This is a genomic window from Rhizobium sp. Root1203 (genome assembly GCF_001424945.1).
In the GTDB taxonomy this organism is placed as follows: domain Bacteria; phylum Pseudomonadota; class Alphaproteobacteria; order Rhizobiales; family Rhizobiaceae; genus Rhizobium.
The window spans coordinates 1-55515 of the sequence record NZ_LMCW01000001.1 but is presented as its reverse complement, the minus strand read 5'-3'; the positions used below and the strand labels follow the sequence as shown (position 1 = coordinate 55515).

Genomic DNA, 55515 nt, shown 5'->3' with positions numbered 1-55515 from the left:
ATCGTCGGGGCCGGCCCCGGCATCAGCGCGTCACTCGCGCGGCAGCTCTCAGCGCGTGGCCTCAACGTCGCGTTGGCGGCACGTAGCGTCGACAAGCTGCGGGGGGTGGCAAACGATACTGGCGCGAAGGTCTTTGCCGCCGACGCGGCGCAGCCGGCATCGGTCGCCGCGCTCTTCGACGATGTCGCCGACGCGATCGGCGACCCCGATGTTGTCATCTACAACGCCAGCGGCAGGGTCCGCGGTCCCTTGACCGAGCTCGATCCCGTGGAGGTCCAGCAGGCAATTGCCGTCAGCGCGTTCGGCGGATTCCTGGTGTGCCAGCAGGCGGCAAGACGCATGATCCCGCGCGGCCGGGGTGCGATCCTGTTCACCGGCGCGACGGCGAGCATCAAGGGATTTTCCCAATCGGCAGCGTTCGCGATGGGCAAGTTCGCGCTTCGCGGCCTCGGGCAAAGCGCGGCTCGCGAACTCGGACCGAAGGGAATTCACGTCGCGCATTTCGTCATCGACGGCGCCATTCGATCCGCAATGCGAGCGGAAAACCCCGACAAGCCTGACGGCATGCTCGATCCGGACGCGATCGCACAATGCTATATCGACGTCCTGCTGCAGCACCGAAGCGCGTGGTCGCACGAGGTCGAGTTGAGGCCATGGACGGAATCCTTCTGACAACCGCCTGAGATTTTTCGCGCGGGCATTGCCGCATGCTACGGGGCGGGCAGATTTTTTGCGTTCTTTCGCTGGACCAAACCGCGCCGAAATTCATCAAAAATTAGAAAAATCTCACGCGAATTAACGGGTTGTTTACCACGTTTCGTGAAAGGTGCGTGTTGAGCAATGGCGGCTTGCATTCTTTGTTTCAAGTCTCGCGTTTTATGAATGCCGCTAAGTCGTACAGTTTGAGGAAAGCCTAATTGATTACTTCCTCATAAACGGCGCTCTCTGGTTCGCACTCCGGTGCGGCGCTGACGGAAAAGCCCAATGATCGACCCTGACGAGGGTTCGGACAGTCGAAGCGAGCAAGAAGATGAACGGATCGCGATCAAATTCCCCACGGCATTCCGACAGAGCGTCGCTCGATGCGCTGAACCGCACGATCGAAGGACTCGAAGCACGAATCGAGGGCCTGATCGGCAACAGCGTCCGTGACCAGCGGCCCCGCGCGGCGACGCCCGACCGCGAGACCTTATCCGACCCCTACGCCCTGCGCGCGCCTTACGCCGCTGCCGAGCCGCGGCCCGACCCGCTCGCTGAAATTCGTCAACGCCAGCGCATGATCGATGCAAATCGCGAACGCCCGGCAGTGCGCGAGCAGGCATCCTATGCGCAGCGCGAGCGAACTGAATATCAACGGCAATCCGCACCTTCTCATACTCCGGCTCCCGCATCCGAGCGGCCTGTCCCTGCGCCCCGCGCCGCGATGCCGCAGCCGGCGGCGCCTGCCGCCGCCCACCGCGGGTCCGAAGATACAATGACCGAAATCGCGCAGGCGCTGGTCAACCTGCGCCAGGATCTGAAGCGCGACATCTCCGAAGGCGTCACCCGCGAAATGGACGCGCTGCGCAGCGAGTTGCGAGAGATCACGACAAGCGCTGCGGGCGGCGGGCATTTCGCCAGCGACATTCATGCCGACATGGGTCGGCTTGCGGAAAGCATCAATCAGCTTGCGGGTCGTTCGCATACAGCCGACACGCACGGCCTGCGGGGCGAGTTCGAGGAACTGCGCTCACTGATGGACGGGCTGGCGCGAGAAAATTCGCTGCGTCACATGGAAGACCGCTGGGACGGCTTTGAAACGCAACTGCATGCGCTGGATACCGCTGGCCTGCAGGAAGAACTTGTGGCGCTTGCCTACCGTCTCGACGATATCAAGCGCCACATCGGCGGCATGGGCGAGAGCCCGGCTGTGCGTGCGCTCGAAGACAAGCTGATCTCCATTGCGACGGCCATGGAGCAGTTCGGCAGCATGATCCAGCCGCATGACCGGGCGATGTCCGAGCAGTTCGCTGCCGTAGACAGCCGTCTTGACGAGATCAGCCGGGCGATTGCCGCCACCGGCCGCGCCGCCGCCAGCGGCGACCCGGCCCTGATGCACCGTCTCGAGGGCCGGCTGAACGGCCTTGCGGAACAGATAGAACTGATGGGTCACAGCGTGGCCAGCCGCAGTGCGCCCGCCGACGACCTGGCCGACCGTCTGGAGGCACTGACAGCGCGCGTCGAGGAACTCGCCAGTGTCGAGGCAACCTCCCGCCTCGACGAACGGCTCGAACACCTCTCGTTCATGCTCGAGAAGAGCCAGAGAGCCGCACCGCAGCCGGAGCTGACCGGCGCGCTGGCCGATATTTCCCGCAAGATCGACGCGCTCGAAAGCGGCGCCGTCAACGATGTGCTCGCGCAGCGGCTCGATTATCTCGCCCGCCGCATCGACGAGATGGAATTCCAGCCGCTTCAGCCACTTGCTGCGCCGATCGACGATGGAGCCTTTCGGCGGATCGAAGGCCGGCTCAGCGACATCGCCGCGCGCCTCGACGAGAGCACAGCGGCACCGGCAAACGATTCTGCGGCCCTGCGCAATCTCGAAGATCAGATCGCCCATCTCTCGGCGCTGATGAGCGAACCGCGTGCGACGGCCGAGATTCCGGCCGACTTCGACCGCCGCATGGGCGCGATCGAAGACCATTTGGCGACCAGCGACGACTATATCGTCGAAGCGGCCCGCCAGGCAGCCGAGGCCGTCGTGGAAGCATATGTGCGCCACGGCAGCATGCAGGGCGGCGCTGCGTCCGCCGACATCTCGGCCCTCAATGCGCTTGCCGGCGATCTGCGCCACCTCGAGGATCTCAGCCGCAGCAGCGAGGAGCGTACGCACAAGACGTTCCAGGCGCTGCACGAAACCCTCGTCCAGATTGCCGACAGGCTCGACGACATGGAGAACCGCAGCGCCGGACCGGCTCCGCGGATGCCCGCTGCCAGCGTCGATTTCAATGTCGACCCCTATTCGTTGATCCCGGCGGGTGCCGAGGAGGCTGAGAAGCCGGCCGTGTTCGGCACCCGTGGAGCACCCACGATGCTCCACCACGATGTCAACCACGATGCGCCCGCAATGGCCGCAACCGAGACAAGTGCGCTTGCCATAGAGGCTGCCACCAAGCCCGCGCCGGCCACGGCGCAAGCAAGGGGAAGCCTGCTCGCGAGCCTCGGCAAGCGCCTGCTGCCGAGCAAGAAAGCCAAGGCGAGCGAACGCACGATCATCCATCCTGCGCCGTCGATCGACCCGATCGACGTGATGCCGCCGGAAGCAGCGAACGAACCGCTGGAGCCCGGTTCCGGCGCGCCCGACGTCAAGAAGATCCTCGAGCGCGTCCGCGCAAGCCAGAATGCCGCCAGGACCAATCCGAAGCCCGCAACCGACACGGACCGCGCCGACTACATTGCCGCCGCACGCCGCGCCGCACAGGCCGCGGCCCTGGAAGTGGACGCCGGCACGAAATCCGGCGCCCAAAAAGGCGAGAAGAAAGGCACGACCAAGGATCCGGCAAAAGGCGGCGCGTTCTCCCGCTTCCGCCGCCCGATCCTGCTCGCGGTCGGCGCCGTGCTGCTCGCGATCATGGCCTTCCCGCTGGCCCGGACCCTGACGAGCGGCGCGCCGGCTCCTTCCCTGGAAGTCGCGACGCTGACCGATGCGACCAACCAACAGCTTCCACCCGACAGCGAAACCGCGCCGGAGCCGAGCATGGCTCCTGCCCCGGTCGCCACTGCGCCTGAAGCTCCGGCTGCCGACATGCCCGCGCCGCCGCCCGCTGTTTCGACGCAATCGCCTCCGACCGGCGAACCTGCCGCAGCCGAGCACCTGACCGCCGCAACCCCGCTGGGCGGCGAAGATGCCACGACGCTTGCCCCCGCGGGTGCGCCGCAGGCTGCCTCCGGCTTCGTCTCGAAAGACAGCGCGCCGGCAACGGCTGCAATGGCAGCGCCGGCTGCATCGGCGATCGCGGTTCCGGATGCCGTCCAGCCGAAGTCGCTTGCCGATGCGGCAAGGAGCGGCGATCCGATGGCGTTGTTTGAAATCGGCGCGCGCTATAGCGATGGCCGTGCCGGCCTTCCCGCAGACCCGAAAGAGGCGGCAAACTGGTACCAGCTCGCAGCCGACAAGGGTTTTGCGCCCGCCGAATACCGTGTCGGCAGCATCTACGAGAAGGGCACCGGCGTCGCGCGCGACATCGACAAAGCCAAACAGTACTACGAACAGGCCGCCAACCAGGGCAACGCCAGCGCCATGCACAACCTCGCGGTCCTCTATGCCTCCGGCGCGCTCGGCAAGCAGGACTACGCGTCGGCTGCCAACTGGTTCACCAAGGCAGCCAACCTCGGCATCACCGACAGCCAGTTCAACCTGGCGATCCTCTGCGCCCGCGGCAACGGGGTGGCCCAGGACCTGACGGAATCCTACAAGTGGTTCGCGATAGCGGCCAAGGGTGGCGACAAGGATGCCTCCCAGAAGCGCGACGAAGTTGCGAACGCCATGAAGCCCGAGCAGCTCGAAAAGGCACGCGCCAAGGCCGACCTCTGGAAGGTCGCGCCGATGGACAACAAGACAAATGCGATCGACGTGCCCGACGAATGGGCCGGCGTTGCCACGAAGACATCGACTGTCGACATGAAGCGGGCGATCCGCAACATCCAGGCGATCCTGAACAACAACGGCTTCGACGCCGGTCAGCCGGACGGCGAGCTTGGCGCAAAGACCGTTGCCGCCATCAAGAGCTTCCAGAAGTCCATCGGCCAGGATCCCAGCGGCAAGATCAACGACGACACCGTGAAGGCGCTCCTCGCACGCAACAAGGCACCGGCGACGAAAGCCTAATTGGCGAGAACAATGCGAATCCCCGGCAGACCGGTGTCTGCCGGGGATTTTGTTTTGGCGGACCACGCGTCGGATATGGACGTCAATCCGGCATGAACATCGATCGGTGCGCCGCCACACCTGCCATGACACCGGCTGCCGATGCGAGCGTGGCATTGGCCATCGGCATGGCCGCATCGCCGGCGGCAAATACGCCGGCGACCGTCGTCCGCTGCAGGGAATCGACCCGAACGATCGGACCGGTCGGGCCATCATCGATGGCGCAACCAAGCTGTTCGGCCAGCGGGCTCGCAATATGCGTCTTCGGCGCGACGAACAGGGCGCCGAGCGGCACGATCGTTCCGTCCTCCAGAAGAACTGTTTCCAGATCGGGAGCATTGCCGCGCAGTTCCACGACGGGGCTGCGAACTATGGTCACCCCGCGCGCGGCCAGTAGGGCCGCCTGCTCCGCATCGGGCTCGAACCGTCCCTGGGTGAAATAGAAGGTTGGACCCCAGTCCGGAATGAGCTGGGCCTGGTGGACCGACATCGGGCTGCGCGCCAGCACGCCGAGCGGACGGTCGGCGACTTCATAGCCGTGGCAATAGGGGCAATGAAGGACGGTCTTGCCCCAACGCTCTTCAATTCCGGCAATGTCGGGCAACTCGTCGCGAACACCCGTTGCAAGCACGACGCGCGCAGCAAGCATCTGCCGGCCATCGGCAATGCCGATGCTGAATCGGTCGTTGTCCCGGCACGCCAGAACAGCCTCCCCTTTTATCTGAGTGACAGTGGGATAGGCGGCCAACTGACGCGACGCTTCGCCGATGATCGCAGCAGGCGTCCTTCCATCCTGGCCGAGAAAACCGTGCGAGGTCTCCGCAAAGCGATTGCGCGGCTTGCCGCCGTCGACAACCAGAACCTTGCGACGCGCGCGCGCCAGCTGCATGGCCGCGGATTGACCGGCAAAACTGCCGCCTATGACAATGACATCGTAAGACATGATCTTCTCCTTTTTCCGCATCTTCATATGTTACGAATTGCGAGATCGTCAATACACGTAACCTATCTTGTTACAGATGGCCTGTGAGGCTAGTGTGACGAGGGACAAGGAGTAACGCCTGATGAGACGGGACAGTCGCCTATCGCGCATGCTGCACGTGCTGATCCACATGGATCGCCACTACAAGCGCGCAACCTCGGATACGATTTCGAAAATGCTCGGCACGAACGCAGTCGTCGTTCGCCGCACCATGGCAGGTCTTCGGCAGCAGGGTTACGTTCGTTCCGAACAGGGCCACGGCGGCGGTTGGGAGCTGGCCCGCGGCCTCGATAAAATCACCCTGCTCGACATCTATCGGGCCATCGGCGAGCCGCCGCTGTTTGCCATCGGGCCGTCGGTCGATCAGCCCGACTGTCTTGTGGAACAGGCCGTCGATGCAAAACTCGACGATGCGTTGCGCGCCGCGGAAACGCTGTTGCTCGAACGCTTTCGTTCGGTGACCGTAGCCGAGATCGCCGCGGATTTCGACCGTCGCCTGCCCGGACACCAATGCAACGCTCATTGGGAACACCCGGGACCACCTGAAATTTAAGCGGAAGACACGGATCTTTGTCGGAAGGTGCTCAACGGCACTTGATCCACCGGCGAACGATCCTTTAAGCGTTGGTTACGCCGGGGAGGCGCTTCGCGTAGGGCAAGGACTTATCGCATGATGGAAATTTTCACGTCTGCCGGCCTGGTGGCGCTTTTGCAGGTCATTCTCATCGACCTGGTGCTGGCCGGCGACAATGCAGTGGTTATCGGCCTGGCGGCAGCGGGCCTCGCGCCTGACCAGCGGAAGAAGGCCATTCTGGTCGGCATCATTGCCGCCACCGTACTGCGCATCGCACTTGCTACCGTCACGGTGCAGCTTCTGGAAATCATCGGCCTGCTGCTCGCAGGCGGTATCCTTCTGCTCTGGGTGTGCTGGAAGATGTGGCGCGAGCTCCGGGCCGGCCAAGCCGCCGATGCAGACGGCTTGAATGCGGACGGGGTCCAGGCGCCGAGGAAATCCTTCATGCAGGCGGCCACCCAGATTGTCGTGGCCGACGTTTCCATGTCCCTCGACAACGTGCTTGCCGTGGCGGGCGCGGCCCGCGAGCACCCAACCATCCTCGTCATCGGCCTCGTCCTTTCGATCGCCATGATGGGTATCGCCGCCAATTTCATCGCCCGACTGCTGAACCGCTACCACTGGATCGCCTATGTCGGCCTGGCGATCATCCTCTATGTCGCTCTGCACATGATCTATCGCGGCGCGCTGGAGGTGTGGCCCCACGTTGCGCCTGTCGTCGCGGCCATGGGCTGAGAACGAGAACGACGGCCCCGCGGCAATTGCCGTCAGGGGCCGTTCACAAGCTTCAGAATGAGCGCCTGAATATTCCCGCCCTCGCTCATTTCGGTCCGGTCGAAATCGCGGCCAAGCTGGCGCTGCCTGGCAGACAGCTCGCCGAGGCGTTTCGTCAGATCCACCCTGATCTGGCGGCAATCGGGATCGTCCCGCGCCGACAGGCCGACGCTCATGGCCTCGATCTTCCTCACCATGTCGACAATGGTCTCGCCGTGAACCTTTTCATGCTTGCGGACGCCGTCGAGGAACGCGTCCCAGCTGTTTTTCAGCGGGCCGACCAGAGGAGCGGACGGTTTGGGCAGCGTGTAGAAGACGATGAGCTTCGGTTTGGCGGAGACGAGGACGCAAGCGTTGTTCTGGAGCTCGTATTTTCGGGTCCAGGTCAGCTTGAAGGTGGTGTGGGCAATGACGCGGGCCTGCCCTCCCCCGACCAGCGGCCCGTTTTCGCCTATCGAGCGATAGAGTTCGGAGCCTGAGCCGCCGGCGACCGGATAGGTCCGCACCTCCTCGATTGCCTGCCACTGCGCGAACGCCGTGGCGGGCGCTGCCGCGAGCGACAACCCCAGCAGAAAAAACCGAACGCCTGCCCTCACGCAACCCCCACACCATAAGTCGTCATCAGCCAGTCTAAGCGGCAGGTGCTCGGGTTTCAACCGCGCCGAACTCCGGTCTCGTTGCGCAACGACCTGTCCCACCGTGAAACAAAGGCGCTCAGCGTCGCCAGATTGTCACAGAACCTGAAAAAAGCCCGATTATTCAGAATCCATGGATGTTTAGAGGGCCACATGTCGCTGATCGAAAGCCTATGGCAACGATTTCGCCGTATCGTGCCCTATTCGAACGGGACGTGGGAACGCGCCTGCCCGCCGGGCAGCTCGCAAATCGGGGTCGGCTGTGACAATCTATCTGCCCATTGCAGAATTGTCGGTGAACATTTTCATCATTCTCGGCATGGGTGCGGCCGTCGGCTTCCTGTCCGGCATGTTCGGTGTGGGCGGAGGGTTTCTGATCACGCCGCTGCTGATCTTTTACAACATTCCGCCGGTGGTCGCCGTCGCGACGGGCGCGAACCAGGTGGTTGCCTCTTCCATATCAGGCGCCATCACCCATTTCCGGCGTGGCACGCTCGACGTGAAACTGGGGTCGGTGCTGCTGGTGGGCGGCCTTTCGGGCGCCACGGTGGGAATCTGGATCTTTTCGCTGCTGCGACGTCTCGGCCAGCTCGATCTCTTCATCTCGCTGCTCTATGTCGTATTCCTCGGCACCGTCGGTGGCCTGATGCTGCTCGAAAGCGTGAACGCGATGCGCCGCGCGTCAAAGAACATCCCGCCGGCAGCCCGCAAGCCTGGCCATCACCACTGGGTGCACCGCCTGCCGCTGAAGATGCGGTTCAAGAAATCGAAGATCTTCCTCAGCGTCATCCCCATCGTGGCGCTCGGTTTCGGGATCGGCATCCTGACCTCGGTCATGGGCGTCGGCGGCGGCTTCATCATGGTGCCGGCGATGATTTATCTCCTGCGCATTCCAACGAACGTCGTTGTCGGAACGTCGCTGTTCCAGATCATCTTCGTGACGGCCTATACGACGGTCGTGCAGGCGGCCACGAACTTTTCTGTCGACATCGTGCTTGCCTTCATCCTCATGCTCGCCGGCGTGATCGGCGCCCAGTACGGCGTTCGCGTCGGGCAGAAGCTGCGCGGCGAACAGCTGCGTGCGCTGCTGGGGCTTCTAGTGCTGGCGGTCGGCCTTCGCCTGGCCGTGGCGCTGGTCGTGACGCCTACGGATATCTATTCCGTGGTCATGGGAGGCAACTGATGCGCGCGGTCCTGTTCGCCCTCTCCCTGCCTCTCCTGCTGCTGCCGGGTGGCGCCGGTGCACAGATGATGCTGCCCGGCCCGACGTCGCAGACCGTCGCCGAAGGGCTCGAGATCGGTACGTCGACCAGCGAAATCGCCATCACCTCGGATTTCCACGGTGCCGACCTGACGGTCTTCGGTGCCGTGACCAACACCGACAGCCTGCTCCTCGCCATCGGGCAATACGATGTCATCGTGGTGCTGGAGGGGCCTCGTGAAGACGCGACGGTGCGCAAGAAGGAACGCGTCTTCGGGATCTGGATCAACACGCGATCGATGACCTTCGAAGCTGTCCCGCATTCCTATTCGATGTCGAGTTCGCGGATGCTGGACGATCTGACCACGCCTCTCGACCTCACGGACCAGGGAATCGGGATCGACCACATTCCGCTGACGCCCATCGGTTTCGTCGGCAATGCCAGCAATCTCGGCGAGTTCCGGGAGGCTTTCCGCAGGCTGCAGGAAAGGGGCGGCCTCTACGACCGGGATCCCAGCGGCGTGCGATTCGTCAGCTCCAACCTCTTCAAGGCGAGCCTGCGCCTGCCGGCGAATATACCGAACGGCGTTCACATCGTGCGGGCCTATCTCTTCAAAAGCGGCAAGTTCGTTATCGAAAAATCGGTACCGCTTCGCGTCATCAAAACGGGGATCGAGCAGACGATCACCGATGCCGCGCATGAGCAGCCCATCGCCTATGGGATGTTTTCGGTGCTTCTGGCGCTGGTGACCGGCTGGGGGGCGAGCGTGGTGTTCCGCAAGGAATGATCAGGCCGATTTCTTCTTGGCGGCGACCACGTCGAGATAGGCTTCGGTCAGGCGGCCGAGCACCGACGGCGTGCCGGGCGGCAGCTGCTTGCCGAGATGTTTCGCTCTGAGCTCATCCATGAAATCCTCCCAGAGCGCCGGGCCGCCATCCTCCAAAAGCTCCGCTCGGATGGAGAGTTCTTCGGAAACCGGCAGGTGCTTGCGGCCCCAGGCGCCCATGTGGGCGAAGAGCGGCACCAGATCGATTGCCATTTCCGTCAGGCTGTAGATGGCCTTCTGCTTGTGCGTCGGGTCGTCGCTGCGGGTGAGGAGCCCCTTATCGAGGAGGCGGCGCAGGCGATCGGCGAGGATGTTGGATGCGATCCCCTCCTGCGAGTTCTGCAGCAGCTCGCGAAAGTGACGCCGGCTGCCGAACATGATGTCGCGAATGACGATCAGACTCCATCGATCGCCCAGGATCTCCAGCGTCAGGTTGATCGGGCAGCCCGACCGATGAGACTCATCCATTCATTCTCTCCAAAACTGCTTGCATTTTGCCATCGGTCGATCTAGCAATCAACCGATTGCTAAATGCAATCGGTTATTGCATGTTGTTGCTTGAGGATCGAAGGGAGGAAGAAGAATGAGAAAGCTCGTCGTCTGGAATCTGATGACACTCGATGGCTATTTCGAGGGCTCGAAGCCCTGGGACATAGATTTCCACAATCTCGCCTGGGGGCCCGAGCTGCAGAAATACTCCGAGCAACTTGGCGAGGAAGGCGACCTGCTGGTATTCGGGCGCAAGACCTACGAGGGAATGGCTTCCTATTGGCCGACGGCGGAAGGCGAGGGGAACGTCAAGGCGTACATGAACGGCATCGCCAAGATTGCGGTGTCGCGGACGATGAAAGACGCCGAGTGGAACAACACCCGCGTCGTCAACGATCCCATCGCGGAATTCAGAAGACTGAAGGCCGAAGACGGGAAGACGATCTTCATCTTCGGCAGCGCCGAGCTCGCCGACTCCCTGCTCAAGGAAGGGCTGATCGATGAGGTCCGGCTCTGCCTCGTGCCTGTGATCCTCGGCGGCGGAAATCCGCATTTCAAACCGGCAACGGAAGCGCGACCGCTGAGGCTGCTCGAATCGTCCGTGACCCAGAAGGGCGCGGTGATCCTGCGCTACGAGCCGGTCAACGACACGGTGTGACAGGATCGCAGCGGGCGGACTGCACCGTCGTCGAGCGGTCGGCCGGACTGGTCCCCAGACTCCTGCCGCGGCATGAACACAAGTTCGCCTTTGTCTAAAAACCAGCCATTAATATTTACCAGTTAGTCATCTCTCGGAAACGAGAGATTCCTAGTAATGCGTATCCGTACTCTCCTCGTCCTTGGGCTTCTGGCGCTCGTTGCCGGCTGTGCCACGGCGCCCCGCCAGACCAGGAACATTTGCGCTGTTTTCGAGCAGCGCGACGGCTTGTTCACCAACTGGCAGCGCGCCGCGGAGCGCGCCGAAAAGAAATACGGCGTTCCCGTGCCGATCCTGATGGCGACGATGTACACGGAGTCAGGTTTCCAGCCGAATGCGCGGCCGCCGCGCACCAAGCTCTTCGGGTTTATTCCATGGACACGGCAATCGACCGCCTACGGGTATTCGCAGGCACTCGACGGAACCTGGGATCACTATCAATCCGCCACCGGCAACTGGGCGGCGCGGCGCACCAACTTTTCGGACGCTATCGATTTCATCGGCTGGTATCATTACCAGAACGGCCAGATCACGGGCATTCAGCTGAACGACGCCTACAGCCTCTATCTGGCCTACTATTCCGGTCCGAAGGGCTACATGCGCGGCGACTGGCGCTCGAACGCGCAGTTGCAGAAGACGGCGCAAAAGTTCGCCAACATGGCGGCGTCGTATCAGCAGCAATTGCAAAGCTGCAACTGAACCCGTTCTGATGCGCTGGCGGTTTTTCCCGCCAGCGCGCTTCCCGGTGCTCGATCGAGTGAAGAACTAAACTCTATCGGGTTCAGGCTGCCTGGGCTGGCTTGTCGATCGGATGCTGCGAGCGGAAGCCGACAGCCAGCCGATTCCAGATGTTGATGGCGCCGATGGCGACGGTGATCTTGGTGATCTCCTCTTCGCTGAAGTGGGCCTTGAGCACCTCGAAGTCGGCATCCGGCGCACCCGTTTCGGCAATCTTCGTCACCGCGTCGACCCAGCCGAGCAGCGCGCGCTCGCGGGCATCGTAGACGGGCGATTCACGCCAGACGCACATCAGGTTGATCCATTGCTCGGACAGACCGTCGTGGCGGGATTCCTTGACATGCATGTCCACGCAATAGGCGCAGCCGTTGATCTGCGATGCGCGCAGCTTGATGAGGTGGATGAAGCGGCGCTCAAGACCCGAGGTCTGGACGAATTCCTCCAGGGCGGCCACGGCCTTGTAGGAAGCGGGCGACGCCTTGGCGAAGTTGAAACGCTGTTGCATGGGTAGTCTCCTCTTTGTTGTGGCTCAACGAGCCGTTCTGCGTTCGTGAATGTCCAGGAAGGCGCAGCTTCGTGCTGCGATCGTCCCGTCGTCGATGGTGGCGAGTTCGGCGCCGACATCGGCAATGGTGGTCTTCGCAAGCTCGGCGCGATAGACGCGCTCGGCCCTGTGCATGGCTGAGGCGATATTGCATGGCTTGGCGAAGAAGCGGTCCGGCGCCGGGTTCGGTCCCCGCTGCCGGATTTCGTTGCAGCGAAAGGCCGGCGCCGGCCCTTCGACGGCGAGCACGATGTCGAGCAGCGTGATCTCCTCGGGCGTCCTAGCCAGCCGATAGCCTCCCCTCGGGCCGGGTACCGTGGCAAGGATGCCGGCACCCGAAAGCGCCTGCAGGTGCTTCAGCAGATAGCTCGTGGAGACGCCGTGAAACTCCGCCAATGCCGCAGCCGACAGCACGCCACCCTCGGAAAGACCCGAAAGCATTGCAACACTGTGAATGGCCTGCTCGACACCGTCGCCAAATTTCATGGAAGCATCTCCTCAATTCGTGGATAAAATTTATCCACGATAAGTGATGTTGTCAAGCGCTTTCGGTTTTGAGAGGGGTCTGTCAGTCCGGCCATCTCATATAAGACATTCGAACGATCCCCCGCGGGGTTGTGAAGCGGGATGGATTCGCTAAAGTCGAGGCGTAATGCGAAAACAAATTCCAAAAAGGGAACAGCAATGAAAAAGACAGTTTTCCTCGCAGCGGCTGCGCTGCTTGCCACGACGCATCTGGCGTCGGCCGAGGATACGATCCGGATTGCCACCGAAGGCGCATATCCTCCCTTCAATTTTGTTGAATCGGACGGCAGCCTGAAGGGCCTCGACGTCGATATGGCCAACGCGCTGTGCGACGAGATGAAGGCGAAATGCACGATCGTCGCACAGGACTGGGACGGCATCATTCCGGGCCTGCTCGCCAAGAAATATGACGCGATCATCGCCTCGATGAGCATTACCGAAGAGCGCAAGAAGCAGATCGACTTCTCCAACAAGTACTACACGACCCCTCTCGCGGTTGCGGTCCCGAAGGACAGCGCACTCAAGGGCGTCAGCGTCGAAGACATGAAGGGCAAGGTCGTCGGCGCCCAGGCGTCCACGACACAGGCCGATTATCTCAACGACGTCTACGCCAAGGGCGGCGCGGAAGCCAAGATGTACCCGACGCAGGACGAAGCGGTCGCCGATCTGCAGAACGGCAGAATGGACGCGCTGATCTCCGACAAGTTCGTGGTGGTCGACTGGCTGAACAAGGCCGGCAAGGATTGCTGCAAGCTTCTCGGCGACGTTCCGGGCACGGAAACGCAGGCCGGCATCGGCCTGCGCCAGGGCGAACCGGAACTCAAGGAACGCTTCAACAAGGCGATCGACGCATTGGTGGCCAACGGCACCTACCAGAAGATCACCAAGAAGTATTTCCCCTTCGATATCTACTGATAGTCCACTCAATCGCATGGTGCGGAGGCATCAGGCCCCCGCACCATTTTTTGATCGCTAAGCTCTCCCATGAAAACAGACATTCTCGTTCTCGGCGCCGGTATCGTCGGCGTCAGTGCCGCGCTACACCTGCAGGATCGCGGCCGCTCCGTGTTGCTTGCCGATCGCGGCGAGCCGGGCGGCGGCACCAGCTACGGCAATGCCGGGCTGATCGAACGCTCCTCCGTCATTCCATATTCCTTTCCGCGCCAGCTCGGCGCATTGATGAAGTATGCGATGAACCGCTCGTCGGATGTCCGCTACAACCCGGCCTATCTGCCGCGCATCGCCCCGTGGCTTGCAAGGTACTGGTGGCACTCTTCGCCCGCCAATCTGGAGAAGGCGACCCGCGCCCTGCTGCCGCTGGTCGAGGCGAGCATTTCGGAACACGACAAGCTGATAGACCGCGCCGGCGCGTCTTATCTCATTCGGTCGCGCGGATGGGTTTCGTTCTACAAGGATGAGCGCCGCTTCGCCGCGGCGCGGACCGAAGCCCAAGCGCTGTCCGCCTACGGCCTTTCGGTGCGCCTTCTCTCCGGACCGGAATTCACCGCTCTCGAGCCCGCCTTCGCTGCCGGCAGCGCGAAGATCTCCGGCGGTATCCATTGGCTGGACCCGAAGACCGTCACCGATCCGCAGGCGCTGACGAAGGCCTATGCCGAGCTCTTCGTCCGCGACGGCGGCTCGGTGGTCACCGCCGATGCAAGCGGGCTGAGCCAGGAAAGCGACGGCTGGTCGCTCAAGACGCAGGAGGGAGAAACGATCCGGGCACGCGAGGTCGTTGTCGCGCTCGGTCCGCAGTCCGGCCTGATCTTCCGCAAGCTCGGCTATCCGCTGCCGCTGGCGATCAAGCGAGGCTATCATCGCCACTACGCGCAGAACGATGGCCAGCCGCTCTCCCATTCCGTCGTTGACGAAGAGGCCGGATACGTGCTCGCCCCGATGGCGCGCGGCGTGAGGCTGACGACGGGCATCGAATTCGCAGATCCGAAGGCGCCCGCCAACATGATCCAGATCCGACGCAACGAGGATCATGCACGCCGGTTGTTCCCGCTCGGCGAGCCGGTCGAGCAGACCCCGTGGCTCGGCCTGCGGCCCTGCCTGCCCGACATGCGGCCCGTGCTCGGTCGCGCGCCGCGTCATCGCGGCCTGTGGTTCAATTTCGGCCACGCCCACCACGGCCTGACGCTCGGCCCGGCCTGTGGCCGGCTGTTGGCCGAACAGATGTGCGGGAGCACGCCCTTTGCCGATCCGGAGCCGTTCTACCCGCAGCGCTTCCTGTAGGGCCTCTTGCATTTCATCGGCGGCGTACGCCCGATTTCGACCCATCGCAGCGCCGGGGGTGTCACGTCCCCCCCGGCCGCGAAACGGCCCGCAGCGCGGTCCTGACGATCGCATCGCCGAACTCCGGCGAGACCGGGCGATGGCCGACCAGCAGCCGAAAGAAGACTGGTCCGTAGATCATGTCGAGCAACGCCTCCATATCCAGCGGCGGGACGATTTCGCCCCGGGCCTGCGCCTGTTCGAGGATGGTGCGGCCCGCGTTGCGGCTCGACAGGATCACCTGATTGCGGAAGGCCTTGGTGAATTCGCTTTCGGGGTCGGCGGCGGCGAGTGCCATGGTGATCTGCCGTCCGCGGGTGCTGGCAAAGGCAGTTACCAGCCCTCGCATCTGCGCGCCGAGAGCCGCCTGCGCATTGGTCCCTCCGACCTCCGCTTCCGGCCACGGATTGACCAGAAGAGCGGCCATCGCCAGTTCCTGCGCGTTCGCCCAGGAACGGTAGATCGTCGGCTTGCCGACGCCTGAGCGCGCCGCCACGGCTTCGATCGTCATGCGGCCAAAACCTTCGGCCATCAGGATGTCATGGGCTGCCTCCAGAGCACGCCTCTGCGCGGCGGCGCTTGGCGGCCGCCCTCGTTTCTTCGATGTTGCGCTACTCTCTTGACTCATATCTTTACGATACGTAACGTTAATGACAAATCCAGTCAAGGAGGAGGAGCGTCGTGCCGAGTTTCACCCGAAAAGTGAGCAGCTACTTCATCGTCAAGGATGCCGCACGAGCAATCGATTTCTACAAGAAGGCTTTCGGCGCAACGGAGGTCTTCCGCATGACCGATCCCTCGGACGGGCGCATCGGCCACGCCGAACTGCGTTTCGGAGAGACGCTGATGATGCTGGCCGACGAATATCCGGACTTCGGCGCCTTGTCGCCCGATACCGTCGGTGGCTCGCCGGTAACCTTCCACATGGACACGGCCTCGACCGACGAGGCACTGGCGCAGGCGCTGTCGGCCGGGGCGACGATGTTGCGGCCGCCGACCGACCAGAGTTTTGGCGAGCGGGTGGCGCAGGTACTCGATCCCTTCGGTCATCGCTGGATGCTGTCTCAGACCATCGAACAGGTCACCCCCGAGGAGATGCAGCGGCGCTGGAACGCGGACATGTCGGCATGAGCGCCGCGGCACTGGAAGCGCTCGATGAGGCTGAACGCGCCTTCAACGCTGCGATGATCTCGAACGACCCCGCGCGGATCGCCGACTGCATCGCAGAGGATTGGGTGCTGGTGACGCCAGAGCGCGGCCCGATCCCGGCGCAGGCCATTCTTGCGGCGATCGGGTCCGGTGTGCTGAGCCACAAAACGATGACCAAGACGACGCATCACGTCCATCTCCTCGGCGATGTTGCGACGGTGACCGGTCGCGGCCAGAACACCGGATTGTTCCGCGGCGAACCGATATCGGCCGACGAATGGATCACCGACGTCTATCGCCGGGAGGGCAACAGGTGGCGATGCGTGCTGACCCACCTCACCCCTGCCGAAAGCGGTACCTAGCGCCTTTGCGGCGATCGATGGACACCGGCGCCGGCGGAGCATCGAGGACGACCACGCTGTTGGCGCCGAGGGGGCAGAGGGATCTGTTGGCTCGCTCCCCGCTCCGGGCTTCAAATCCCCCGCATTTGCACTAGATTACCCGCGTGAACCAGATCGATTCCGCCACCCGCGCAGAAGCCCCCCTTCCTCTTCCTCCGCCTTTCCTGCGCTGGTTTGCGGACAAGGGCTGGACCCCGCGTGCGCATCAGCTGGAGTTGCTCGCGCGCGTCGAGGCTGGCGAAAGCACCCTCCTGATCGCGCCCACCGGCGCCGGCAAGACGCTCGCCGGGTTCCTGCCCTCGCTGACCGATCTCACCCGCCGCGGCAAGATTTCACCGGGCTCTGCGTTTGCCGGTATCCACACGCTTTACGTCTCGCCGCTAAAGGCCCTCGCCGTCGACATCGAACGCAACCTGATGAAGCCCGTCGAGGAGATGGGACTGCCGGTGACCCTCGAGAACCGGACCGGCGATACGCCGAATGCGAAGCGCCAGCGGCAGAAGCTGTACCCGCCAGACATCCTGCTGACGACACCCGAACAGGTGGCGCTGCTGCTCGCCAACCGCGAGGCGGAGCGCTTCTTCAAGGACCTGAAATACGTCGTCCTCGACGAGCTGCACTCCCTGGTCACTTCAAAGCGCGGCCATATGCTGTCGCTCGGGTTGGCGCGCCTGCGCCGTCTTGCTCCCGGGCTTCAGACGATCGGACTTTCCGCCACCGTCGCCGAGCCGATGGACCTGCAGAAATGGCTGGTGGCACAGAAAGAGGCGGGCGAACATCATGCCGGCCTCATCATCGTCGACGGCGGCGCCAAGCCCGACATCTCGATCCTGTCGACGGAGAAGCATATCCCATGGTCCGGGCATTCGGCCAAATACGCGATCCCCGACGTCTATCGGCAGCTGACCGAGCACCAGACGACACTGCTCTTCGTCAACACGCGAAGCCAGGCGGAAATGCTGTTCCAGGAACTCTGGACCGTGAACGAGGACAACCTGCCGATCGCACTCCATCACGGGTCGCTTGATGTCGCCCAGCGCCGCAAAGTCGAGGCGGCCATGGCCGCCAATCGGCTGCGCGCCGTCGTCGCCACCTCTACGCTCGATCTCGGCATCGACTGGGGCGACGTCGATCTCGTGGTGCATGTCGGCGCGCCGAAAGGCGCCTCGCGTCTTGCGCAGCGCATCGGCCGTGCCAACCACCGCATGGACGAGCCGTCGAAGGCCATCCTCGTTCCCGCCAATCGCTTCGAGGTGATGGAATGCCAGGCCGCGCTCGATGCGAACTATATCGGGGCGCAAGATACGCCGCCCGTCGGCAGAGGTGCACTCGATGTGCTCGCGCAGCATGTCCTCGGCATGGCCTGCGCCGAGCCCTTCGACATGCTCGAGCTCTACGACGAGGTCGTCAGCGCCTCGCCCTACTCCGACCTAGACTGGGAGACCTTCGAGCGGATCGTCGATTTCGTCGCGACCGGCGGTTATGCGCTGCGCACTTACGAACGATACGCTCGTATCCGCAAGACGAAGGAAGGACGCTGGCGGGTCTCCAATCCGCAGGTCGCACAGCAATACCGCCTGAACCTCGGCACCATCGTCGAAAGCCCGATGCTGAACATTCGCATGGTCAAGCGCGGCGAGGCCGGCAGGATCGGCCGCGGCGGCGCAACGCTCGGCAAGGTCGAAGAGTATTTCCTTGAGCAGCTTTCCCCCGGCGATACCTTCATTTTCGCGGGCAAGGTGCTGCGCTTCGAAGGAATCCGCGAGAGTGAATGCCTCGTCAGCCAGGCCTATTCGCTGGATCCGAAAATCCCTTCCTATGCCGGCGGCAAGTTTCCACTCTCCACCTATCTCGCCGACCAGGTCCGCTCGATGCTGGCCGACCCCGAGCGTTGGCATCGGCTGCCCGACCAGGTGCGCGACTGGCTCGCCATTCAAAAAGAAAAGTCGATGCTGCCGAAGCGCGACGAGCTGCTGATCGAGACCTTTCCGCGCGGCAGCCGCTGCTACATGGTGGCCTACCCCTTCGAGGGGCGGCTGGCCCACCAGACGCTCGGCATGCTGCTCACGCGCCGGCTGGAGCGGGCGGGCGCTAAACCGCTCGGTTTCGTCGCCACCGACTATTCGCTCGGTATCTGGGGCTTCGAAGATATGGGCGTGATGATCCGCAACGGCCGCCTGAGCCTTGCCGACCTCTTCGACGAGGACATGCTCGGCGACGATCTCGAGGCGTGGCTCGACGAATCCTTCCTGTTGAAGCGGACCTTCCGCAATTGCGCCGTGATAGCAGGCTTGATCGAGCGTCGGCACCCGGGCAAGGAAAAGAGCGGCCGGCAAGTGACGGCATCGGCGGACCTGATCTACGACGTGCTCAGAACCCACGAGCCGGACCACATCCTGCTGCAGGCGACACGGCAGGATGCGGCAAGCGGTCTTTTGGATATCGGACGGCTTGGGGATATGCTGAGGCGAATCAAGGGACACATCACCCACCGCGCGCTGGAACACATTTCGCCGCTCGCCGTGCCCGTGATGCTGGAGATCGGCAAGGAGCCCGTTCACGGCGAGGCACATGACGCTGTTCTGGCCGAAGCCGCCGAGGACCTGATCGCCGAAGCGCTGAGTTAGAGATTGGGATAGACGACTTTGATGAACCGCCTGGCGCTTGTGCGTGAAATGAACGGAGTGGCTGCGATGCCGGGCGTCGAAACGTCCGTGCATGGGGTGGCGGCCGTGTGCGATCCGCTTGGGGCGCTCTTTCTCCCCGACGCCGGCGTTCTGGTCGTCTCCGACCTGCATCTTGAGAAGGGTGCCGCCTTCGCCCGTCGCGGCATGATGCTGCCGCCTTACGACACGCTTGCGACGCTGACCGTTCTTTCGGCGGTTATCACCCGCTACAATCCGACGCTGGTGGTCTCCCTGGGCGACAATTTTCATGACCGCGTCGGCTCCGCGCATCTGCCGGAAACCTTCCGGACGCTGATATCGGACATGGCACGTGGGCGCGAGTGGATCTGGATCAACGGCAACCACGATCCCGACGGAACCGTCGACCTGCCGGGCTCGTCCGCCGATGAACTGCACTATGCCGGGCTGGCCTTCCGCCACGAGCCGCGAAGCGGTCTGCAGGCGGGCGAAATCGCCGGGCACCTGCACCCTTCCGCCACAGTCCGCCGTCGCGAAAAATCGGTCCGCCGCCCGTGTTTTGCCACCGACGGCGCGCGCCTGCTGATGCCCGCGTTCGGCGTCATGAGCGGCGGGCTCGATCTTCGCCACAAGGCGATGAAGGGGCTTTTCGACCACGCTTCGCTGATCGCGCACCTGCTCGGCCGCGACCGGATCTATTCGGTCAGGTTCGGGAACCTGGTGGGCTAGTCGCTCGCGGCGCCCCTCAGAGCGCGATGTAGCGATCGGCCCTGTGGTTGATGGCCAGAAAGAGGTTCAGCACGATCGCACCGAGAACCGAGTAGAACACCACCGGCGGCGTGGTGACGAAGAAGGCGGCGGCAAGGACGCAGAGATCGATCGCCATCTGCACGATGCCGGCGCGAATGCCGAAGCGCTCCTGCATGTAGATGCCGAGAATGCCGACGCCGCCCAGGCTGGCGCGGTGGCGATAGAGAGCAAGCAGCCCAAAGCCCAGCAGGAGCCCGCCGAGAAGGGCCGCCCAGGCCGGGTGAATGGTGGCAATGTTCATGACTTTCGGCTGCACGCTGGTGAGCAGCGACGTCAGGCCGATGGCAATGAAGGTCTTCAGCGTGAAGGAGATGCCGAGGCGCTTCCACGACAGGTAGAAGAACGGCAGATTGAGCAGGAAGAAAGCAAGTCCGAAGTTCACGCCGAATGCATAATGCAGGAGAAAGGCGACGCCCGCGGTGCTGCCGGTTAGCAGCCCGGCACTTGCCAGTACATAGAGGCCGAGTGCGGCAACGAGGCTGCCGGAAAAGATGCCCTGCACATCCTCGACGGGTGTGTGGCGCGCTGCGCTCGTATTCCAGAAACCAAGAGCGCTGATGAGCTGTGTCATGTCGCCAATCTCCAACGGCAGGCGAGTTCAAGAACGCTCGGATACGACCGGGCGGGCGGAATGCAAATGATGGATGGTGCCAGCCGTTGTTTGCGCTCTCGCGAGCGCCGTTTGCATCTTCGGCAGACGCGCGGAATTATCATGTGCTTAGGCGGCAATTCAAGCGAAATAGGTAAGCAATACTGACCTAATATAACTTCGCAAGAATTGTTCGCTCAGGCCCCTTTGCGGGCAAGGAACAGGATGCCTGATATGACATTGGCGCCATCTTTGCGAATGGCTGTCCGGGTCATGTCCAGGACCTCGAAGCCATGGCGTTCGCAAAGCCCTTGGACATAGGGTTCGGAATGCGCGTAGCGCAGGGACGCGGCGAGGCGGAAGCCCCCTCCCTCGCCCGAATCCTCTACGGAAAAGACAAAATCGGCACCGGGAGCCGACAGCGCGACAACGCCCTCGAAAACGCTTTCGAGATTGCCGAGATACATCAGCACGTCGGCGGCGGTGACAAGATCGGCGCGGTGCTCGGCCCCATCCGCGAAGAGACCGGTCGCCATTGGCGCGAGCGACAAGTCGGCCTGTGCCAGGTGATCGTAGATGCGTTTCTCGGCTGCCTTCGCGAGCATGTTCTGCGACAGATCGAAGCCTTCGAGGCGATCCACCCGGTCGCGGATTTCCGGGCCGAGCAGGCCCGTGCCGCAGCCGAGATCGACGCACGACCGGTAGCGGCGACCAGTCGAGACAATCAGGCGCGCCAGCTTCCCGGGCACGCTGTAGTCGAGCTTTTTGACGAGCGAGGTTTCGAAGCGATCCGCATAGTCGTCGAACAGGCGCTCGACGTAGCTGCTTGGCGGCTGGTCCGGGATCGCGACATCCCCGAGAAGCGCGAGCTTGAGCCCGGCGCCGAAGATGTCGTCCCGCCCGAGGTCGAGCGTCCGCCGGTAGGCGTCGACGGCGCCCGTCTTGTTGCCGGCCGTTTCGCGATAGGTGGCGAGGCGATACCAGCCTGCGGCCCATTCCGGCGCAAGCTCCAGCGCCTGCTCCATCAGGTCGGCGGCCGCCTCCGCCTCGCCGCCGTCGTTCAGCATTTTTGCGTAGTCGGCGCGGCGGTCGGCGATAACATCGCCTGAAGTGAGCTGGGTGGGTTGCATGAGGGTGACCTGTTGGGACGGCCCGCATTTGGCGGCGGCCACAAAAAAACTCAAGTCCTATTTCAGATGCAGGGGCGCCAGCTCTGAAAAAGGCTTGCGAGCAACGATTCGCGCCCGTATTTCAGGGATAAACAGGAGATGGCGCATGTCCGAACAGGTGAACAAGTTTCTGGGCGATTCGCTCGGCCGTACATTGATCAAGCTTTTGGTCGTGTCGCTGATCGTCGGCTTCATCATGGCTATCTTCGGCTGGGCACCGCTGGACTTCGTCTATGGGGTGCGCAATTTCGTTCTGGAAGTCTGGCATCGCGGCTTCTCGGCACTCGGGCGCGTCGGCGACTATCTCCTGCTGGGCGCCACCGTCGTCATTCCGATATTCCTTCTCATCCGTCTCTTCAGCTATCGGCGGTAACATGACCTCAATCGATTTTTCCCGCCGCAGCATTCTACGGCTCTCCGGTCTTGCCCTGGTCGCCGGCGTCGCCAGCTGCACCACCGCACCCAAGCAGTCGTCCATCCCCTCCAACGGCGATGACGAGACCGCAGCGGCCCTGCCGCTCGTCAACCAGCTTCGCGCGAAGAACGGCCTGCCCCCGCTTTCCGTCGATCCGGCGGCAACGGCTGCAGCCCTCTTCCAGGCCAAGCGAATGGCATCCGCCGGCAAGATGAAGCATGTGATGGGGATTGCCGACGGCTTCGGCCCACGCGTCAAGGCGAGCGGCGTGCAGCTGCCGGCTGCCGAGAACATCGCTGCCGGCCAGCAGTCCGTTCCAGCAGTGGTGACGGCCTGGATCAATTCTCAGCACCATCTCGAAAACATGCTGGGACACTACACCGGCCTCGGCGTCGCCGTGGCGCATAATCCCGCTTCCAAAAACGTGCCGTATTGGGCCATGGTGCTTTCCAGCTGAGGCGATTCTGCCTCATTGTTCCGAGGCAGACATGGACGTACGCGGCAGCGAAAACAGACTTGCATTCGATGTGACGCATCGGCTGGTGCTTTCGATCGCCGTCCCGATGACACTTGGTTTCATAACGACGCCGCTGCTCGGTCTCGTCGGGACCGGTGTCGTCGGGCACATGGGACAGCCCGATGCACTGGCGGGGCTGGCGATCGGCGCCATGCTTTTCGACCTCATCCTCGGCAGCTTCAATTTCCTGCGGGCCTCGACGACGGGACTGACGGCACAGGCCTATGGGCGGCACGACCATCACGCCCAGCAAGGTGTCTTCTGGCGGGCATTGATATCGGCGCTCGGATGCGGCCTGGCACTTCTCTGTCTTTCGCCGGTGCTATTGGCGGCGGGTCTCAAGCTGATGGGGCCGCAGGCCGCCGTTGCCGAGGCGACCAGCACCTATTTTTCGATCCGCATACTCGCCGCACCGGCGGCGCTTGCCAACTACGCCATTCTCGGCTTCGTGCTCGGCCGGGGCCAGGGCACGATCGGCCTGCTGCTGCAAACGATCATCAACGGCACCAACATCGTGCTCGCCATCGTCCTCGGCCTCCGGCTTGACTGGGGCGTAGCCGGCGTGGCGTGGGGTACGATGGTCGGGGAGACTGCCGGTGCGCTGGTGGGGTTGTTCATCGTCCTGCGCGGCTTCGATCGAGCCTATCGGCCGCAACGTGCCGAGATCTTCTCCCGGCACCGGCTGGCCGAGCTTTTCGCGCTCAACCGCGATATCCTGATCCGCACCTTCGTGCTGTTGGCCGCCTTCACGCTGATGACACGGATCGGCACCAGCTTCGGTGCCGTCACCCTGGCAGCCAATGCCGTCCTGATGAATTTCTTCCTGCTGTCAGGCTACTATCTCGACGGACTTGCCAATGCCGCCGAGCAGATTACGGGACGGGCGATCGGCGCACACTACCGGCCGGCCTTCGACCGAGGCCTGAAATTGACGACGATCTGGTCGTTCGGGCTCGCCGCCATCATTTCGGTGTTCTTCCTGCTGGCCGGTCCATGGCTGATTTCCGTTCTGACCACCTCGCCCGAGGTGCAGCAGGCGGCCGAGACCTATCTTCCCTGGGCGGCCATCACCGGCCTCACCGGTGCGCTCGCCTTCCTGATGGACGGCGTCTTCATCGGTGCGACCTGGTCGACCGACATGCGCAACCGCATGTTGATGTCGTTCGCCGGCTATCTTGCGGCTCTTGCCGTGTGCGTGCCGCTGTTCGGCAATCACGGCCTTTGGCTGGCGATGAACGGGTTCCTGCTCTTCCGCGGCTTCTTCCTGGCGGTGCTGGTCAAGCCGCGCGCCGATCAGACGTTCCGCGCTGCCCAATAGTCCGTGCCGACATCGCGCAGGTCGCGGATCGAGGAGACCTTCTCGCGGTCGAGCAGTTTCGAAAGACCGCGGACGATTGCGCCCGGCAGGCCCGGCCCCTCATAGACCATACAGGAATAGAGCTGGACGAGGTCGGCGCCTGCCTTGATCTTCTCCAGTGCCGTCTCCGCCGAAGACACGCCGCCGACGCCGATGATCGGCAATGCCGGTCCGACGCGCTTGCGGATCTTCGCCAGCACCGCCGTCGACTTTTCGAAGAGCGGCTGGCCGGAGAGACCGCCGGCTTCCTTCGCCTGTCGCTGGTCCTTCAGACCCTCGCGCGAGAGCGTGGTGTTGGAGACGATCAAGCCATCCAGCGAATGCGAAAGCGCTTCGGCAGCGATGTCGTCCATCCCCTCCTCCGTAAGATCCGGAGCGATCTTCAGAAAAACTGGAATTTTCCTGCCCGACTTTCCGGCTTCCTCGTCGCGAGCGGCGAGAACGGCGGACAGAAGGGCCGACAGGCTTTCACGTGCCTGCAGGTCGCGCAAGCCGGGCGTATTCGGCGAGGAGATGTTGGCCGTGAAATAGCGCGCCACGGAATAGAAGCGGCGAATGCCCTTCACATAGTCGTCGATGCGGTCTTCGCTGTCCTTGTTGGCGCCGATGTTGACGCCAATGATGCCGTTGCCGCGAATTCCGGAGAGGCGCGCAAACGCCGCGTCGTGGCCCTCGTTGTTGAAACCCAGGCGGTTGATGACGCCTTCGTCCTCGACCAGGCGAAAGATGCGCGGACGGGGATTGCCCGATTGCGGCTTCGGCGTCACCGTGCCGATCTCGGTAAAGCCGAAGCCGATCTTCAACAACGCCTCCGGCACCTCGGCATTCTTGTCGTAGCCGGCCGCCATACCGAGCGGATTGACGAAGTCGAGCCCGGCAACGCTTTGGCGCAGGCGCGGATCGGATTGGACGCCGCAGGCGGGCACGAGGCCGGACTTCAGCGCCGCAATCGACATGCCGTGAGCGGTCTCTGGATCGAAGAGGAAAAGGCCCTTGCGGGCGGCATTCTTGAAGAGGTCGATCATGGCTGCAATTCCGGAAAGATATGATTGCCCGCGCCATCGAGCGACAGCGGCTTTTCCCAAAGTACGGCTGACAACGGCAGGTCCGCATAAAGGTGCGGAAAGAGATCACCGCCACGAGACGGTTCGAAGACGAGTTTGTCGCCAAGCTCTGCAGCATCGACCGCAACGAGAAGCAGTCCTGCCTGGCCCGCAAAGTGTAGGGAGGCCGTCTGCCTGACCTGGGTCGCCGTCGAGAAGTGAATGAAGCCGTCCTTCAGATCGATCGGAGCGCCTCGAAACAGGCCGGCCGGCTTGGCATCGTGCCAGAGCGTTTCCGTCACGATCTTGTAAAGCGTGGGTGTCAGCGTCATGATGGCCTCATGAATTCGGGTCTTTCCCGGGCTTTGCCGCAAAGAGAGGACGATGTCCACGCCCTGACGCGAAAAATGCGCTGGCCATCGCTATTTCCGGAGGAACCAATGAAAACGATCGCAATCGGCGCTCTTGCCATTCTCCTGCCGCTTGCGGCGCATGCCGCGGAACAGGATGCCTCTCGCTTCCAGCTCGAGCGCAGCGGCGATCATTTCGTCCGGCTCGACCGACAGACCGGCGCCATGTCGCTCTGCGAGGAGAAGGAGGGTTCCCTCGTCTGCCGGATGGCCGCGGATGAACGCGCCGCCTACGAAGACGAACTCGACCGGCTCGCGGACCGGGTGACGGCGCTTGAGAACAAGAGCATCGTCAACAAGGCGCTGCCGTCCGATGCCGAAATCGATCGCTCGATCGGAATCATGGAGCGCTGGATGCGGAGCTTCATGGGGATAGTCAAGGAATTCCAGGGTGAGGACCAGCGCAACGCCCTTCCTCAAAAGACATGAATTGATATATAGTCTTCCCGGGATGGAGCATGTATTGCAGACGAGCGCGGTGCGTGAAGAAGTGATCGAGCTCTTGGGAGGGAGTTGTCGATGCATGAACAGACAATCATCATTGCCGACGACCATCCACTTTTTCGCGATGCGCTGTGCCAGGCCGTGAGCGGCATGGACGGCCATCAGGAAATCGTCGAGGCGGGCGATTTCGCCGCCGCGCGAAAGGCCGCAGGCGACCACCCCGAGGCAGACCTGATGCTGCTGGATCTTGCCATGCCCGGGGTCAGCGGCTTTTCCGGACTGATGGCCTTGCGATCCGAGTTCGTCGGCCTGCCGATCGTCATCGTTTCGGCCAGCGATGACACGACGACGATCCGCCGTGCGCTGGAGCTTGGCGCCTCCGGCTTCATCTCGAAATCATCCGGCATAGACGACATCCGCCGCGGCATCCAGATCGTGCTTGCAGGCGATATCGCCACGCCCGAGAGCTATCGCGACGGCCAGGAGCAGGATCCCGACATCGCCAGGCTGATCCGCCGGCTGCATACCTTGACCCCGCAGCAGAGCCGCGTCCTGACGATGCTCGCAGAGGGGTTGCTCAACAAGCAGATCGCCTACGAACTCGGCGTATCGGAAGCGACCATCAAGGCACATGTTTCGGCCATCCTGTTGAAGCTCGATGTCGACAGCCGGACGCAGGCTGTGATCCAGCTCGGCAAGATCAACATGGCGCTGGTTGCCTGAAACCGCCGGAGAGGATTTTATTCCTCTCCTCTCTTTACTCCGGCGTCGCTTGCCGTTAATATTTTAGCCGATCGGAAGAACCCGCGCACACGGGCGGACGGAATCGGGCAACATGCTTTCACACGCGCAGATCTGGGGAGCGATCGACAGGCTTGCCGAGCGGCATGAGCTGACGCCATCCGGTCTTGCCCGACGTGCAGGGCTCGACCCGACTTCCTTCAACAAGTCCAAGCGGCTGTCGGCCGATGGACGGCTGCGCTGGCCTTCGACGGAATCAATCGCCAAGGTGCTGGACGCAACGACCTCCAGCATGGAAGAGTTCATGGCCTTCATGCGGCCGGCAAGCAGCTTTTCCGCCCTGCCGGAAGGCGCCTTTCCGCCGCAAGGCAGTTCCATACCGCTTCTGGGCTTTGCGCAGGCCGGCGCCGGCGGCTTCTTCGATGACGGCGGGTTTCCGGCCGGGCAAGGTTGGGACGTCGTGGAATTTCCGGCAGCTCCCTCCCAGAAGGCCGGCGTCTATGCGCTCGAGGTACAGGGCGAAAGCATGATGCCGCTCTATCGCGATGGCGATGTCCTCATCGTGGAGCCCGGCGCGCAGGTCCGCCGGAACGACCGGGTGGTCGTCAAGACTCGCGAAGGCGAGGTCATGGCCAAGGTGCTCTTGCGCCAGAGCCCGCGCACCATCGAGCTGATGTCGCTTAACCCGGAACACCCGAACCGAACGATCGAGCTTTCCGACGTAGAGTGGATCGCCCGTATCATCTGGGCCAGCCAATAGGAAAATCTTCCATGCGTCCTGCGGCACTTGTCACGGCTCTTGCAGGAATCGCGATCGTTTTCGGTCTCATTGCGGCCGGCGGGCAACGACTCGGCGGCGCGATGAACGCAACGCAGCCTGCGGCGATGCCGGAGGCTGGAACCGCCGAGACAGCCAGGACCCCACCGCCAACGGCAGATCCTGAGGCCAGCATGAATGCCCGGCCGGTCGATGACGCCAGCCAGTTCTATCCGGCAACCGTGGAGGGCAAGCCGCTGGAGCGCGTCGCGGCGCCGGAACCTGAAAAACCGAAAGCAGAAGACGAGAAGGGTACCGACCTTCCTCGTCCCGTCGCCGAGAGCGCCGGCCTGCTGGCCTTCGGTGACAGACGCCTCAAGCTTGCCGGCGTCACGCCGACGCCGGCGAACAAGACCTGCACTGGTTCGGATGCGACGGAATGGCCCTGCGGTATGCTTGCCAAGACCAACTTCCGGCTTTTCCTGCGGCTGCGGACCGTCAACTGCGATCTCGACGATGCGGATTGGAAAGGCACCATTTCCGCTTCCTGCAAGATCGGCACACAGGATGTGTCGCGATGGCTGGTCGAAAACGGTTGGGCAGAGGCAGCGGCCGGGTCGGACCTTGCGGATGCCGGCGCAAAGGCGAAGCAGGAGAAGAAAGGGCTCTACGGCGACGACCCCCGCAAGGATGCGCCGAGCACGATTGAGGACAATCCGGGGCAGGATGGCGCTCTCGATCCCTTGTAATGATCTCGGCCAATTCTTAAACTCTGTGCTCATCTGAGAGGAACCGACGAGATATGAACAAGCCGCTTTCCGCCCACGACGCACTGATCTACGTGATGGTCATGGCATCCGCCGTCGACAGCACCATGAATGACCGCGAGCTGGAGCGCATCGGCCAATTGATCAGCTTTCTGCCGGTCTTCCGCGACTTCGACGAGGACAAGCTGATCTCGGTTGCGCGCGATTGCGCCGCGCTGCTTTCCGGTCCAGAGGGACTGGATGTCGTTCTGGAGACCGTCAAGGATACCTTGCCCCCGCGTCTCTACGACACCGCCTACGCGCTTGCGGTGGAGGTTGCTTCCGCCGATCTTTCGGTGAAGGCCGAGGAACTGCGCCTGCTCAGCCTGCTGCGTGACAGGCTCGGCCTGGACAAGCTGACCTGCGCTGCGATCGAGCGCAGCGCGATCGCCCGTTTCCGCAAGGGCTAGGCTACGCGCGCGCCGTCCGTTCGAACACCCGGCTTCTAGTAGAGGCCATACGGGAAATAGCGCAGGTAGATTTCCTGCAGGCGGCCGCTGCGCGACAGCGCGGCAAGTGCGTGATCGAAGGCGGACCTGAGAACGTCGTCCTTCTGGCGCAGCATGATCGTCATGCCTTCTCCGAGGAAGTGCTCGGAGATATAGGAGCCATCGAGAAGCGCACAGCATTTCGCCGAAGCCTGCGACGACACCCAGAACGAAAGCTGCAGGGCGTCTGCAAAGGCCGCATCGACCTTGCCTTCCTTCAGCGCCGCGAGCAGTGCCTCCTTGCTGTCGAACGGCACAGCCTTGATCTTTGGAAAATAGGCGGCAAGCATTGCCTCGTGCGCCGTCGCCTTGACGACGCCCACCGGACGGTCGGCAAGGCTCGTGGCATTGTCCCCCTTGAGCGGCGTCTTGAGATTTCGGGCGAAGCGCGCGGGAAGCATCAAATAGGGACGCGAGAAGGCAAACTGCCTGCGCAATTCCTCACCGACGGCGACGCCGGCGATCACCGCGTCCCCCTGCGATGCAGCAAGTGCATCCTTGAGATCAGCGAAAGGCAGCGCCTGGATCTGGCACTTGTCGGCTATCTCCAGCTCGGCGCAGATTTCGCGGGCAATATCCACATTGAAGCCCGAAAGCTTTCCGTTCTGGTCCATGAAATTGAACGGGGGGAAATCGACGGACGTCAGGAAGCGAAGGCGCACCAACGTCGATAGATCCGGCTTGGCCAGCCGCTCTCTGGCGTCGAACAGCAACGGCAAGGACGGCGCCGACTGCTGCGCCAGCAGAGGGAGCGGGCATAGAAATAAAGCCAGAGACAACCAAAAGTCGCGAAACCCCTTTGGATTAAAGGATGCTAGTTTAAATTGCATCAGTATGATCTGCCTCGGGGTTAGCATGCGCTGCCATTTCAACGACGGTGTATCAGAGTCATGCGTATCGGGGAATATGCGCAGCGCGAGGTCGAAGACCGCGACCGGGCGCCACGCGATCATTCTGCCGAACACCCTCTATCGTCCGGTGCGGGCGGCGAGGCGCTCAGGAGCAATGGTTCTGACCAGGCGGAAGTCATGGTGCTGCTTACTCTGGGCATCGGCAAGCCGACCATCGTCCGCGCCGCCATGGCCGCCCGCCGCAACGGCACGACCCTTGAACGCGAACTCATTGCCAACGGCTGGATCGATGCAGAGAGTTACTACGGCGGTTTGGCGCGCGTCCTTCGGCTCCCCTTTCTCCCGGCTATCGACGCGGCGCTCATAAATGATGACAGGAAGCTCGACACCCAGCTCATCGACCCCCGCTCCGCAAGGCTAAACGATCCCGCCAGAGCAATCATTGCGATCGTGCCCGAAGCCCGACGGCTGGCCGCGCTCGCCCGGATGCTCGCGGACCGGCCGGGCCTGATCGACAGAGCGGCAGTGACGACACCTTCCGCATTGCGCGCTGCCGTCTGGGAAGCGGGTGCCGAGCGCCGCGTGCGGGAGAGCATCAGCACGCTCTTCGAAAGCACCGGGCGCTTCAGCGCACGGATTGTCCTTTCCGGCACGCAGGGGGTCGTCGCCGGTGCGGGGCTTTGCGCATTCGGCTTCGCCATGGCATCCGGCGCGATCCCGATTGTCATACTGCATGCAGCCCTCTCGTTGGTCTACATGGCCGCACTTCTCCTTCGCGCCTGCGCCCTCGGACATCGACGGGGCGAGGCCGCCAACCCCCATCCATGCGACGTCTTGCCGATCTATTCGGTTCTCGTCGCGCTCTACAAGGAGGCCGAGGTCGCAAGCCAGCTCGTGACGGCGCTGAAGCAACTGAACTGGCCGGCGTCCCAACTCGACATCAAGCTGGTCTGCGAGGCGGACGACCACACCACCATCGCCGCCCTCCAGGCCACGGACCTCGCTCCCCAATTCGAAATCGTCAAGGTGCCGGTCGCGCATCCACGGACGAAGCCCAAAGCGCTGAACTACGCGCTGGCCGCAGTGCGCGGCGAATTCGTCGTCATCTACGATGCGGAAGATCGACCTCATCCGAATCAACTGCAGGCCGCCCACGCGCAATTCGTCTCAAGCGCGGACGACGTGGTCTGCCTACAGGCACCGCTGGCAATCTCCAACGGCGGGGATTCGTGGATTAGCGCTGCCTTCGCCCTGGAATACGCCGCGCTGTTTCGCATGCTGCTGCCGATGCTGGCGAAATACCGTCTTCCGCTGCCGCTTGGGGGAACATCCAACCATCTGCGTGTCGCCGAGCTAAAAGCCTGCGGCGGCTGGGATCCCTACAATGTGACCGAGGACGCGGATCTCGGAATGCGGCTTTACCGGCTTGGATACAGGTGCGGCGTCATCGACTGCCCGACCCACGAGGATGCCCCGACCACCTTCAACATCTGGCTCAATCAGCGAACCCGCTGGTTCAAGGGCTGGCTGCAGACCTGGCTGGTGATGATGCGTTCGCCGAGGACGCTCATGATGGAAATGGGCGTGGGCGCCTTTCTCGTCTTTCAGCTCCTCATCGGCGGCATGCTTATTGCGTCGCTTGCCCATCCCTGGCTGATCGTGCTGCTTCTGTCGACGGCTACCTACATCATGCTGGGGTTCCCGCCGCTGGGCACCCGCGAGGCGGTGCTTTTCCTGATCGACACGGCCAATGTGCTGGCGAGCTACGGCCTCTTTCTGCTGCTTGGCAAAAAGGCGATGCTCCGCGACGAGAGGCGACGTGTCGGCTGGCGCTGGATCGCCGTTCCGCTCTACTGGCTGATGTTTTCGATCGCAGCGTGGCGTGCCGTCTTCCAGCTGCCCTTCAAGCCGTTTTTCTGGGACAAGACCCCTCACCTTCCCGTGAATTCCACCGGGAAGTTGCACCCGCCCAGGGGCACGCACCCCCTGGATGAAACGCCGAAATTATTCCGGGATAAGTGGCAGGTATTCATGCCGTACCGGCCCGGCATTAGGTCCGCATTAAGCAATATCGATTCTATTCGGCGTCGACGACGTCGGTCTCCTTCGCCGAATGCATGATGCGCACGTCGAGCCTGTCCAGGCATCTTCACCATGCCCTAACCGCGTCATGCCCGTCTCTCAAAAAAAGCAATGCAGCCGGCAGGCAACATGCCGGGCCGCAGATGGAACAGCCATGTTGAAACACTTTAAAATCCGGACCAAGATCATATCCGTCGTGGCACTTCTCGGGGTGATCGCCATCGGTGGCCTCGTCTACATCGTTCACGAATTCCGTGGCGCCGACCGCGCATACAGCGACTTCATCGACCACGAAGCTCTCGCCGCGATGCTGTCGTCCCGCGCCAGCGCTTCCGCCACAGCCGCCGTGCTGCAGGCAACTTTCATCGCCGAGCTGACACCCGGTACGCCGGCCTTCGATGAAGCCGTGTCTCAGCCGAGCAAGATGCCGCAGGCGCGCGAGCGGCTGGAAATGGCTGCCGGACTCGTCCCGAGCCGGGGAGCTGCGATCAGCGAGATCATCGTCGGTATCGATGAAATGGACGCGTTGTCGAAGCAGGTCGTGGACCTCGCCAAAGCCAAGGACACCGCCGGCATGCACAAGGCGGTCGGTGAACTGAACGCCAAGCTCACTGTCGTCACAGCGAAGATGATCGCCAACAACGACACATTGATGGACCTGCTCAACGATGGCGGCGATGCTCTTTCGGGCGACGTCAACGCAAGGCTCGATCTCTCGTTCGCACTGCTTGCCATTGCTGTTCTCGCCACGATCGGTCTCAGCATCTGGATAGCGCAGGTTGGCATTGCGGCTCCGATGGCACGCCTGCGCGAGCGCATGATGCATCTTGCACAGGGCGACACGGCACGTGCGATCGACGGTCTGGACCGCCGCGACGAAATCGGCCAGATGGCCGGAGCGGTCGCGGTCTTCCGCGACAACGCGATCGACCGCCTCCGGCTTGAAAGCGAGGCGGAGAAAAACCGCAATCTCAGCGATAGCGAACGCCGCGAGCGAGATGCGCAACGGGCGACGGAAGCCGCCGACCTTTCGCGCGCCGTCAGCGCACTCGGCGACGGGCTCCGTGGGCTGGCTGCGGGCGATCTTGCCTCGCAGATCAACACGCCCTTTGTCGGAGATCTCGACACCTTGCGTCAGGACTTCAACAACTCCGTCTTCAAGCTCAACGAGACGATGCAGACGGTTGGCGCCAACGCGCACGCCATTACAGCAGGCGCAACCGAGATCCGCTCTTCGGCCGACGAATTGTCGAAACGCACGGAGCAGCAGGCAGCCTCCGTCGAGGAGACGGCTGCCGCCCTGGAACAGATCACCACAACGGTCAAGGACGCCGCCAAGCGTGCAGAGGAAGCACGATCGCTGGTCGCAAGGACCCGTGCGGGCGCTGAGAAGTCAGGCGAAGTCGTGCGCAAGGCTGTGAGCGCGATGCATCAGATAGAGCAGTCTTCCGTCGAGATCGGCAATATCATCGGAGTGATCGACGACATCGCCTTCCAGACCAACCTTCTGGCTCTCAATGCCGGGGTCGAAGCCGCACGCGCCGGCGAAGCAGGGAAGGGTTTTGCCGTCGTCGCCCAGGAAGTGCGCGAACTTGCACAGCGCTCGGCCAATGCCGCCAGGGAGATCAAGTCGCTGATCACGACATCCGGGGACCACGTGCAGGCCGGTGTCTCGCTTGTCGGCGAGACCGGAAAATCGCTCGACGCGATCGTCCAGGAGGTTCAGGAGATCAACCAGCACGTCCACGCAATCGCCGAGGCCGCGCGCGAACAATCGACGGGCCTGCAGGAGATCAACACAGCCGTCAACACGATGGACCAGGGAACGCAGAAGAACGCTGCCATGGTCGAAGAAAGCACCGCCGCCAGCCACAAGCTCGCGACGGAAGCCGCCGCCCTCAACAACCTGCTCGGCCAGTTCAAGCTGACCGGAACGGGCGGCATCGCGTTCACGCCAGTATCGGCGCCCGCCATCCCGTCGCGACCGGCCGGACAACCGATCGTCACGCGCAAGGCCCCCGTTCGCGTTGCGACCCCCGGCGTATCGCGCGCCAGCACTTCGCCCGCCCGTGCACTAGGACAGAAGCTTGCAAGCGCGTTCGGTGGAGGGGGCAGCACGTCTTCCAATGGAAACCAGGACGCAGACTGGACGGAGTTTTGATCCGGCTGAAAGCCACCTGCAATAACGAAATGGGCGGCTCAGAGCCGCCCATTTTCATATCCGCTTGTGCCAATCGGACCTGCTTGTAGACGCCGCTCAAGCAAATCCGAGAGGAACTTCCTCGATTTTCCGGCCGCGGCCATAGTCACGCTCATAGGAAGAGCGGCTGTCTTCGCGTTTGTAGGCAGCGATCTCCATCTCAGGCATGTGATAGCCGTCCGCATAGGTGCCGGTTTCTCCGGCATCGCCGCTTTCGCGTTTCGCAGTGAATATCTTCAGGAGCATTGCGCTATTCCTCCTCGTGAGCCTGATAACGACCGAAATGCCGCCTCAGTTCCATGTACCGAAGAATAGTTAAAAATTAACCATATCTGTTAGCAGATCGTCAACCGAGTGACATAGCGGACAGGTCGAGCAGGCGTGCGAAATCTGCCGGCACCATTCGCCCAGGCGCACTCCCCGGTCCCGATCGTGAAATCCGGATCGTCCGGCGGATGTCAGTTGGCGGCCGGGACCGGGCAACTCATGTCGCCTTCCTCGCAGTTCAGATAGACCTTCAGCTCCTTGGTGCGCAGTTGCGTCAACCCGTCCAGGCACATCGCATAGATCATCGGGTAGACGCTGCCGTCCGCGGAGCGGGAGTTCGAGAAGGTGCACTCGGCATCGCGGAAGGCAACCCAGCTCCGCTGCGCGGCGACCAGCAATTTCGTCGTTTCCGCGTCACCCTTCAGGCGCTGCTCGATCTGCTTGTAGACCGAGTTGAGTTCGGTGTCGGACTTCTTCAGCGACTTGTCCGCGCATGCGTTCATGGTCGCCTGGTCCTGCGCATTCGTACAATCATCGGCGAAGGCAAGCGATATCGGGCTCGCGGCAAGCGAACCAATCAACAGCAATCGACCCAGCATGGCATTTCCCTTCTCCAGACAGGACCGGCAAGCATCCGCTGGCCGGCTCCCCGAAATCTGATGCGCCCGGGTTCATCGTCAAGCGGCATCGTCGCGGTCGCGGCTGAACGGGAGCGGCGGAAAAGGGCAACAAGCACGCAGTCAAAAATCTGAAAACGTTGCTGGAGCGGGTGAAGGGAATCGAACCCTCGTATTCAGCTTGGGAAGCTGCTGCTCTACCATTGAGCTACACCCGCGTCAGTGCGAGATTTCCAACAGAAGGCGGCCGGTGTCAAGCGGCTGGTTGCCTGTCAGATGCGGAAGTGTTTCGATAGCTTCAGGCCCTGCGCCTGATAGTTCGATCCGAGGCCCGAGCCGTAGAGGCTCGATGGATGCTCCTGCATGTGTTCGTAGACGAGACGACCGACGATCTGGCCGTCCTCGAGGATGAAGGGCACTTCGTGGCTGCGCACTTCGAGAACGGCGCGGCTGCCGCGTCCGCCGGCCGGCGCGTGGCCGAAACCCGGGTCGAAGAATCCGGCGTAGTGAACACGGAACTCTCCGACCAGCGGATCGAAAGGCGTCATTTCGGCAGCATAGTGCGGGGGAACATGCACGGCTTCGCGGGAAACGAGGATATAGAATTCATCGGGATCGAGGATGAGTTCGTTGCGCCCGCGGCTGAAAAGCGGCTCCCAGAAATCGTAGATATCGTGCTGCGCCTTCTTGTCGACGTCGACGACGGCGGTGTGATGCTTACCGCGGTAGCCGATCAGCCCGTCCTTGTCGCCTGCGAGGTCAATCGACAGCGCGATCGCCCCGCCCGACACGTTCGGCAACTTGCTCGCCACCAGCGTTTCCGCGTCGTGCAGCGCCAGCAATTCAGATTCGCCCAACAACGCATGGCCGACGCGGAAGCGGATCTGCGACAGGCGCGAGCCGCGCCGGACGACGATCGGAAACGTGCGCGGGCTGATCTCGAGATAGAGCGGGCCTGAGTAGCCGGCGGGAATCTTATCGAACTCCTGGGCATAGTCCGTTATGACGCGGGTGAAGATATCGAGGCGACCGGTCGAACTCTTGGGGTTTGCCGAGGCCGACATGTCGGCAGGCAGATCCAGTCTCTCCATCAGCGGCACGATATAGACGCAGCCTGTCTCCAGCACCGCGCCCTGCGTCAGATCGATGACATGGAGGCTGAGACGATCCAGCTTGTCTGAAACGAGGTGAGACGGTCCTGGCATGAAGCTCGCGCGAACGCGGAATGCCTTGGTGCCAAGCCGCAGATCGAGGCTCGCCGGCTGGATCTGATCGCGATCCAGCTCGCGCTCGGAGACGAGACGCCCCGTCTCAAACAGCGCGGCTATTGCGCGGTCTGCCAAAATTCCTGTGTCGCGAGCCATCATGCCCCATCCATATTTGCCGCAGACAAAACCAAACTCGAGGAATTGACGCAAGCGCGGAACGGCAGTATTGCAGCTTTATCCCGTGGTGATTTGGCCGGTCGGCTTGCAGCCACGTTAAACAAGTGGCTAAATAGACCGGGGTTAAACCGGTCTGCATTCGCGGCCGGTTTTTTTGTGTTTGAAAGTGGTGATGGCATGAGCAAGACCTGGCGCCCGGCAACCCAACTCGTCCACGGCGGAACGATCCGCTCGCAATACGGCGAAACCTCCGAGGCAATCTACCTAACCCAGGGTTTCGTCTATGATACGGCGGAAGCCGCCGAGGCGCGCTTCAAGGGCGAGACCGAGGGCTACATCTATGCCCGCTACGGCAGCCCGACCAACGATATGTTCGAGAAGCGCATGTGCGCGATGGAAGGCGCTGAAGAAGCCCGCGCCACGGCATCCGGCATGGCCGCCGTCGCCGCTGCCATCCTTTGCCAGGTGAAAGCCGGCGACCATATCGTCGCCGCCCGTGCCCTCTTCGGTTCCTGCCGCTGGGTGGTGGAGACGCTGGCGCCGAAATACGGGATCGAATGCACGCTGGTCGACGGACGCTACCTGGAGAACTGGGAAAAGGCGATCCAGCCGAACACCAAGGTGTTTTTCCTGGAAAGCCCGACCAACCCGACGCTCGAAGTCGTCGATATCGCAGGCGTCGCCAGGCTCGCCAATCAGATCGGCGCCACTGTCGTCGTCGACAATGTGTTTGCGACACCGATCTTCCAGAAGCCCCTGGAGCTGGGCGCCCATATCGTCGTCTACTCCGCGACCAAGCACATCGACGGCCAGGGCCGCAGCCTCGGCGGCGTGATCCTTTCCGACAAGGAGTGGGTGACCGAGCATCTGCAGGACTACTACCGTCACACCGGTCCGGCAATGTCGCCGTTCACGGCATGGACGCTGCTGAAGGGCCTCGAGACCCTGCCGCTGCGCGTCAAGCAGCAGACCGAAAACGCCGCCAGGATCGCGGATTTCCTGGCCGAGCAGAAGCAGGTCGCCAAGGTCATCTATCCCGGCCGCAAGGACCATCCGCAGGCCGATATCGTCGCCAAGCAGATGAAGGGCGGCTCGACACTGGTGGCGATCGAGCTGAAGGGCGGCAAGGAAGCAGCGTTTGCGCTGCAGAATGCGCTCGAGATCGTCAGGATTTCCAACAATCTCGGCGACGCCAAAAGCCTGATCACGCATCCGGCAACGACGACGCACAAAAACCTCACGGACGAAGCCCGCGCGGAACTCGGCATTTCGGCGGGGACGGTTCGCCTCTCCGCAGGCATCGAGGACACGGACGACCTGATCGAGGATTTCGCCCAGGCGCTTGCCAAGGTACAGGCGTAGACAGCGCTGCCGCTGGTCGGACCGCAACCGGTCCGGCCAGTCTCCAGATCCGTCAGCAGCGCAGCCATTCGCGCCAGACTGGCAAGGATTCGTATAAGCACGCAAAAAATGTCGCCATTACGGGCATTTAAAAGGCGATCAGCGCCGGGTTTATTGACGTGTCGAGCCTCTTATAAGATACCAGTAACGTATTCTGACTAAGGTGTAGGCATGTACCGCGCCCTGACACGAGACATTGAAGTGATCGTCGAGCCCTTTTATCTGGAGGAGCAATCCGACCCGGAGGACGATCGGTATGTCTGGGGCTACCGGATCGTCATCAGCAACAATTCCGATCTGACCGTCCGCCTGGTGAACCGTTACTGGAACATTACCGACCAGAACGGCGTGGTCGACGAGGTGACCGGTGCCGGGGTGGTCGGCGAGCAGCCGCGGCTCGAACCGGGCGACACCTACGAGTACTCGTCCGGCTGCCCTCTCGACACGCCATCGGGCCTGATGTTCGGCCACTACCAGATGGAGACGGCCGAAGGCGAGTTCTTCGATGTCGAGATACCCGCCTTCTCCCTGGACTCGCCCGGACTGCTTAGAGTCCTCAATTGATCATTCTGCCGCCTGCGTCAGTTCTTCGACCTCGAAACGATAGGTCGTGGAGCAGAATTCGCAGGTGACCGCAACCTGCCCCTCCTCCTGGCTGGCGTCAATTTCCTCGGCTGAAAAACCTCTGAGGACGCCCCTGATCTTTTCCCGCGAACAGGAACAGCGATCGAACACCGCGCGGGGCTCGTAAACACGCACGCCGCGCTCATGGAACAGCCGGAAGAGCAGCCGCTCGGTACCGACCAACGGATCGGTCAACTCGTCGGCATGGATCGTCTCGACGAGCGAGCGTGCCTCGGCCCAGGCGTCGTCGTCGGCGTGATGGCCCGCACTCGTGTCGCCATCTCCTCCGTGGAGATCGGGTTGGCGCATGCGCTCGGGCGCCTCGGGCAGGAACTGCGCGACAAGGCCGCCAGCCCGCCAGCGATGGCGCGGCTTGCCCGTTTCGTCGCGGTCAAACAGTTCGGCCGCAGCCAGGCGGACACGCGTCGGGATCTGCTCCGACTGGCGGAAATAGGTGCCGGCGATGTCTTCCAGCGTGGCGCCATCGAGAGCGACGATGCCCTGGTACGGCTGGCTGTACTTGCCCTGATCTATCGTGAAGGCGAGCATGCCTTTGCCAAGCAGCTGTTCCGGCTCGGTCTCGCCGGCGGCGACAGCCTTGTCCAGCAGCGTCTGGTCGAAGCGGGCATAGGCGCGCACGTTCTCGGGCGTCGCGAAGTCGGCGACGAGCAGGTCCACCGGGCCATCGCCCTTGGTCTGGACGGTGAACTTCCCTTCGAATTTCAGCGACGTGCCGAGCAGCACGGTCAGGGCGATCACCTCGGCCAGCAGGCGGGCGACGGGCGCGGGATAGCTGTGGCGCTCAAGGATTGCATCGAGCATCGGGCCGAGCTGGACGGCGCGCCCGCGCACATCCAGGCCTTCGACCTGAAAGGGAACGACGTGATCGTCGCCGGCGAAATCGAACTCGCCGAGGGCGGCTGCTGCTTCTGCCATGGTCTTCTCCTAGTCGTCAGAGCGGCAGACAGGTGTGCCCATCCGCTCGCGCGGCCCCAGGCCTTTCGGGCCAGATGTGCCGTCCATTATGGTTCAGATCGCACCCAGGCACCAAGCAAGAATCGACTTCTGCGCATGAAGACGGTTTTCCGCTTCATCGAAGACCACGGATTGCGGACCGTCGATCACCTCGTCCGTAACTTCCTCACCGCGATGGGCGGGCAGGCAGTGCATGAACAATGCATCCTTGCCGGCCTGCGCCATCAAAGCCGAATTGACCTGATAAGGCTGGAAGACGTTGTGACCCCTGGCCCGATGTTCCTGATTCATGGAGACCCAGGTATCGGTCACCACGCAATCGACGCCGGCGACCGCACGGTCGGCATCATGACCAAGCATGATTTCGGCGCCCTCATTGCGGGCCCAGTTCAAATAGTGATCCTTCGGCTCGGAACCAAGAGGCACGGCCATGTTCATGCGATAGCCGAAACGGGCCGCCCCCTCGATCAGCGAATGCAGCACGTTGTTGCCATCCCCAGTCCAGGCAACCGTCTTGCCCTTGATCGGGCCGCGATGCTCCTCGAAGGTCATGACATCGGCCATGATCTGGCAGGGATGGGTGTCGTCCGTCAATGCATTGATCACAGGAACGGTCGCGTGCTCCGCAAGCTCCAGCATCCGCGAATGCTCGGTGGTGCGGATCATGATCGCATCGACATAGCGCGAGAGGACCTTGGCCGTGTCGCCGATCGTCTCGGCGCGGCCGAGCTGCATTTCCGTGCCGGACAGGAACAGTGTCTCGCCGCCGAGCTGGCGCATTCCGACATCGAAGGAAACACGCGTGCGGGTCGAGGGCTTTTCGAAGATCATCGCCAGCATCTTGCCGGCAAGCGGCTTGTCGCCCTGGCCGGCCTTGAACGCCTGCTTGCGTGAAATGGCGTCATTCATGATGACCCGGAGGTCGGATGACGTGACTGCGGAGAGATCGAGGAAGTGTTTGGGGGAAGCCATCTGTCTTTACCTATCAAGCCCGCCGTCCGGCTGGGCACCTTATCCGTTCAAGCCGTCTTCTTGACCTTGGAAGCGCGCACGCTCTCGGCGGCGCGCTCAAGTCGGACGAGCCCTTCGCGGGCTTCGTCGGCGGTGACGACCAGAGGTGGAAGCAGCCGGATGACATTGTCGCCGGCGGGGATTGCCAGAAGATGAGCGGCACGGATCGCCTGCAGCAACTCCGCCGACGGCACGGCGGCCTTGACGCCGAGCAGCAGGCCCTCGCCCCTGACGTCCTCGATGACATCGGGAAAGCGGTCCTTGAGCGATGCCAGCCCCTGGCGGAAGACGAGGGAAACGTCATTCACGTGCTGGAGGAAGCCGTCTTCGAGAACGACGTCGAGCACGGCGTTGCCGACGGCCATGGCGAGCGGGTTGCCGCCGTAAGTCGAACCATGTGTGCCGGCCTTCATGCCCGAGGCTGCCTCGGCCGTGGCAAGGCAGGCGCCGAGAGGGAAGCCGCCGCCGATACCCTTGGCGACAGCCATGATGTCAGGCGCAATGCCGGACCACTCGTGGGCAAACAGCTTGCCGGTGCGACCGACGCCGGTCTGGACCTCGTCGAGGATGAGCAGCAGGCCGTTCTCGTCGCAGAGCTGGCGCAACGCCCTCATGAACTCGTTGGTCGCCGGACGGACACCGCCCTCGCCCTGCACGGGCTCGATGAGGATAGCGGCCGTTTCGTTGGTAATCGCCGCACGAACGGCTTCGACATCGCCGAACGGGACCTGATCGAAGCCGGGCGCCTTGGGACCGAAGCCCTCGAGATACTTTTCCTGGCCGCCTGCGGCGATCGTCGCCAGCGTGCGACCATGGAAGGCGCCTTCGAAGGTGATGATATGGAACCGCTCCGGATGACCCTTGGAATACTGGTAGCGGCGCGCGGTCTTGATCGCGCATTCGAGCGCTTCGGCGCCGGAGTTGGTAAAGAACACCTTGTCCGCGAAAGTTGCAGCGGTCAGGCGCTTGGCCAACGCTTCCTGGCCCGGGATCTCATAGATGTTCGAGAGGTGCCAGACCTTATCGGCCTGCTCCTTCAAGGCGCCGACGACATGAGGGTGGCCATGGCCGACGGAGGTCACGGCGACGCCCGCGCCGAAATCGAGATATCGCTCGCCAGTTTCGGTAATCAGCCACACGCCCTCGCCTCGCTCGAACCGCAACGGGGCACGAGAATAGGTGTCATAAAGCGGCGCGGCTTCAGCCATGGCGCGATCTCCTGTCATTGGCAAACGAGCTACCGGACTCCGGCTAAGAAGCAGGTCCGAAAAATTAAAAATGCCGCCTTTCGGCGGCGAGCAGCACTATTTACTTTTCGCACTGCAATGTCAACAAAACTGAGGTTTTACTGCATGCGTCAAGCTGCCATTCGGGTCGCGCGGACCTATCAACAGCTATTGTTGCAGAAATGACTCGCACACCCAGCAAGTTGGGGAAAACTTGAAATTCGATTCGCCGGGATTCAACCGACTCTTGTCACGGAGTCGGCCTCACACTAGGTTAAAACTCAATTACTAGACTGCATGCGGCGGAACTAGTCACCAACATCGAGCAAGCGTTTGTTGCTTCGGATGCGTCCGGGGCAGCGGTGAAGGATTCTGCCTACACCAACGCAATTAAGGCGGAGACAGGGGCATGAACTGGACAGACGAGCGCGTTGAAAGACTGAAAAAGCTTTGGGCCGAAGGCCTTAGCGCCAGCCAGATCGCAGCACAACTTGGCGGCGTAAGCCGCAACGCCGTGATCGGCAAGGTCCACCGGCTGTGCCTGCCGGGCCGCGCCAAGGCCGGCGGTACTGCGGCGACCGCGAGAACACCCAAGCGCACCACGTCGGCGCCGCGCGCTCCGAACTATGCATCCCGCGTTCCCACCCGCACCGTCACCCGCCAGCAGGGCGCGACGATGCTGAAGGAAGAGATGGAAATCGACGCGATCGAGGAGGTGAGCTATCGCCCCTCTTCCAACGTGGTCCTGCCGATCTCCCGTCGTCTCGGACTGACGGAACTGACGGAGCGCACCTGCAAATGGCCGGTCGGCGATCCACTGAAGGACGACTTCCATTTCTGCGGCTGCGAGTCTCCTGACTCCTCACCCTACTGCACCTACCATCAGCGCATGGCCTACCAGCCGGTCAACGAGCGCCGCAGGGCAGCCAACCGGGTCGCCTGATCCGGAAGCCGGATAAGGAACAAGAAAACGGGCCCGCGCGGGCCCGTTTTTCGTTGGCACCGGATTGGAAGCCTGAGGCTTCCAATGGAAAGCCTCAGGCTTCCATGGAATATCCAGCGCCGCGAACGGTACGGATGACGTCCTGCATATTGGAAAAATTCAGCGCCTTGCGCAGCCGCCCGACATGGACGTCGACTGTCCGTTCATCAACATAGATGTCGTGGCCCCAGACGCCATCCAGAAGTTGCGAACGCGAGAAGACGCGGCCCGGCGATGCCATGAGGAACTCCAGGAGGCGGAATTCGGTCGGACCGAGGCGGACTTCGCGGCTCTTGCGATGGACACGGTGCGTTTCACGGTCGAGTTCGATATCGCCGCATTTCAGCAGAGACGACAGCACCTCCGGCTTTGCACGGCGCAGCATCGCCTTGACGCGGGCAACGAGTTCCGGCGTCGAGAACGGCTTGACGACGTAATCGTCGGCGCCGGTCGAGAGGCCGCGAACGCGCTCGCTCTCCTCGCCGCGGGCCGTCAGCATGATGATCGGCAAGCGCTCGGTTTCCGGGCGCTGACGCAGCCGGCGGCACAGTTCGATGCCGGAGACGCCGGGCAACATCCAATCGAGGATGAGAAGGTCAGGCGTTCGCTCCTGCAACCGGATCTCGGCCTCATCGCCGCGCAGAATGGTATCGACCTCGAAGCCTTCGGCCTCAAGATTATAGCGAAGAAGCACGCTGAGTGCTTCCTCGTCTTCAACGACTGCAACTCTTGGGATCATTCGTTTCGGTCTCCTGGGGACGCGGTTCCGGAACGGCTATTCCGTGACAGCACCAACGGTATTGGCGGTGTCGTCCTTCGGGCGTTCGCCTTCCGGCTGGGCGCCGGTCGCCATGTAGTAGATGGTTTCGGCAATGTTGGTGGCGTGGTCGCCGATACGCTCGATATTCTTGGCGCAGAACAGGAGATGCGTGCAGCTGGTGATGTTGCGCGGGTCTTCCATCATGTAGGTCAGCATCTCGCGGAAGAGCGAGGTGTACATCGCATCGATTTCCTCGTCGCGCTCGCGGATCGACTTCGCCTTGTCGGCAGCACGGCTGGTGTAGACATCGAGCACCTCCTTGAGCTGGACGAGCGCCAGTTCGGAGAGATGTTCGAGGCCACGGGCCAGCTTGCGCGGAACGCCGCTGCTTTGAACGGCGATGACGCGCTTTGCAGTGTTCTTGCCAAGGTCGCCGACACGCTCGAGGTCGGCCGCGATGCGGATAGAGCCCATGATTTCGCGAAGGTCGGCAGCCATCGGCTGGCGGCGGGCGATGGTGATGATCGCCTTGTCGCCGATCTCGCGCTCGGCGTGATCGAGGATCACGTCGTCCGAGATGACCTTCTGGGCAAGCGACGTGTCGCCGTTGACCAGGGCGCGGACGGCGTCAGACACCATCTGCTCGGCGAGGCCGCCCATCTCCGAAATACGGCGGGACAGGAATTTCAGGTCGTCGTCATAGGCGGAGTAGATATGTGTCGATGCCATAGGGCTTATCCTTGAATGTCCTGAGGGTTTCCAGCGCCGGAGATCAACCGAAGCGGCCCATGATGTAGTCCTGGGTCCGCGGGTCATCCGGGTTGGTGAACATCTTGTCGGTATCGTTTTCCTCGACAAGGTTGCCGAGGTGGAACATGGCGGTGCGCTGGGAAACGCGGGCAGCCTGCTGCATCGAGTGCGTGACGATGACGATGGTATAGCTTTCGCGCAGTTCGTGGATAAGTTCCTCGACCTTCGCGGTTGCGATGGGGTCGAGCGCCGAGCACGGCTCGTCCATCAGGATGACCTCCGGGCTGACCGCGATGGCGCGGGCGATGCAGAGACGCTGCTGCTGGCCACCGGAGAGACCGGTACCCGATTCATGCACGCGGTCCTTCACCTCGTTCCAGAGGCCGGCGCGCTGCAGGCTCTGTTCGACGATCTGGTCCATATCGGACTTTGCCTTGGCCAGGCCGTGAATGCGCGGGCCGTAGGCGACGTTTTCGTAGATCGTCTTCGGGAATGGGTTCGGCTTCTGGAACACCATGCCGACGCGGGCGCGCAGTTCGACGACGTCGATATCCGGATCGTAGATATCATCGCCATCGAGCGTAATCTTGCCGGTGACGCGGCAATTGTCGATCGTGTCGTTCATGCGGTTCAGGCTGCGCAGGAAGGTGGATTTGCCACAGCCAGACGGGCCGATGAGGGCCGTTACAGTGTTTTCGCGGATGTTCAGCTTCACGTCAAAAAGCGCGCGCTTGTCGCCGTAGTAAACCGAGACGTCCTGGCCGATCATCTTATACGGAATGGTATTCATCTTCTGATCAAGCGCCTTCTCAACTGCTGCTTCCGTCAACATGTTCATGATGTTTACTCCGTTTACCAGCGACGCTCAAAGCGACGACGCAAGAGGATGGCTCCAAAGTTCATGACGATCAGGAACAGGAGGAGAACGATGATGGCGCCTGAGGTACGCTCGGTGAAGGCGCGCTCGGCTTCGTTGGCCCACATGTAGACCTGCACCGGCAGAGCCGTGGACGGGTCGAGCGGGGTGGTCGGAGCATTGGCCACGAAGGCGACCATGCCGATGAGAAGCAGCGGCGCGGTTTCGCCCAGCGCATGCGCCAGGCCGATGATGGTGCCGGTCAGGATGCCGGGCATGGCAAGCGGCAGGACGTGGTGGAACACCATCTGCATCTTCGAAGCGCCCAGCCCGAGAGCCGCGGCCCGGATGGATGGCGGTACGGCGCGCAGCGCTGCGCGGGTCGCGATGATGATCGTCGGCAGCGTCATCAGGGTCAGCACCAGTCCGCCGACCAGCGATGCCGAGCGCGGGAGGCCTGCAAAATTGATGAAGACTGCCAGCCCCAGCAAGCCATACACGATCGACGGAACAGCCGCGAGGTTGTTGATGTTGACCTCGATCAGGTCGGTCAGCTTGTTCTTCGGTGCGAACTCCTCCAGATAGATCGATGCGGCGACGCCGATCGGCAGTGCGAGGATGAGCACGATCAGCATCAGGTAGAGCGAGCCGATCAGCGCGACGCCGAGGCCGGCGGCTTCCGGACGGCTGGAGTTGCCGTTGACGAAGAGTCCGGTGTTGAATTCCTTGTGCAGGGCGCCGCTGGCTGCGAGCTGGTTCATCCAGCCGACCTGCCGGTCGTTGACCTTGCGGTTCTTCTCGTCAACCTTGAGATCGATCTGGCCCTTGTTGGCAGAGTCGATGTTGGCGTCGGCAAGCAGGGTGACGTCGACGGTCTTGCCGATCAGCGACAGGTCGGCGAGAACCATGTCACGCAGCATGACCGGAGCCCCCTTGGAGATCATCGCGGTTGCGTCGCGCACTTCGGGGCGGCTGGCGGCGTTGACACCCAGCATCTTGATCATCGCGTCGCGGATCAGGACCGGGTAGTTGGCAGCCACAAGCACCGACGGATCGGTGGCGCGCTTGTTGTTCGGGTCCAGCGTTTTCTCGCTGAACTCGATCGGCAGCGTGATCGCCGTCTGCTGGAAGGCGGTGTAGCCTTTGCTGACGATGGTGGTGAGCAGTATTGCGAGGAAAATCAAGCCGAAGGAAATGGCAGCGATGCCATAGGCCTGGAACCGGCGTTCAGCGGCGTAGCGGCGCTTGATGCCGATGTCGCGGCGGGCCGGCGCCTTGGAGACGACCACGCCAGCGGGGGAAACAATATCCGTCATTCGTACTGCTCCCGGTATTTGCGCACGATGAATAGCGCGTAGATGTTGAGGCAAAGCGTGATGAAGAACAGCGTGATGCCGAGCGCGAAGGCAACCAGCGTCTGCGGCGAGGTGAATTCCAGGTCACCCGTCAGCTGGTTGACGATCTTGACCGTCACCGTCGTCATCGGTTCGAACGGGTTGATCTGGATGCGGGCCGCGACGCCGGCCGCGAGCACGACGATCATGGTCTCGCCGATCGCACGGGACGCAGTCATCAAAAGCGCGCCGACGATGCCGGGAAGCGCTGCGGGCAGGACAACCTTCTTGATGGTTTCGGAACGCGTAGCGCCAAGGCCGAGCGAACCGTCGCGAAGGGCGCCGGGCACGGCCGTAATGATGTCGTCCGACAAAGAGGAGACGTATGGGATCAGCATGATGCCCATGACGATGCCCGCCGTCAGGACACTCTGCGCCTGGATGAAGTTGGTATAGTCGCCGGTCAGAAGGCCGTTCACCTGGGACGACAGGTCGCGCAGGAAGGGCCCGACCGTGATCAGTGCGAAGAAGCCGTAAACGATGGTCGGGATACCGGCCAACACCTCAAGAAGCGGTTTGGCGACCGAGCGGACCTTCGGAGCGGCATATTCCGCCATGTAGATCGCCGCGAACAGGCCGACCGGAACGGCGACCAGCATGGCAACGAAGCCGATGTAGAGTGTGCCAAGAAGCAAGGGAATCAGGCCGAACTGGCCGAAGGAGGAACTGCCTGCTCCGGCAAAGCGCGGATCCCAGACGGTACCGAAGAAGAAGTCGGCGGCGGGGACCGCGGCGAAGAAGTGCGCGGCCTCGGTCAACATCGACAGAACGATGCCGACGGTCGTGAGGATCGCAATCGACGATGCCAGCAAAAGACCCCAGAGCATAACGCGCTCCACGCGGTTGCGAGCCCGAAACCGCGGCGCGACCTCGCGAAGTGCATAGAAGCCGCCGGCAACGGCCAGAACGAGCACGACCGCGGTCATGACGGCGCGGCTTGCTGCGCTCTCCACATTCAGCTTCTGGGCGCCTTCTATCATGTATGGCTGCGGTTGTCCTGCGAGCGGAACACCCTTTGCCGCCAGTTTCGCCTGAAGGGCGGCCGGATCGCTTGCACCGGCGTCAATCTCCTGCTGCATGAGCAGTGGCAGGCCGCGCGCAATCGCGCTGACCATCCCGAAGCTCAGGTTCTGTTGGGCGGTCGACTGCGCCTTGACGTCATCCGGAAACCCGCCACGGACGGAAGATTCGATAATCGAGGGGCTGATGGCCAACCAGGCACAGAGCACGATCAGTGCCGGCAGGATCGCCCAGATGGCGGCGTAGGCACCGTAGTAGCCTGGCCGGGAATGCAGTGCCGAGGACTTGCCTCCGGCAAGCGCCGTCGCGCGGCCGCGTGCGGCCAGGAAGGCAACCGCGCCGAGCACCACGAGGCACAAGAGTATGACGGATGTACTCATTCGTTAGGTCCCCAGGCCCTTGGCCCCAAAAAAGCAGACACGGCAGACGGGCCGATCCGGCTTCCAATCATGGAGAATTCGACCTTTGTCGCTTCGATGCCGCGGACAAAGGCAATGCCGGCGCGTCCTTTTGGGCCGCGCCGGCAAAGTTGATTACATGGTCTTGCCGTCTTCGACCGACTTGCGGATCGTTTCGCGTTCTGCGTCCGGAGCGGCAACCAGGCCGTATTCGACGAGCGGGCTGTCAGGGCCGATCATCTGTTCGGATACGAAGAAGTTGACGTATTCCTTCAGGCCCGGGATGACGCCGAGGTGAGCCTTCTTGACGTAGAAGAACAGCGGGCGGGAAACCGGATACGTGCCGTCAGAGATCGTTTCGGTCGACGGGACGATGCCGTTGACGGTTGCAACCTTGAGCTTGTCGGCATTGTTTTCATAGAAGGACAGACCGAATACGCCGACGCCCGTCTTGTTGGCAGCGATGCGTGCCAGCGTTTCCGGATAGTCGCCGTCGATATCGACAGCAGCGCCGTCCTTGCGGACTGCAACGCAAGCCTTGTTCTGAGCGGCCGCGTCGGTGATCGAGGCCTTGATCACGTCGAGCGCTCCTGAAGCCTTGCAGCCTGCTGCGAGAACGTTCACTTCGAAGACTTCGCGGGTGCCGTGCTTTTCGCCCGGGATATAGGCAGCGATGTCAACAGCGGGAAGCTTCGGATTGACTTCGGACCACTTCTTGTAAGGGTTGGCGACGAGCTTGCCGTCGACGACGACCTGAGCGGCCAGAGCCTTGTAGATGTCAGTCGGAACATAGGCGACATCGGGGTTGGACGAGTCGGTTGCGAAGACGATGCCGTCATAACCGATCTTCACTTCCTGGATGTCGGTGACGCCGGCGGCCTTGCAGGCGTCCAGTTCCTTGGCATTGATCGGGCGCGAAGCGTTAGCAACGTCGATGGTGTCAGGGCCGACGCCCTTGCAGAATTCCTTGAGGCCCGCGCCGGTGCCACCGGATTCGACGACCGGCGTTTTGAAGTCCTTGAAGGTTTCGCCGAACGTTTCGGCAACGATTTTGGCGTAAGGCAGAACCGTGGAAGAACCACTGACCTGGACCTGGTCGCGAGCAACAGCCGCGCCTGCGAAAGCGGCGGAAGCAGCAAGTGCGGCGACCGTAAGTTTAAAAGCGTTCATATCAATCTCCCGGGCATATAGCGGTCTGAGTGTGGCCTTGGCGGCCCCCTTGCGGTGCCGTCTTCTTCAGCGGCCTGCTCTCTTTAGCCCCCGATGCCTAGAGGTTTTATGTCAGTTTGGTGAAACATTTGTGACAGCTTATATAATTGAACTTGTTACATAAATTATTTTGTCCGCGGTCGCAGTGTTGCGCTTTTATGTCAGAACCGCACGGTAAAGCTCGTTCCCTTGCCCACTTCGGACTTTACAATCAGTCGTGCGCGATGGCGCGTCAGGATGTGCTTGACGATGGCAAGGCCAAGACCGGTCCCCTTCTTCGAGCGGCTGTCCTCGATATTCACGCGATAAAATCGTTCGGTCAGGCGAGGCACATGCTCGGCAGGAATCCCCGGGCCCCTGTCGACAACGGTAACCTCCACCGGTTCCCCCTGGCCGGCTTTGAGGAACACGTCGACCGTCTTTCCTTCCTGGCCGTATTTGCATGCGTTTTCCATCAGGTTTTCAAAGACCTGAACGAGCTCGTCGCGGTCCCCGAGCACCTCTGCTTTTCCCTCCGGAAGGTGCAGCCCGATTTCGACGCCGACATCCCTGGCCAACGGGAGCAGCGAATCCCTGACATGGCCCAGCAACGGGACGAGATCCACCTTCTCGTCCGGCGCGATGTGCGATTTCAACTCCAGTCGCGACAGGGACAGAAGGTCGTCCACCAGCCGGCTCATCCGCGTCGTCTGGTCGAACATGATCCCGAGGAAGCGCTCCTGCGCCTTCAGATCGTTCTTCGCAGGCCCCTGGATGGTCTCGATGAAGCCGCGCAGGGAGGCAAGCGGCGTGCGCAACTCGTGGCTGGCATTGGCGACGAAATCCGATCGCATGCGGTCGATCCGGCGGACTTCGGAAATATCGCGGAACGAAAGGACGAACAGGCGCTCGCCCGCACTGTCATCTGGCCCGAGGTCGACCGGAGAGCTGCGGACGATATAGACGCGCTCGGAAGGCAGACGTTCCGAATGTTCGATCTGATTCGGCGCGTTGGTTGCTATGGTTTCCCCCACCATGTCGAGAATGCCCGGCGAACGCAGCCGCGCCGAAATATGCGCGCCGAGAACGACCTCGCCGAACGCCTTTTCAGCCGCTCGGTTCTGAAACAGAACCGAGGCGTCGCCCGAAAGCACCATGACCGGGATGTCGAGTGCCGACAGCGTGGCGGAAACCTCAGGCAGGAGACTGCGGCGAACCGGCGCCTCGGTATCGACGACCGAGGGGGGCTCAGGGGCGACGACCGCGGGCACCGCATACCACAGGACGGCCGCGGCCATGACCAGCAACAGACCCAGGGCGCCCCACGCGTTCATGCCCGCTGTGATGGCGATGAGTGCAATCGCCACTGCCGCAAGGAGAACGAAGCTCTCCTGGCGGATGCGTGCCATCAGGCTGCGTGTCCATGGCGTTTCCTCTTCCAAGTGTCCCTCGCGACGTCGATTCGTTCTTCTCTGGCTTCAAACTGTGCCTGATAGCCTTAATTCATGACAGAAGTTTTCGGCTGCTGCAGCGATCGAATAAATCGCCGCGATAAGCACAGGATTTTTGCCAGCGGCAAGACGTTTGATTTTCAAGGGAAAATGTGGTCGCCTGCTGCCGGTACGATCCAAGGAGGATACCCATGGCCGACGATGTCGAAAGCAGAGCAGTTGAACTGGATATCCGCGGCAAGAAGCGCGTCTTCGATGTCGACGATCCTGTCCTGCCCGACTGGGTCGACGAAGAAGCGCTGAAATCCGGCGACTTTCCCTACAACAAGAAGCTGAAGGAAGAGGAGTACGTCGAGGATCTCGAGAAGCTGCAGGTAGAATTGGTCAAGGTGCAGTTCTGGCTGCAGGCGACCGGCAAGCGGGTGATGGCGCTTTTCGAGGGGCGCGATGCCGCTGGCAAGGGCGGCGCGATTTCCGCGTCCTCTGCCCACATGAACCCTCGTCTGGCGCGCGTCGTCGCGCTCACCAAGCCGACCGACCGGGAAGCCGGGCAATGGTATTTCCAGCGTTACGTCGCCCAGTTTCCGACGGCGGGCGAGTTCGTGCTGTTCGACCGTTCCTGGTACAACCGGGCCGGCGTCGAGCCCGTCATGGGCTTCTGCACGCCGAAACAATACGAGGATTTCCTGGCGCAGGCTCCGCAGGTCGAGAAGGTGATCGCCCACGAAGGCATCTTCTTCTTCAAGTTCTACCTCGATATCGGCCGGGAAATGCAGCTGAAGCGGTTCCACGACCGGCGGCATGACCCGCTGAAAGTCTGGAAGCTGTCCTCCATGGACATTGCGGCACTGACGAAATGGGGCGACTACAGCGAAAAGCGCGACCGCATGCTCAAGGAAACGCATACGGAATACGCACCCTGGACGGTCATCCATGCCAACGACAAGCGCCGCGCCCGCCTGAACCTGATCCGGCACATGCTGAAATCAATCGACTACGACGGCAAGGACAAGGACGCCATCGGCAAGCCGGACGACAAGATCATCGGCTCCGGACCGGGCTTCCTGAAATAGCCTACTGCCCAGGCAGGATGCGCACGGCGTAAAGGTTGACGCCCCTCGCCTTGCCATCCAGATCGCTGTTGATCAACAACGTGCCAGCCGAATTCGGCGCCATCGAACGGTCGAAGCGCACCTGCAGGAGCACATCCGATTTCTCGCGCGTCACTGTGAATCGATGGCGTGCACAATCGCCGAGCGACTGGAAGTCGCATTCGACGGTTATCTGCGTCGGCTCGTCGGAGGTCGACTGCAACGTGATCGCGATGGTGGAGGACTTGCCGGCCAGCTGCTGCAGCACATCGGCGGGAACGCTGATGCCGACATTGCCGTCACGGTCGCCGCTTTGCGAAACAAGGCGGATCGCCGGGCCGTCGCTTTCGGCGACATTTTCCGTTCGGGATTGCGAACCCTTCACGATCTTGCTCGCGTCGGAGGGCGTGAACACCTCGATCCAGGCAGCGGAGAAGGAATTCTGAGGGTCGATCGTCACGGGCGCAGGGCCGTTGCCCGATGCGGCCGCCTGGTCATTCTCGTCGGCGCCGTCGAAATCTTCCGGAGCCGTGCTCGCCGGCGGATTGGCAACACTGGTATCGCGCTCGGCGGCCGTCATCAGCAGCCCGGACGTATGCGCCCACCATGCACCCATGCCGATGAAGGCAAGCAGCACGCACCAGACGAGAAGCCGGGAAAAGAACTTCCGCGGCTTGCGTCGAGCGGCAGCGCGTTCGGGCCGAAAATCCATGCTGGACGGTCGTCTGTCGGCGGCGAAGGTCTCGGTGGCCTCCGGCGCACCCAGATGGTCGGCGCTGCCCGCATGCACTGCCGCAAGGCTGGATTCGTCGCCAAAGCGCGGATCCGGCCCGACATGCGTGCGTGTCTCCCCGCCGATGGCAGGGCTGTCCGCATCCTCGCGAGCGCGGTGCGCGGCAGGCGGCGGAATTTCGACCACGGGCGGCACCGAGACTTCCGGCGGTCCCTGGCGGGGATGCAGGCGTTCCCTTTCCTCTGCCTCGATCATGTGGATCGTCGCCTCGAGCCTGTGGCGATGATGCGTGACGGCATCCGCGTCGGCTATATCCTGCTTGCGCAGGCCAGCTTCCAGCGCCTGGCGGGCCGATTGATAGATCTTGGCTCGGACTTCGGGATTGTCGCGATCGGCATTGCTGAGCGCCGTTCTGATAGCAGTTTCTAATCCGCTCACGTCCGGTCCTTCGTTCTGAGACCCGGTCCTTCGTTCCGGGAACTGGGCGTCGTACTTAACAGTTTGCAAATGCGGTATCCGGTGGCGCGGGAAACCGCAAGCCTTGCGCGACGCTCAATGCCGCGTCGGCAGGGGAAAACGGTCGCCGCGTCGCGCTTGCCTTCGATATAGACAACAATAACCGATATTTGCCGAACCGATAGAGCAGCCTTTTCCTGCGCGAAAGTCTCTGCTATCAAATTGACGTTTTCGTAAACGTCAATTCCTACGGTGATCCATGGCCCTGCCCCCTATCCTGACGCAAAACCTCAGACTGCCGGTGGTCGCCTCGCCGCTTTTCATCATCTCGCACCCGGCCCTGACGCTTGCACAATGCAAGGCCGGCATCGTCGGCGCCTTCCCGGCGCTCAACGCGCGGCCGGAGAGCCAGCTCGACGAATGGCTCGCCATGATGACCGAAGACCTCGCGGCTCACGATGCGGCGCATCCGGAGCGCCCGGCGGCCCCCTTTGCCGTCAACCAGATCGTTCACATGTCCAACAAGCGGCTGGAGCACGATCTGCGTCTCTGCGTCAAATACAAGGTGCCGGTGGTGATCTCCTCGCTCGGGGCCGTTCCCGAGGTCAACGCGGCGGTGCATTCCTATGGCGGCATCGTGCTGCACGACGTCATCAACAACCGCCACGCCAATTCCGCCATCCGCAAGGGCGCGGACGGGCTGATCGCCGTCGCCGCCGGCGCGGGCGGCCATGCGGGCACGCTCTCTCCGTTCGCGCTGGTGCAGGAAATCCGCGAATGGTTCGACGGGCCGCTGCTGCTTGCAGGCGCGATCGCCAATGGCGGAGCGATCCTCGCCGCCCAGGCCATGGGCGCCGACATGGCCTATATCGGCTCCCCCTTCATCGCGACCGAGGAGGCCCGCGCATCGGATACCTACAAGCGGGCGATCGTCGAGGGGGCCGCAAGCGACATCGTCTATTCCAACTATTTCACCGGCGTGCACGGCAACTACCTGAAACCCTCGGTCCAGGCCGCTGGTCTCGATCCGGACAACCTGCCGGTGGCCGACCCTTCGAAAATGGACTTCGAGCAGGCGGTCGGCGGCGCCAAGGCCTGGAAGGACATATGGGGCAGCGGCCAGGGCATCGGCGCCATCAAGGCAGTCGAACCGGTCGGCAATCTCGTCGACCGCCTGGAAAAGGAGTACCGGGCGGCGCGTGAACGACTGGCCGTCTGAGCCCACCCCTCCCTATTTTCCACAGAGCCGTTCTTTTTTAGCAAAGACACGAGAGGGCGCTTGAAATCTTCAGGCAATGCCTGTATCAGCGCCATGCAAATCGCGGGCCGCACCGTTCGGCCCCGGATTAGCCGCTTTAGCTCAGGTGGTAGAGCACATCATTCGTAATGATGGGGTCGCAGGTTCGAGTCCTGCAAGCGGCACCATTTCTCTTCTGTCCGACCCGGATACATAGGTAACAGTTCGTTCCTAAGACATGGGTGACAACCTCGTGCCGAACGGGTTGTCGATGGTTTGCAATGTCTTCTGCTCCAGGTCGATATATCCCAGATCATRGTGCATGAAGCTGACAAGCCAAATACCRTCATCGACCTCTTTCAGTCCCAGTTTCTGTCCAGCGAGCACGATCGAGATGTTGATCTTCTTGCGATAGATGCAGACCCGTCCGCAGTTGGTGACGAGTACGTCTTCGGCATCCTCACGCGGAATCGCGTTGAGGATTTTAAGTGCAATGTCATCGACCTCTTTCAGTCCCAGTTTCTGTCCAGCGAGCACGATCGAGATGTTGATCTTCTTGCGATAGATGCAGACCCGTCCGCAGTTGGTGACGAGTACGTCTCTGTCGTGGAAGGGATAGTCGATCTCCGGCAGGCCGAGATAGGGCCGCGCAGAGGCGCTGTAGAGATCGGCAGGCACCTTCATGCCGATCGCCTCATGTGGCCTCTCGCGATTGAATTCACCGACGAATTCGTCGAAGCGTACCTGCTGCTGAAGAAACGTCCGTCCGGGTGGTCGGGTTGTTTCCTTCTTCAGTGTCAGATGCATGCGCTCATGCCGGCCGTTCTGCTGCGGATGGCCGGGCTTGATGCGTTCGAGCGTGATTCCGAGCCTGAGCCAGAAGACCGAGAGCTTCGAGAGATTGTAGAGCCCGTTGGGGCTGGCGAACGGCAGGCCGTTGTCGGAGCGGATCGCCTTGGGCAAGCCATGCTCGGCAAAGAGCCGGCCGAAGGCTTCCAGCACAGCGTGCTCGCGGGTCGATTCGAAGGCCTCGCAGGCCAAGAGATAGCGCGAAGCCTGGTCCGTCACCGTCAAGGGGTAACAGTATCGGCCATTGCCCAGCTTGAATTCACCCTTGAAGTCGGTGCACCAGAGGTCGTTCGGGTCAAGTGCCTGCGAGAGTGTCGTCCCCATGGCCTTGTTCGCCCGGTTCCTCTTGCGGGCCTGGCTCACAAGGCCGTGCCGATCCAGAACCGCATGCACCGTGCTTCTGGCTGGAAGACGCACGTCGCCCGCAAGCCTGCGCACCAGAAGCTCCCGGATCTTGCGCGCACCCCAATGCGGCTTCTCCTTCTTCAATCGCACGATCATGGCTTCCACCGGATCGGGCAACTGGTTGGCATAGCGAACCGGCCGGCGCGACCGGTCGCTCAAGGCCTCAAGGCCATCATCCTTGTAACGGTTGAAGATCTTGTAGCCGGTCTTGCGCGAGATGCCGAAATCCCGGCAAACTTCGCTCATGCCTTCGCCCTCCAGAAGCMGGGCGACAAATCGTAGACGCTCTTCCATAACCGAAGTCTCTCTCCACGGCATCAACACCTCCCGCCGAAAGCGAAAAAGTGTTACCCATGTCTCCGGTACAAAACGTCACCTATCTCTCAGGTCGGGCAT

Annotated in this window: 55 protein-coding genes, 2 tRNA genes and 1 riboswitch (1 of these 58 only partly in view); of the genes, 30 read left to right on the top strand and 27 right to left on the bottom strand. The window is 62.3% G+C overall.

Annotation, left to right across the window (positions count from 1 at the left end; genetic code table 11):
- Nucleotides 1–672: the 3' portion of an SDR family NAD(P)-dependent oxidoreductase gene (locus ASC97_RS00285; RefSeq protein ID WP_057466950.1), read on the top strand. The gene continues 30 nt to the left of window position 1, outside the view; 672 of the gene's 702 nt are visible here — the last part of the coding sequence; the start codon falls outside the window, past its left edge; the stop codon is at nt 670–672.
- 358 nt (nt 673–1030) lie between these two features.
- Nucleotides 1031–4867 (top strand): SEL1-like repeat protein, encoded by a 3837-nt coding sequence (locus tag ASC97_RS00280; protein ID WP_057466369.1) that lies wholly within the window; start codon nt 1031–1033, stop codon nt 4865–4867.
- 82 nt (nt 4868–4949) lie between these two features.
- Here ASC97_RS00280 and ASC97_RS00275 read toward each other — a convergent pair whose 3' ends face one another.
- Nucleotides 4950–5849, bottom strand: a complete 900-nt coding sequence (locus ASC97_RS00275) for an NAD(P)/FAD-dependent oxidoreductase (protein ID WP_057466949.1) — start codon at nt 5847–5849, stop codon at nt 4950–4952.
- A gap of 121 nt (nt 5850–5970) precedes the next feature.
- Between ASC97_RS00275 and ASC97_RS00270 the strand changes: the two genes are divergently transcribed.
- Entirely contained in the window at nt 5971–6441 is a 471-nt protein-coding gene (locus ASC97_RS00270) for an Rrf2 family transcriptional regulator (protein ID WP_057466368.1), read from the top strand.
- 120 nt (nt 6442–6561) lie between these two features.
- Nucleotides 6562–7197 carry a TerC family protein gene (locus ASC97_RS00265; protein ID WP_057466948.1) on the top strand — a complete coding sequence of 212 codons (636 nt, stop codon included), beginning with the start codon at nt 6562–6564 and terminating at the stop codon, nt 7195–7197.
- Nucleotides 7198–7229: 32 nt separating this feature from the next.
- Here the strand turns inward: ASC97_RS00265 and ASC97_RS00260 are convergent, their stop codons facing one another.
- Nucleotides 7230–7832 (bottom strand): DUF922 domain-containing Zn-dependent protease, encoded by a 603-nt coding sequence (locus tag ASC97_RS00260; RefSeq protein ID WP_082529844.1) that lies wholly within the window; start codon nt 7830–7832, stop codon nt 7230–7232.
- Between the two features lie 301 nt (nt 7833–8133).
- Here ASC97_RS00260 and ASC97_RS00255 point away from each other — a divergent pair, with 301 nt between their 5' ends.
- Together ASC97_RS00255 and ASC97_RS00250 are read left to right on the top strand one after the other, a co-directional pair.
- Complete coding sequence (locus ASC97_RS00255) at nt 8134–9054, top strand: sulfite exporter TauE/SafE family protein (RefSeq protein WP_057466367.1); 921 nt, start codon at nt 8134–8136, stop codon at nt 9052–9054.
- Nucleotides 9054–9860: a TIGR02186 family protein gene (locus ASC97_RS00250; protein ID WP_057466366.1), complete on the top strand. Its 807-nt coding sequence runs from the start codon at nt 9054–9056 to the stop codon at nt 9858–9860. The genes ASC97_RS00255 and ASC97_RS00250 overlap by 1 nt, the downstream gene beginning before the upstream one ends.
- Here the strand turns inward: ASC97_RS00250 and ASC97_RS00245 are convergent, their stop codons facing one another.
- A complete protein-coding gene (locus tag ASC97_RS00245) occupies nt 9861–10367 on the bottom strand; it encodes a winged helix-turn-helix transcriptional regulator (protein WP_057466365.1) in 507 nt (168 codons plus the stop codon).
- A gap of 115 nt (nt 10368–10482) precedes the next feature.
- Between ASC97_RS00245 and ASC97_RS00240 the strand changes: the two genes are divergently transcribed.
- A complete protein-coding gene (locus ASC97_RS00240; RefSeq protein WP_057466364.1) occupies nt 10483–11046 on the top strand; it encodes a dihydrofolate reductase family protein in 564 nt (187 codons plus the stop codon).
- A gap of 156 nt (nt 11047–11202) precedes the next feature.
- Nucleotides 11203–11784 (top strand): transglycosylase SLT domain-containing protein, encoded by a 582-nt coding sequence (locus ASC97_RS00235; RefSeq protein WP_057466363.1) that lies wholly within the window; start codon nt 11203–11205, stop codon nt 11782–11784.
- An 82-nt stretch (nt 11785–11866) separates the two neighbouring features.
- Here ASC97_RS00235 and ASC97_RS00230 read toward each other — a convergent pair whose 3' ends face one another.
- Nucleotides 11867–12328, bottom strand: a complete 462-nt coding sequence (locus ASC97_RS00230) for a carboxymuconolactone decarboxylase family protein (protein ID WP_057466362.1) — start codon at nt 12326–12328, stop codon at nt 11867–11869.
- Between the two features lie 24 nt (nt 12329–12352).
- Nucleotides 12353–12853, bottom strand: coding sequence for an RrF2 family transcriptional regulator (locus ASC97_RS00225; protein WP_057466361.1), 501 nt, complete (start codon nt 12851–12853; stop codon nt 12353–12355).
- Between the two features lie 198 nt (nt 12854–13051).
- On the opposite strand from ASC97_RS00225, the gene ASC97_RS00220 reads away from it, so the two are divergent.
- The gene (locus ASC97_RS00220) at nt 13052–13807 is read left to right on the top strand and encodes an ABC transporter substrate-binding protein (RefSeq protein WP_057466360.1); all 756 of its coding nucleotides are present in this window, start codon (nt 13052–13054) and stop codon (nt 13805–13807) included.
- A 69-nt stretch (nt 13808–13876) separates the two neighbouring features.
- Nucleotides 13877–15130, top strand: a complete 1254-nt coding sequence (locus ASC97_RS00215) for an NAD(P)/FAD-dependent oxidoreductase (protein ID WP_057466359.1) — start codon at nt 13877–13879, stop codon at nt 15128–15130.
- Nucleotides 15131–15191: 61 nt separating this feature from the next.
- On the opposite strand, the gene ASC97_RS00210 is transcribed toward ASC97_RS00215, so the two are convergent.
- Nucleotides 15192–15797: a TetR/AcrR family transcriptional regulator gene (locus tag ASC97_RS00210; protein WP_057466358.1), complete on the bottom strand. Its 606-nt coding sequence runs from the start codon at nt 15795–15797 to the stop codon at nt 15192–15194.
- A gap of 53 nt (nt 15798–15850) precedes the next feature.
- Here ASC97_RS00210 and ASC97_RS00205 point away from each other — a divergent pair, with 53 nt between their 5' ends.
- The 4 genes from ASC97_RS00205 (at nt 15851) to pdeM (ending at nt 20093) form a co-directional block, all read left to right on the top strand.
- Entirely contained in the window at nt 15851–16300 is a 450-nt protein-coding gene (locus tag ASC97_RS00205; protein ID WP_057466357.1) for a VOC family protein, read from the top strand.
- Nucleotides 16297–16680 carry a nuclear transport factor 2 family protein gene (locus ASC97_RS00200; protein WP_057466356.1) on the top strand — a complete coding sequence of 128 codons (384 nt, stop codon included), beginning with the start codon at nt 16297–16299 and terminating at the stop codon, nt 16678–16680. The genes ASC97_RS00205 and ASC97_RS00200 overlap by 4 nt, the downstream gene beginning before the upstream one ends.
- Before the next feature lie 143 nt (nt 16681–16823).
- Entirely contained in the window at nt 16824–19346 is a 2523-nt protein-coding gene (locus tag ASC97_RS00195; RefSeq protein ID WP_057466355.1) for a ligase-associated DNA damage response DEXH box helicase, read from the top strand.
- Nucleotides 19347–19367: 21 nt separating this feature from the next.
- On the top strand, nt 19368–20093 hold the full coding sequence (pdeM, locus tag ASC97_RS00190; RefSeq protein ID WP_057466354.1) for a ligase-associated DNA damage response endonuclease PdeM: 726 nt from the start codon (nt 19368–19370) through the stop codon (nt 20091–20093).
- 16 nt (nt 20094–20109) lie between these two features.
- On the opposite strand, the gene ASC97_RS00185 is transcribed toward pdeM, so the two are convergent.
- Together ASC97_RS00185 and ASC97_RS00180 are read right to left on the bottom strand one after the other, a co-directional pair.
- Nucleotides 20110–20745 (bottom strand): YitT family protein, encoded by a 636-nt coding sequence (locus tag ASC97_RS00185; protein WP_057466353.1) that lies wholly within the window; start codon nt 20743–20745, stop codon nt 20110–20112.
- Nucleotides 20746–20960: 215 nt separating this feature from the next.
- Nucleotides 20961–21893, bottom strand: coding sequence for a methyltransferase domain-containing protein (locus ASC97_RS00180; RefSeq protein WP_057466946.1), 933 nt, complete (start codon nt 21891–21893; stop codon nt 20961–20963).
- A gap of 145 nt (nt 21894–22038) precedes the next feature.
- On the opposite strand from ASC97_RS00180, the gene ASC97_RS00175 reads away from it, so the two are divergent.
- From ASC97_RS00175 to ASC97_RS00165, 3 genes are read left to right on the top strand one after another with little or no spacing between them, the layout of a single operon-like run.
- Nucleotides 22039–22305, top strand: coding sequence for a DUF6460 domain-containing protein (locus ASC97_RS00175; protein WP_037060735.1), 267 nt, complete (start codon nt 22039–22041; stop codon nt 22303–22305).
- 1 nt (nt 22306) lies between these two features.
- Nucleotides 22307–22804 carry a CAP domain-containing protein gene (locus ASC97_RS00170; protein ID WP_057466352.1) on the top strand — a complete coding sequence of 166 codons (498 nt, stop codon included), beginning with the start codon at nt 22307–22309 and terminating at the stop codon, nt 22802–22804.
- A gap of 31 nt (nt 22805–22835) precedes the next feature.
- Nucleotides 22836–24182, top strand: a complete 1347-nt coding sequence (locus tag ASC97_RS00165) for an MATE family efflux transporter (protein ID WP_057466351.1) — start codon at nt 22836–22838, stop codon at nt 24180–24182.
- On the opposite strand, the gene ASC97_RS00160 is transcribed toward ASC97_RS00165, so the two are convergent.
- On the bottom strand, nt 24158–25246 hold the full coding sequence (locus ASC97_RS00160; protein WP_057466350.1) for a quinone-dependent dihydroorotate dehydrogenase: 1089 nt from the start codon (nt 25244–25246) through the stop codon (nt 24158–24160). The two genes, ASC97_RS00165 and ASC97_RS00160, sit on opposite strands and share 25 nt — an antisense overlap.
- Nucleotides 25243–25596, bottom strand: coding sequence for a DUF952 domain-containing protein (locus ASC97_RS00155; protein WP_057466945.1), 354 nt, complete (start codon nt 25594–25596; stop codon nt 25243–25245). Before ASC97_RS00155 ends, ASC97_RS00160 begins: the two co-directional genes overlap by 4 nt.
- Before the next feature lie 108 nt (nt 25597–25704).
- Here ASC97_RS00155 and ASC97_RS00150 point away from each other — a divergent pair, with 108 nt between their 5' ends.
- The 5 genes from ASC97_RS00150 to ASC97_RS00130 all read left to right on the top strand — a co-directional run bounded on the left by ASC97_RS00150 (nt 25705) and on the right by ASC97_RS00130 (nt 28832).
- Nucleotides 25705–26103 (top strand): hypothetical protein, encoded by a 399-nt coding sequence (locus ASC97_RS00150; protein ID WP_057466349.1) that lies wholly within the window; start codon nt 25705–25707, stop codon nt 26101–26103.
- Nucleotides 26104–26193: 90 nt separating this feature from the next.
- The gene (locus ASC97_RS00145) at nt 26194–26841 is read left to right on the top strand and encodes a response regulator (protein ID WP_057466348.1); all 648 of its coding nucleotides are present in this window, start codon (nt 26194–26196) and stop codon (nt 26839–26841) included.
- A gap of 112 nt (nt 26842–26953) precedes the next feature.
- Complete coding sequence (locus tag ASC97_RS00140) at nt 26954–27619, top strand: S24 family peptidase (protein WP_057466347.1); 666 nt, start codon at nt 26954–26956, stop codon at nt 27617–27619.
- Between the two features lie 11 nt (nt 27620–27630).
- A complete protein-coding gene (locus ASC97_RS00135; RefSeq protein ID WP_057466346.1) occupies nt 27631–28365 on the top strand; it encodes a thermonuclease family protein in 735 nt (244 codons plus the stop codon).
- Nucleotides 28366–28418: 53 nt separating this feature from the next.
- Nucleotides 28419–28832 (top strand): tellurite resistance TerB family protein, encoded by a 414-nt coding sequence (locus ASC97_RS00130; RefSeq protein WP_057466345.1) that lies wholly within the window; start codon nt 28419–28421, stop codon nt 28830–28832.
- Nucleotides 28833–28867: 35 nt separating this feature from the next.
- Here the strand turns inward: ASC97_RS00130 and ASC97_RS00125 are convergent, their stop codons facing one another.
- Nucleotides 28868–29743 (bottom strand): transporter substrate-binding domain-containing protein, encoded by an 876-nt coding sequence (locus tag ASC97_RS00125; RefSeq protein WP_082529865.1) that lies wholly within the window; start codon nt 29741–29743, stop codon nt 28868–28870.
- Between the two features lie 57 nt (nt 29744–29800).
- Between ASC97_RS00125 and ASC97_RS00120 the strand changes: the two genes are divergently transcribed.
- Both ASC97_RS00120 and ASC97_RS00115 read left to right on the top strand, forming a co-directional pair.
- Nucleotides 29801–31882, top strand: a complete 2082-nt coding sequence (locus ASC97_RS00120) for a glycosyltransferase (protein ID WP_244481379.1) — start codon at nt 29801–29803, stop codon at nt 31880–31882.
- Nucleotides 31883–31997: 115 nt separating this feature from the next.
- Nucleotides 31998–34004: a methyl-accepting chemotaxis protein gene (locus tag ASC97_RS00115; protein WP_057466344.1), complete on the top strand. Its 2007-nt coding sequence runs from the start codon at nt 31998–32000 to the stop codon at nt 34002–34004.
- Nucleotides 34005–34100: 96 nt separating this feature from the next.
- Here the strand turns inward: ASC97_RS00115 and ASC97_RS00110 are convergent, their stop codons facing one another.
- The 4 genes from ASC97_RS00110 to ASC97_RS00095 form a co-directional block, all read right to left on the bottom strand.
- Nucleotides 34101–34289: a hypothetical protein gene (locus ASC97_RS00110; RefSeq protein ID WP_057466343.1), complete on the bottom strand. Its 189-nt coding sequence runs from the start codon at nt 34287–34289 to the stop codon at nt 34101–34103.
- A 212-nt stretch (nt 34290–34501) separates the two neighbouring features.
- Complete coding sequence (locus ASC97_RS00105) at nt 34502–34909, bottom strand: lysozyme inhibitor LprI family protein (RefSeq protein ID WP_057466342.1); 408 nt, start codon at nt 34907–34909, stop codon at nt 34502–34504.
- 162 nt (nt 34910–35071) lie between these two features.
- A tRNA-Gly gene (locus tag ASC97_RS00100) sits at nt 35072–35145 on the bottom strand.
- A gap of 54 nt (nt 35146–35199) precedes the next feature.
- Complete coding sequence (locus ASC97_RS00095; protein ID WP_057466943.1) at nt 35200–36294, bottom strand: 2'-deoxycytidine 5'-triphosphate deaminase; 1095 nt, start codon at nt 36292–36294, stop codon at nt 35200–35202.
- A gap of 72 nt (nt 36295–36366) precedes the next feature.
- Nucleotides 36367–36445, top strand: a riboswitch (SAM riboswitch).
- 44 nt (nt 36446–36489) lie between these two features.
- Between ASC97_RS00095 and ASC97_RS00090 the strand changes: the two genes are divergently transcribed.
- Both ASC97_RS00090 and apaG read left to right on the top strand, forming a co-directional pair.
- Nucleotides 36490–37674, top strand: a complete 1185-nt coding sequence (locus ASC97_RS00090) for an O-succinylhomoserine sulfhydrylase (RefSeq protein WP_057466341.1) — start codon at nt 36490–36492, stop codon at nt 37672–37674.
- A gap of 210 nt (nt 37675–37884) precedes the next feature.
- Nucleotides 37885–38277 carry a Co2+/Mg2+ efflux protein ApaG gene (apaG, locus tag ASC97_RS00085; RefSeq protein ID WP_037060708.1) on the top strand — a complete coding sequence of 131 codons (393 nt, stop codon included), beginning with the start codon at nt 37885–37887 and terminating at the stop codon, nt 38275–38277.
- On the opposite strand, the gene ASC97_RS00080 is transcribed toward apaG, so the two are convergent.
- The 3 genes from ASC97_RS00080 to ASC97_RS00070 all read right to left on the bottom strand — a co-directional run bounded on the left by ASC97_RS00080 (nt 38278) and on the right by ASC97_RS00070 (nt 41531).
- Nucleotides 38278–39273 (bottom strand): Hsp33 family molecular chaperone, encoded by a 996-nt coding sequence (locus tag ASC97_RS00080; RefSeq protein WP_057466340.1) that lies wholly within the window; start codon nt 39271–39273, stop codon nt 38278–38280.
- Between the two features lie 93 nt (nt 39274–39366).
- The gene (gene argF / locus ASC97_RS00075; protein ID WP_057466339.1) at nt 39367–40284 is read right to left on the bottom strand and encodes an ornithine carbamoyltransferase; all 918 of its coding nucleotides are present in this window, start codon (nt 40282–40284) and stop codon (nt 39367–39369) included.
- Between the two features lie 47 nt (nt 40285–40331).
- Nucleotides 40332–41531 (bottom strand): aspartate aminotransferase family protein, encoded by a 1200-nt coding sequence (locus ASC97_RS00070; protein WP_057466338.1) that lies wholly within the window; start codon nt 41529–41531, stop codon nt 40332–40334.
- Between the two features lie 427 nt (nt 41532–41958).
- Here ASC97_RS00070 and ASC97_RS00065 point away from each other — a divergent pair, with 427 nt between their 5' ends.
- Nucleotides 41959–42492: a GcrA family cell cycle regulator gene (locus ASC97_RS00065; RefSeq protein ID WP_057466337.1), complete on the top strand. Its 534-nt coding sequence runs from the start codon at nt 41959–41961 to the stop codon at nt 42490–42492.
- A 94-nt stretch (nt 42493–42586) separates the two neighbouring features.
- On the opposite strand, the gene phoB is transcribed toward ASC97_RS00065, so the two are convergent.
- The 7 genes from phoB to phoR form a co-directional block, all read right to left on the bottom strand.
- On the bottom strand, nt 42587–43270 hold the full coding sequence (gene phoB, locus ASC97_RS00060) for a phosphate regulon transcriptional regulator PhoB (protein ID WP_057466336.1): 684 nt from the start codon (nt 43268–43270) through the stop codon (nt 42587–42589).
- Nucleotides 43271–43306: 36 nt separating this feature from the next.
- A complete protein-coding gene (gene phoU, locus ASC97_RS00055; protein WP_057466335.1) occupies nt 43307–44020 on the bottom strand; it encodes a phosphate signaling complex protein PhoU in 714 nt (237 codons plus the stop codon).
- 43 nt (nt 44021–44063) lie between these two features.
- On the bottom strand, nt 44064–44879 hold the full coding sequence (gene pstB, locus ASC97_RS00050; RefSeq protein WP_037060696.1) for a phosphate ABC transporter ATP-binding protein PstB: 816 nt from the start codon (nt 44877–44879) through the stop codon (nt 44064–44066).
- 14 nt (nt 44880–44893) lie between these two features.
- A complete protein-coding gene (pstA, locus tag ASC97_RS00045; RefSeq protein WP_057466334.1) occupies nt 44894–46213 on the bottom strand; it encodes a phosphate ABC transporter permease PstA in 1320 nt (439 codons plus the stop codon).
- Nucleotides 46210–47691 carry a phosphate ABC transporter permease subunit PstC gene (pstC, locus tag ASC97_RS00040; RefSeq protein WP_057466333.1) on the bottom strand — a complete coding sequence of 494 codons (1482 nt, stop codon included), beginning with the start codon at nt 47689–47691 and terminating at the stop codon, nt 46210–46212. Before pstC ends, pstA begins: the two co-directional genes overlap by 4 nt.
- 153 nt (nt 47692–47844) lie before the next feature.
- Complete coding sequence (locus tag ASC97_RS00035; protein WP_057466332.1) at nt 47845–48879, bottom strand: substrate-binding domain-containing protein; 1035 nt, start codon at nt 48877–48879, stop codon at nt 47845–47847.
- 200 nt (nt 48880–49079) lie between these two features.
- Nucleotides 49080–50306 carry a phosphate regulon sensor histidine kinase PhoR gene (phoR, locus tag ASC97_RS00030; RefSeq protein WP_057466331.1) on the bottom strand — a complete coding sequence of 409 codons (1227 nt, stop codon included), beginning with the start codon at nt 50304–50306 and terminating at the stop codon, nt 49080–49082.
- 233 nt (nt 50307–50539) lie between these two features.
- Between phoR and ppk2 the strand changes: the two genes are divergently transcribed.
- Nucleotides 50540–51421, top strand: coding sequence for a polyphosphate kinase 2 (gene ppk2, locus ASC97_RS00025; protein ID WP_057466330.1), 882 nt, complete (start codon nt 50540–50542; stop codon nt 51419–51421).
- A gap of 1 nt (nt 51422) precedes the next feature.
- Here ppk2 and ASC97_RS00020 read toward each other — a convergent pair whose 3' ends face one another.
- Nucleotides 51423–52610: a hypothetical protein gene (locus ASC97_RS00020; protein ID WP_057466329.1), complete on the bottom strand. Its 1188-nt coding sequence runs from the start codon at nt 52608–52610 to the stop codon at nt 51423–51425.
- 277 nt (nt 52611–52887) lie between these two features.
- Here ASC97_RS00020 and ASC97_RS00015 point away from each other — a divergent pair, with 277 nt between their 5' ends.
- Nucleotides 52888–53847, top strand: coding sequence for an NAD(P)H-dependent flavin oxidoreductase (locus ASC97_RS00015; RefSeq protein WP_057466328.1), 960 nt, complete (start codon nt 52888–52890; stop codon nt 53845–53847).
- Between the two features lie 130 nt (nt 53848–53977).
- A tRNA-Thr gene (locus ASC97_RS00010) sits at nt 53978–54053 on the top strand.
- Between the two features lie 43 nt (nt 54054–54096).
- Here the strand turns inward: ASC97_RS00010 and ASC97_RS00005 are convergent.
- Complete coding sequence (locus ASC97_RS00005) at nt 54097–55437, bottom strand: IS481 family transposase (RefSeq protein WP_057466327.1); 1341 nt, start codon at nt 55435–55437, stop codon at nt 54097–54099.
- Nucleotides 55438–55515: the final 78 nt, after the last annotated feature.

Coding starts and splice junctions, on each gene's coding strand:
- ASC97_RS00280 (WP_057466369.1), top strand. CDS start 1,031: ATGAACGGATCGCGATCAAATTCCCCACGGCATTCCGACAGAGCGTCG.
- ASC97_RS00275 (WP_057466949.1), bottom strand. CDS start 5,849: ATGTCTTACGATGTCATTGTCATAGGCGGCAGTTTTGCCGGTCAATCC.
- ASC97_RS00270 (WP_057466368.1), top strand. CDS start 5,971: ATGAGACGGGACAGTCGCCTATCGCGCATGCTGCACGTGCTGATCCAC.
- ASC97_RS00265 (WP_057466948.1), top strand. CDS start 6,562: ATGGAAATTTTCACGTCTGCCGGCCTGGTGGCGCTTTTGCAGGTCATT.
- ASC97_RS00250 (WP_057466366.1), top strand. CDS start 9,054: ATGCGCGCGGTCCTGTTCGCCCTCTCCCTGCCTCTCCTGCTGCTGCCG.
- ASC97_RS00245 (WP_057466365.1), bottom strand. CDS start 10,367: ATGGATGAGTCTCATCGGTCGGGCTGCCCGATCAACCTGACGCTGGAG.
- ASC97_RS00240 (WP_057466364.1), top strand. CDS start 10,483: ATGAGAAAGCTCGTCGTCTGGAATCTGATGACACTCGATGGCTATTTC.
- ASC97_RS00235 (WP_057466363.1), top strand. CDS start 11,203: ATGCGTATCCGTACTCTCCTCGTCCTTGGGCTTCTGGCGCTCGTTGCC.
- ASC97_RS00230 (WP_057466362.1), bottom strand. CDS start 12,328: ATGCAACAGCGTTTCAACTTCGCCAAGGCGTCGCCCGCTTCCTACAAG.
- ASC97_RS00225 (WP_057466361.1), bottom strand. CDS start 12,853: ATGAAATTTGGCGACGGTGTCGAGCAGGCCATTCACAGTGTTGCAATG.
- ASC97_RS00220 (WP_057466360.1), top strand. CDS start 13,052: ATGAAAAAGACAGTTTTCCTCGCAGCGGCTGCGCTGCTTGCCACGACG.
- ASC97_RS00215 (WP_057466359.1), top strand. CDS start 13,877: ATGAAAACAGACATTCTCGTTCTCGGCGCCGGTATCGTCGGCGTCAGT.
- ASC97_RS00210 (WP_057466358.1), bottom strand. CDS start 15,797: ATGAGTCAAGAGAGTAGCGCAACATCGAAGAAACGAGGGCGGCCGCCA.
- ASC97_RS00200 (WP_057466356.1), top strand. CDS start 16,297: ATGAGCGCCGCGGCACTGGAAGCGCTCGATGAGGCTGAACGCGCCTTC.
- pdeM (WP_057466354.1), top strand. CDS start 19,368: ATGAACCGCCTGGCGCTTGTGCGTGAAATGAACGGAGTGGCTGCGATG.
- ASC97_RS00185 (WP_057466353.1), bottom strand. CDS start 20,745: ATGACACAGCTCATCAGCGCTCTTGGTTTCTGGAATACGAGCGCAGCG.
- ASC97_RS00180 (WP_057466946.1), bottom strand. CDS start 21,893: ATGCAACCCACCCAGCTCACTTCAGGCGATGTTATCGCCGACCGCCGC.
- ASC97_RS00175 (WP_037060735.1), top strand. CDS start 22,039: ATGTCCGAACAGGTGAACAAGTTTCTGGGCGATTCGCTCGGCCGTACA.
- ASC97_RS00170 (WP_057466352.1), top strand. CDS start 22,307: ATGACCTCAATCGATTTTTCCCGCCGCAGCATTCTACGGCTCTCCGGT.
- ASC97_RS00165 (WP_057466351.1), top strand. CDS start 22,836: ATGGACGTACGCGGCAGCGAAAACAGACTTGCATTCGATGTGACGCAT.
- ASC97_RS00160 (WP_057466350.1), bottom strand. CDS start 25,246: ATGATCGACCTCTTCAAGAATGCCGCCCGCAAGGGCCTTTTCCTCTTC.
- ASC97_RS00155 (WP_057466945.1), bottom strand. CDS start 25,596: ATGACGCTGACACCCACGCTTTACAAGATCGTGACGGAAACGCTCTGG.
- ASC97_RS00150 (WP_057466349.1), top strand. CDS start 25,705: ATGAAAACGATCGCAATCGGCGCTCTTGCCATTCTCCTGCCGCTTGCG.
- ASC97_RS00145 (WP_057466348.1), top strand. CDS start 26,194: ATGCATGAACAGACAATCATCATTGCCGACGACCATCCACTTTTTCGC.
- ASC97_RS00140 (WP_057466347.1), top strand. CDS start 26,954: ATGCTTTCACACGCGCAGATCTGGGGAGCGATCGACAGGCTTGCCGAG.
- ASC97_RS00135 (WP_057466346.1), top strand. CDS start 27,631: ATGCGTCCTGCGGCACTTGTCACGGCTCTTGCAGGAATCGCGATCGTT.
- ASC97_RS00130 (WP_057466345.1), top strand. CDS start 28,419: ATGAACAAGCCGCTTTCCGCCCACGACGCACTGATCTACGTGATGGTC.
- ASC97_RS00120 (WP_244481379.1), top strand. CDS start 29,801: ATGCGTATCGGGGAATATGCGCAGCGCGAGGTCGAAGACCGCGACCGG.
- ASC97_RS00115 (WP_057466344.1), top strand. CDS start 31,998: ATGTTGAAACACTTTAAAATCCGGACCAAGATCATATCCGTCGTGGCA.
- ASC97_RS00110 (WP_057466343.1), bottom strand. CDS start 34,289: ATGCTCCTGAAGATATTCACTGCGAAACGCGAAAGCGGCGATGCCGGA.
- ASC97_RS00105 (WP_057466342.1), bottom strand. CDS start 34,909: ATGCTGGGTCGATTGCTGTTGATTGGTTCGCTTGCCGCGAGCCCGATA.
- ASC97_RS00095 (WP_057466943.1), bottom strand. CDS start 36,294: ATGATGGCTCGCGACACAGGAATTTTGGCAGACCGCGCAATAGCCGCG.
- ASC97_RS00090 (WP_057466341.1), top strand. CDS start 36,490: ATGAGCAAGACCTGGCGCCCGGCAACCCAACTCGTCCACGGCGGAACG.
- apaG (WP_037060708.1), top strand. CDS start 37,885: ATGTACCGCGCCCTGACACGAGACATTGAAGTGATCGTCGAGCCCTTT.
- ASC97_RS00080 (WP_057466340.1), bottom strand. CDS start 39,273: ATGGCAGAAGCAGCAGCCGCCCTCGGCGAGTTCGATTTCGCCGGCGAC.
- argF (WP_057466339.1), bottom strand. CDS start 40,284: ATGGCTTCCCCCAAACACTTCCTCGATCTCTCCGCAGTCACGTCATCC.
- ASC97_RS00070 (WP_057466338.1), bottom strand. CDS start 41,531: ATGGCTGAAGCCGCGCCGCTTTATGACACCTATTCTCGTGCCCCGTTG.
- ASC97_RS00065 (WP_057466337.1), top strand. CDS start 41,959: ATGAACTGGACAGACGAGCGCGTTGAAAGACTGAAAAAGCTTTGGGCC.
- phoB (WP_057466336.1), bottom strand. CDS start 43,270: ATGATCCCAAGAGTTGCAGTCGTTGAAGACGAGGAAGCACTCAGCGTG.
- phoU (WP_057466335.1), bottom strand. CDS start 44,020: ATGGCATCGACACATATCTACTCCGCCTATGACGACGACCTGAAATTC.
- pstB (WP_037060696.1), bottom strand. CDS start 44,879: ATGAACATGTTGACGGAAGCAGCAGTTGAGAAGGCGCTTGATCAGAAG.
- pstA (WP_057466334.1), bottom strand. CDS start 46,213: ATGACGGATATTGTTTCCCCCGCTGGCGTGGTCGTCTCCAAGGCGCCG.
- pstC (WP_057466333.1), bottom strand. CDS start 47,691: ATGAGTACATCCGTCATACTCTTGTGCCTCGTGGTGCTCGGCGCGGTT.
- ASC97_RS00035 (WP_057466332.1), bottom strand. CDS start 48,879: ATGAACGCTTTTAAACTTACGGTCGCCGCACTTGCTGCTTCCGCCGCT.
- phoR (WP_057466331.1), bottom strand. CDS start 50,306: ATGGCACGCATCCGCCAGGAGAGCTTCGTTCTCCTTGCGGCAGTGGCG.
- ppk2 (WP_057466330.1), top strand. CDS start 50,540: ATGGCCGACGATGTCGAAAGCAGAGCAGTTGAACTGGATATCCGCGGC.
- ASC97_RS00015 (WP_057466328.1), top strand. CDS start 52,888: ATGGCCCTGCCCCCTATCCTGACGCAAAACCTCAGACTGCCGGTGGTC.